This window comes from Nocardia sp. NPDC051832, assembly GCF_040681285.1.
In the GTDB taxonomy this organism is placed as follows: Bacteria; Actinomycetota; Actinomycetes; order Mycobacteriales; family Mycobacteriaceae; genus Nocardia.
In genome coordinates this window covers 808501-863424 of sequence record NZ_JBFAYL010000001.1, presented here as the reverse complement: position 1 = coordinate 863424, position 54924 = coordinate 808501, and the positions used below count along the sequence as shown (strand labels likewise).

Genomic DNA, 54924 nt, shown 5'->3' with positions numbered 1-54924 from the left:
ATGGTCCCGTCGTAGTCCGAGGCGACCAAGAGCCGTGGCTCGCGCGCGACCGTGGACAAAGCACGGCGAAGTTCTTGTGGCAGATCCTGTGCGCTCACGCATCCAACCTAGTGATCGGAGGAGTTAATACGGGGGCGGGCAGAACAATACTGTGTTGAATTTGCCGCACGGCAGCGCGCCGGTGTGCGTGCGCAGGATTGCGTGTGCGGAAACCGATAATCCCAGTTAACAAGCAGGTAACCCGCCGGTAACCGGCGACCTTGGCGTGTCGCGTCAGGTTACCTGGATCGCGGACATCCCTGCCGGTGCAAGAACTTCGGCGGTTCGGTGTTTTTGCCGGAATTGAGTTGCTTTGCCGGACATTTTGGTTCGCGGTCTGGTTGCCGGGTTCTGATTCAAGCGGCATAAAACCACGGTAGCCCCGCCGCCGCACAGTTGTGCGGCCACGGGGCTACCGAATGCGCGTATGCGGCTGGGTCAGCGACTCCAGCTATTTCGCAGCTTGGTCGCCGAGCAGCAGATCGACGGTCAGTTCGAGCCGGTCTGTGACATCGGTCGCAGAGGCCCGCCGGGTGAGCCAGGCCACCAGATTCGACAGCCACACGTCGCTGATGACGCGCGCGATGGCCAGCTGACGCTCGGTCGGCTCGCCGTCGTTCATGGCGCGCGCGAACACCCGATCCATCACCTTGCCGACCCGGTCGACCTCCGCGGCCGCCGAGGCGTCGGCGAACATGAAGGCGCGGGTCATGGCCTCGGTGAGCAGCGGGTCGCGCTGCATCATCCGGGTGATCGAGGTGAGCAGCAGGTGCATGCGCTCACGCGGCGTCTCGCCGGCCAGCTGGCGGCGTTTGCCTTCGATCTGCTCGAACTCGCGGGAGAGCGCCGAGACCAGCAGGTGCACCTTGGACGGGAAGTACCGGTAGAGCGTGCCCACGGCGACGTCCGCGCGTTCGGCGACGGCGCGCATCTGCACCGCGTCGTATCCGCCCTTGGAGGCCAGTGCCAGCGTCGCGTCCAGGATCCGCTTGCGCCGTTCGCGCTGTGCCGCCGAACTCAGTTCGTCCTCGCTGAGTGTGGTCACCGTCGCGGGCCGCGCTGAGTTCGTGTCGGCGGCCTGCGATCGGGATGGACTGGCCATAGGTGAAAGTCCTTTCCTGAAACGTCGTTTCGTCGGCTAGCTGGCATGCGCGGTTGGGTCCGGTAGGAGGGTACGTCTCTTGACTTCCGCCGGGCTAGGATATTAGAACATGTTCTAGGTGTGGGAGTCACGCCGGAAAGGCGGTACGGAGTGTGACCATCGCCACCACTGACGAGCATAAAGCCGTCCAGGAGTCGATGCGCGGATGGGCCGGAACGGTGCGTCCAATTGCAACAATGCGAGACCAGGGCCCGGACTTCTGGCACGCCTACTGGCCCGCGCTGGCCGACCTCGGGATCTTCCGGGTCGCGGTCGCCGAGGACGCGGGTGGCGCCGGTGCGTCGGTCACCGATCTCGCCGTGCTGGTGGAACAGGCGGCCCACGACCTGGTCGGCGGACCAGTGCTGGCAACGGCTTTGGCGAACTTGATCACCGCGGGCGGCCTCGACGAGGACATGCCGTGCGGTGTCGCACTCGACCTGCCGAGTGTACTGGCTACCACCGATCCCTTGTTGCTGAATGGTTCCTGGAATTCGGTACTCGGCGCTGCCGCAGGCACTTCGGTGGTCCTGGGCGTACAGACCCCGGACGGGCCCCGATGGTGCCTGGTGCCGCCGGACGCCGCGGGTCTGCGGGTGGAGCCGCTGCCCTCGCTCGACTCGAGTACGCCACTGGCCCGAGTGCACTGCACCGACGTCGCGGTGCCCGTCGAGCGGGTTTTCGTCTCACCGCACGAGGTCGAGGATCTCGTGGTCGTGCTGGCCACCGCCGAACTGGCCGGCCTGGCCGGCTGGTGCCTGGAGACCGCCGTCGAATACGCCAAGGTGCGTGAGCAATTCGGCCGCAAAATCGGCTCTTTCCAAGCGCTCAAACATATTTGCGCATGGATGCTGTGCCGCACCGAGTTGATCCGCGCGGTCGCCGCCGATGCCGCCGCCGCGGTGGACGACGGCGGCAAGGAATTGCCGATCGCCGCGGCCATCGCCGCAGCTATCGCGCTGGACGCCGCCGTGGAAACCGCCAAGGACTGCATTCAGGTGCTCGGCGGCATCGGTTTCACCTGGGAACACGACGCGCACTTCTATCTGCGCCGGGCAACCGCGCTGCGTGCGCTGCTCGGCGGTTCGGCGCGGTGGCGGGCCCGGGTGACCGAGCTGACCCGCGCCGGACAGCGCCGGACCACCGGTGCGGATCAGGTCTTTGCCGCGGTGGAGGATGCTCCGGTGGCGGACTTCGCCGCCGAGGTGGCCGCCATCGCCGCGCTCCCGGTCCAGCAGCAGGGTCCCGCGATCGTCGAAGCCGGTCTGGCCATGCCGCATTGGCCCGCGCCCTACGGCCGCAGCGCCAATCCCATGACCGGACTGGTGATTTCGGAGGAACTGCGTAAGCACGGGCTGCAAGCGCCGGACCTGGCCGTCGCGGGCTGGGCCATTCCGACGCTGTTGCAGCACGGCACCCCCGAGCAGGTCGAGCGTTTCGCCTGGCCGACCTTGCGCGAGGAAGTCGTGTGGTGCCAGCTTTTCTCGGAGCCGGGCGCCGGGTCCGACCTGGCCGCGCTGCGGACCACCGCCAAGCGGGTCGAGGGCGGCTGGGTGCTGAACGGGCAGAAAGTCTGGACTTCCCTTGGCGACAAGGCGAATTGGGGCATCTGCCTGGCCCGCACCGATCCCGAGGCGCCCAAGCACCGCGGTATCAGCTACTTCCTCGTCGACATGCACGGCACGGGCGTCGACGTGCGCCCGATGAAGCAGATCACCGGGGAGGCGCGCTTCAGCGAGGTCTTCCTCGATGACGTGTTCGTCCCCGACGACTGCCTGGTCGGCGCGGTGAACAACGGCTGGAAGATCGCGCGGTCCACACTGTCGGCCGAACGGATCGCGATGGGCGGCAACGGTATCGGTCCGGTGCTCGAAGAGCTCGTCGCGAAACTCCCGGCCGCCGGACCCGGTGCGGAGCTGACCAACGACAAGCTCGGCGGCTTCGTCGCGGAAGCTATCGCCGGGTTGTTGCTGGAGCAGCGCGCTCTGGTCAAGACACTGGCCGGCGGCGACGCGGGCGCGCAGAGCAGCGTGCGCAAGCTGGTCGGGGTGCGGCACCGGCAGGCGGTGGCCGAATTCGCCGTGGAGGCGGCCGGTAGCGCCAGTGCCCAGGACACCGATGTAGTCAAGGAATTCCTGCTCACACGCTGTCTATCGATCGCCGGCGGGACCGAGCAGATCCTGCTGACCGTCGCCGGTGAGCGGATCCTCGGCCTGCCGCGCGACGCGGACAGCTAGGCAACTGGAGACACTATGGATTTCACCAGGGACGAAGGCCCGGACGCGGTAGCCGAAGTCGTCGTGAGTTTGCTGGAGCGGGAATCGGCGCGTGACCACGCGCTGTGGCCGAGCCTGGTCGACAGCGGGCTGCTGGCGGTCGCGCTGCCGGAACGCTTCGGCGGCGACGACATGGGGCTGCCGGAAATCTCGGTCATGCTCACCGAACTCGCCACCGACGCGGTCGCGGTGCCGGCGCTGCCCACGCTCGGGTTCGCGCTGCTGCCGCTGATCGCGGCGCTGCCGGACAAGGTCGCCGACCGGGTATTCCCCGAGGTGGCCAAGGGCGCGGTACTCACGGTGGCGCTGAACGAACCCGGTGCGCCGTTCGTGATCAAGCCGGAGACGACCGCGGTCGTCGAGGGCGATACCGCGCGAATCACCGGGCACAAGGTCGGGGTGCCTTACGCCGACGAGGCGCGCTGGCTGCTGATTCCGACCAATTCCGGTCTGGCGCTGGTCGATTCGGAAGCCAAGGGATTGACCCGGATCCCGTCGCCGGTCTCCGGCGGCATGCCGGAGTGCTCGGTGCACCTGGACGAGGTGTCGATCCCGGTCGAGCAGCTGCTGCCCGGCGGCCTGGCCGACCTGCACCGGATCGCGGTCGCGTCGATCGGTTCGGTCGCCGACGGCCTGCTCAAGGGCGCGCTGGTGCTCACCGCCGAGCATCTGCGCACCCGGCACCAGTTCAACCGGCCGCTCGCCGAATTCCAGGCGGTGGCCCAGCAGATCGCGGATCTGTACGTGGTCTCGCGCACCCTGCACGTCGCCGCGGTTTCCGCCAATTGGGCTCTCGCGCAGCAGGATCCGAGCCCGCTGCACCAGGAGCGGATCGACGACGATCTGGACGTGCTGGCCTACACCGTGGCCTCGGAACTGCCCGCGGCCATGCAGAAGTGCCATCACCTGCACGGCGGCATCGGCGTCGACGTGACGCACTCGATGCACCGTTACTACTCACAGGCCAAGGACATCGCCCGCTGGCTCGGCGGCGCGTCGTTCCGACTCGACCGATTGGGGGCCAGATGTTCATCGACCTGACCACCGAGCAGCGCCGTCTGCGCAACGAATTACGTTCCTATTTCGCCGGTCTGGTGACCGCCGAAGAGGACGCCGCGATGCGGGTCAACCGGCATGGCGACGCCTACCGCGAGGTGGTCAAGCGCATGGGCCGGGACGGCTGGCTCGGTGTGGGCTGGCCCAAGGAGTACGGCGGCCAGGGTTTCGGCGCGGTCGAGCAGCAGATCTTCTACAACGAGGCGGTGCGCGCGGATGTGCCGCTGCCGCTGGTGACCCTGCTGACCGTGGGCCCGACCCTACAGACCTTCGGCACCGACGAGCAGAAGCGGAAGTTTCTGCCCGGGATCCTCTCCGGCGACATCCATTTCGCGATCGGCTATTCCGAACCGGACGCCGGCACCGACCTGGCCGCGCTGCGCACCTCCGCGGTGCGCGACGCGACCGGCGACTGGATCATCAACGGCCAGAAGACGTTCACCACCGGCGCGCACGAGGCCGATTACATCTGGCTGGCCTGCCGGACCGGCACGGCGGAGTCGCGGCACCGCGGCATCACGATCCTGATCGTGGACACCAAGGATCCCGGCTACTCCTGGACGCCGATCATCACCTGCGACGGCGCGCACCACACCAACGCCACCTACTTCGACAATGTCCGCGTGCCCGCGAACATGCTGGTCGGTGCAGAGAACCGAGGGTGGAAGCTGATCACCACCCAGCTCAATCACGAGCGGGTGGGTCTCGGGCCGTCCGGCAAGATCGAACAGCTCTACGACCGGGTCCGGGACTGGGCGCAGCCGCGCGGCCTGCTCGGCAAGCCCGATGTGCAGCGCGCGCTCGGCCGCATCCACGCCATGACCCGGCTCAACGAACTGCTCAACTGGCAGGTTGCGGCGAAAGCGGAAAGCGCCGAGGAGGATCCGATGGGCGTGATCGCGGACGCGTCGGCGACCAAGGTCTACTCCACCGAGGCGGTGCAGGAGGCCGGCCGGCTGGCCGAGGAGGTCGTCGGCAGTTACGGCGATCCGGCCGATCCGGAGACCGCGGAGCTGTTCACCTGGCTGGATCGGCGCACGAAGCAGAACCTGGTGATCACCTTCGGCGGCGGCGTCAACGAGATCATGCGTGAACTCGTCGCCACCGCCGGGCTGAAGTTGCCGAAGGTACCCCGCTAACAACCCGAGGAGACCGGCGTGCCGGAAAATAGTGCACCGGAGGCGATTCAGGCCGCCGGCGAGAAGATCATGGCGGCGGGCGAGAGCGCGGCGCGGCTCGCCCGCGATCCGGTGAACCAGCCGATGATCAACAACTGGGTCGAGGCGCTGGGCGACGCCAACCCGGTCTATGTCGACGAGGAAGCGGCCCGCGCGGCCGGTTTCCCGGGCATCGTGGCCCCGCCCGCGATGGCCCAGGTGTGGACCATGCTGGGGCTGGGCGGCGCCCGGCCCGACGACGATCCGATGACGGCGACCAACCGCATGTTCGACGAGGCCGGGTACACCTCGGTCATCGCCACCAACTGCGAGCAGACCTACCACCGGTATCTGCGGCCGGGCGAGCAGGTACGGGTCACCAGCCAGCTGGACGAGATCTTCGGGCCCAAGCGCACCGGTCTCGGCGAGGGCTGGTTCGCCACCTACCGCACCAACTGGTACGTCGGCGACGAGCTGGTCACCGAAATGCTGTTCCGGATGCTGAAATTCGCGCCCGGCACGGGCAGGCAAGCGCCGAAGCCCGAGGCCGCGGGCGATGATCTCGCCAAGCGGGTGCGGCCGACGGTGTCCAAGGACACCGAATTCTTCTGGGACGGCACCAAGCTCGGCGAGCTGCGGGTGCAGCGGCGGCCGGATGGCACGCTGCAGCATCCGCCGGTCCCCGCGATCTGGCAGGACAAGTCGGAGCAGACCGACTACGTCGTGGCTTCCGGCCGCGGCACGGTGTTCAGTTTCGTCGTGCACCACGCGCCCAAGGTGCCCGGCCGGCAGCTGCCCTATGTGGTGGCGCTGGTCGAGCTCGAGGAGGGTGTGCGGATGCTCGGCGAACTGCGCGGCATCGATCCCGCCGAGGTGGCGATCGGCCAGGCCGTCGAAGCCGGTTTCGACAAGCTCGACGACGACAACGTCGTGCCCTATTGGAAGGCCCTCCGATGACCGCGACCGACGCAGTGCGGGTGGGAACTGTTCTGCCGGAATTGGTGATTCACGCCGATCCCACCTTCGTGATCAGTACCGCTCTGGCCACCCGCGACTTCCAGGACGTGCACCACGACCGCGACAAGGCGGTCGAGCGGGGCTCGAAGGACATCTTCGTCAACATCCTCACCGACACCGGCCTGGTGCAGCGGTTCGTCACCGACTGGGCGGGCTCGCGCGCCGTCGTGAAATCCATCGCGCTGCGCCTGGGCGTGCCGCTGTACGCCAATGACACGCTGACCCTGTCCGGCACCGTGACCGCCGTCGAGGACGGCGACATCACCATCGAGGTGATCGGCAAGGACAGCCTCGGCGACCACATCACGGCGAAAGCCGTCATCCGCATGCAGGAGGCCAACTCGTGACGGGTCTGAGCCGCAAGGCCGCCATCGTCGGTATCGGCGCCACCGACTTCTCCAAGGACTCCGGACGCAGCGAATTGCGCTTGGCCGCCGAAGCCGTCACCGCGGCGCTGGCCGACGCCGGGCTGACGCCCGCCGATGTGGACGGCCTGACCACCTTCACCATGGACACCAATACCCAGGCGGCGGTGGCGCGGGCGGCGGGCATCCCGAGCCTGAAGTTCTTCTCCAACATCCCCTTCGGCGGCGGCGCGGCGGCGGCCACCGTGCAGCAGGCGGCGATGGCGGTGGCGACCGGCGTTGCCGATGTGGTTGTCGCGTACCGCGCTTTCAACGAGCGGTCCGGAAATCGGTTCGGCCAGTTCGCCACGCACCTGGCTACCGGCAACCCCACCTCCTCGGGCGTGGACAATGCCTTCTCCTATACGCACGGGCTCGGCACCCCGGCCGCTCAGGTCGCCATGGTCGCGCGGCGCTACATGCACGTATCCGGCGCAACCAGTGCGGATTTCGGCCGGGTCGCCGTCGCCGACCGCAAGCACGCCGCGGTGAATCCGGCCGCGCACTTCTACGGCAAGCCGATCACCCTGGAGGAGCACCAGTCCTCGCGGTGGATCGCCGAGCCGCTGCACCTGCTGGACTGCTGCCAGGAGACCGACGGCGGCGTCGCCATCGTGGTCACCAGCGCCGAACGCGCCAGGGACCTCCCGCAGCGGCCGGCGCTCATCGCCGGCGCGGCGCAGGGCTCCGGCGCGGACCAGTACGTGATGACCTCCTACTATCGCGACGCCATGACCGGCCTGCCGGAAATGGGACTGGTGGGCGACCAGCTGTGGGCCCAAAGCGGCTTGCGCCCAAGCGATATGCAGGCGGCCATTCTCTACGACCACTTCACCCCGTTCGTCCTCATGCAGCTGGAGGAACTCGGATTCTGCGGGCGTGGCGAAGCCAAGGACTTCATCGCCGGCGGGGCCATCGAGCTCGGCGGCAAGCTGCCGTTGAACACCCACGGCGGACAGCTCGGCGAGGCCTATATTCACGGCATGAACGGCATCGCGGAGGGCGTCCGCCAGATCCGCGGGACCTCGGTCAATCAGGTCGGCGGCCTGGAGCGGATCGTGGTCACCGCGGGCACCGGCGTCCCGACCTCGGGCCTGGTACTCACCGCGGACTAGCCTGCGCCGCATCAGTTCTCGTCATCCCCGGAGAATGCCGGGCGCCAGCACAAGGCGTGGCGTCTGTGTCCCCTGGATCCCGGCGTTCGCCGGGATGACGAGAACCGCGCGGGTCAGGCGGGCTGATCGTGGGTAGCGCAGTGGATGCCGCCGCCACCGGCGGCGATCTCGTCGATGTAGACGGGCACGATATCGCGGTCGGCGAAGTGTTCTTTCAGCATGCCGCACGCGCGTTCGTCGGCCTTGCGGTCACCGAAGCGCGGGACGAAAACCGCACCGTTGGCGATGTAGAAATTCGCGTAGCTGGCCACGAAGTGCGCACCGTCGCCGGTGATCAGGGCGGGGTCGGGCCGCGGCAGATCGATGACCTCGAAGCGGTGGCCGCGCGCGTCGGCGGCCTCGGTCAGCACCCGCCGCGCCTGCTCCGAGGAGCGCGACCAGGAGTCCGCCGCCGCGCCGGGAAAAGCGGTGTCCAGCACGACGACTCCGGGTGCGACGAAGCGAACGAGGCAGTCGACATGGGCGTCGGTGACATCTTCGCCGCGTACCCCGTCGAACCAGATGACCTGCTCGACGCCGAGGGTGTCGCGCAGTTCGGCTTGCAGGACCTCCCGGCTCTTGCCGGGATTGCGGTTCTCGTTCACCAGGGAACTCGCGGTGACCAGCAGCGTGCCCGCGCCGTCGGTCTCCAGCGCGCCGCCTTCGGCCACGAAGGGTGCGCGGAGTCGCGGAATCCGGCAGCGGGACAACAACTCCCGGCCGATCAGCGCGTCCTCGCCGTGCGGCTGCTTGGCGCCCCAGCCGTTGAAGTTCAGATCGACGCCCACCACGCCGCCGGTCTCCTGCACGAAGACCGGGACGGTGTCGCGAGCCCACAGATCGTCGACCGGCAGCGAGATGACCTGAACCCCGCTGCCGCACGCGCGTTGTGCGGCGTCGGCCTGTTCGGGGCGGGCGAGCAGCACTACCGCTTCGTAATAGGCGATGGCGCGCGCGAGTTCCGCGATATTCCAGCGCACGTCGTCGAGGTAGTCGTCCCACACGTCGTCGCGGGCCGGCCAGGACATGAAAGTGCGGGTGTGCGGCTCCCATTCGGCGCCGAAGCGGCGGCCGGCGCCGGTCGGCTCGGGGAGCGAAGGGGATTCGGCTTCGGAAACGGTGGCGGCGAGTAATTGAGACCCGGCTAGGGTGGGTGAGAACGAACCGCGGGACATGAGCTTCTCCATCTCGGTGTCTGCTTGGCGGTGCTCGATCTGCTATGCGGGTGACTCTAGCCCGGCGGTCGCCTCGCTCCGCGCTTCCGCCGGACGGCCCGCGCGTTCCGGTATGAAAGGAGTGCGATGACCGGCCGTCACCTCGTGGATGTGCACGTTCTGCTGATCCGGGACGGGCAACTGCTGCTCAGCAAACGCCGGAGCGCGGACGAATTCGACGGGCAGTGGCACCTGCCCGCGGGGAAGCTGGAGGTGGGGGAGTCGGCCACCGACGCCGCCGCGCGGGAAGCGCTGGAGGAGGTCGGGGTCGTCCTCGATCCGGTGGATCTGCGTCACATCCACACCGCCCACGTGGTCGGTTCCGGGCGCGAGGCGCGGCTCGGATTGTTCTTCGAAGTGCGCCGCTGGATCGGCGAGCCGGTGAATCGCGAGCCGGACAAATCCCATGGGCTGCAATGGTTTCCACTCGGCCGGCTGCCGGAATCGGAGATCATCGGGTATTCGCTGGTAGGGATCCGGGCCCGCGGCACGGGGGCTACCTATACCGAACGCGGCTGGCACTGAGCCCGCTGTGGACGGTTGTGGATATCGTCACCATCGCTGTTTTCCGGCTCGGCTGATCCGCTACAGCTGAGTGGGTGAGCCTCGAGATGGACGCCGATCAGCAGCGGGCGCTGGCCCGCCTGTCGGAGCTGGTCGACCGGCACGGCCGGCCGCTGCGGCGGGCGCGCGGGATCTATCTGCACGGCCGCCCGGGCCGCGGCAAGACCATGGTGCTGGATCGCTTCTATGGCTCGGTGGCCTCGGACCGGAAGCGGCGCTTCCACTTCCACGACTTCTTCGCGCGGCTGCACCGGGCGGCCCACGAATTCGGTTCGATCGACCAGGGGATCGATCACCTGCTCGGCCGGGCGCGGCTGGTGTGCTTCGACGAATTCCATGTGCACGACATCGGCGACGCGATGCTGATCGCCCGGCTGCTGGACGCGCTGTTCGCGCGGCACATCCTGCTCGTGGTCACCTCCAATTATCCGCCGGCCGGCCTGCTGCCGAATCCGCTGTTCCACGAACGGTTCGAACCGGCCATCGCGAAGATCGTCGAGCGGCTGGACGTGCTGGCGGTGGACGGCGAGGTCGACTACCGGACCCGCGCGCCGCGGGACCGGACCGCGGGTTTCGGCGCCGGGCGATATGTCGTCGACCAGGCGGCGAGTGCGGCGAGTGTGGTCGACGTGCGGATCGGCGCGCACACCCTGCGCGCCATAGCGGTCGACGGCGCGGCGATCACCGTCGACTTCGCGGCGCTGTGCGGCGCCGCGACCTCGGCCGCCGACTATGTCGAATTGGCCGGGCGGTTCCGGTGCTGGACACTGTGTTCGGTCCCGCCGCTGCGCGAGGTGCCCGCGGATTGGGCCATGCGTTTCGTCAATCTCGTCGATGTGCTGTACGACGCGGATCTGGCCTTGACCGTCCACGCCCGGGTGCCGCTGCCGGACCTGGTAGCGCAGGTCACCGCGGTGCCGGACTTGATGCGCGCGCACAGTCGCCTTGGTGAACTTTCACAAAATCGGGCTGTCCCAGTCGGGCAATCGTCGTAACCTGAAGGTAACAAACCCCAATATCGATCCAGCGGTGGGTAATTCGAACTCGCCGATTCGCCTCCGAGCGGACCACCCGGCATGTAACTATGTGCCTGTTTCAGGCTGTTCGAAGAACTGGTGGTAACGGGGTGGTCGGTGCGCGCACGCCGATAGCACGCGTGATCGTCTTGATCGCGCTGCTCGTGCTTGCCGCCATCACCTTGCGTGGCTACATTCCCGGCGCGGGTGAATCCGGTGGCGGGGCGTCGATGCCGAACGCGATCGCTGTCGCGTTGATGCCGGTGCTGCTCACCGTGTCGGTGGTGATCCTGCTGGCGGGGGTGATCGCCAGCCAGCATCGGCTGCCGCTGTCCATGCCGGAGCCGGAACGCCGGGACGAGCAGAGTATTCGGTGGCTGGGCCGGATCGGCATGGTGATCCTGATCGTGCTGGCGAGCTTCGGGCTGCTGGTCGCGGTGCTGACGGCCGTGTTCTATCTCGGGGTCGGCACCGAGGTCCGGCCCGAGAACTCGGCGCCGCCGACGGTGACCGAGACGGCGGTCGAGCCAGTGCCCACCAGCCCGGCGAATCCCAATCCGGTGCCGGAGGAGCTGACCGGAACAGCCCTGTTGCTGGCCACTCTCGGCGCGGTCGTCTTGATCGCGGTGGCCCTGGCCGGGTTGGTGGTGGTCGCGGTGACCTCGCGGCGCAAACCTCCGGACGCGCCGCTCCCGGTCGCCGGCGGAGCGGCGACGCCGGCGGACTCGCTGGCCCGGGCCGCCGAAATGGGCTTGGCCGCAATGAATGTGCCCGGCCAGGATCCGCGCACCGCGATCATCGCCTGCTACCTGGCGATGGAACGCGGACTGGCCTTCGATCGGGCCGCCGCGCCGCTGGCCTCGGACACGCCGATGGAGGTGCTGGCCCGCGCCTTCGAGCACGGCGCACTGCACGACGCGTCCGCCCGCGAACTCGTCGCGTTGTTCGAGGAGGCCCGGTTCAGTCCGCACGACATGCTGGAGTGGCAGCGGTTGCGCGCCGAACAGCTGCTGCGCATTGTGCTGGCCGATCTGCAAGGGGAGATCGTGGCATGAATCGCACCGCTGTCGTGAGCGCGATCGTCGTGGTGCTCGTGCTCGAGCTGATCACCTTCGGAAAGGCACGGGGCGCACTGCTGGCCCTCGCCGGAATCCCGGTGCTGCTGTTGATGATCAACCTGCTCTGGAACCTCCGGGACCGGACGCCCGGCGCGGATAAGCCGCACGAGGAGATCGACAACGGGCCCGTGGAAATGCTGAACCGCTGGCAGGCGCGGGCCGCCATGCTCGCCGACCGCGCCGACGGCTCCCGCGCCGACTGGGACCGGCACCTGCGGCCCCTGCTGGCCAAGGAATTCGAACTCTCGGCAGGCATGCGGGTCGCCAAGAACCGCAAGGCCATCGAAGCCGCCGGAAGGCATCAGTTCGGCGCCGAACTCTGGCGCTGGGTGGATCCGGCGAATTCCGCGCTGCGCGATCAGACGACGCGCGCACCTGGACGGGCGGCGCTGGACGAGATCCTGCGCCGTCTGCAGCGAATGTGAGACAGGGTTGAAATTATGACGATGCCGATGGACGTGACGGTCCAGCGCAGTGAGGCGATACTCCGGGAGCTGTCCCGGGTCATCGTCGGCAAACGCGACGAGATGCAGCTCATCATGATCGCCGTGCTGTCCGGCGGGCATGTCCTGATCGAGGACCTACCCGGGCTCGGTAAGACGCTCATCGCCCGATCCTTCAGTGCGGCACTGGGTTTGCAGTTCACCCGGGTGCAGTTCACGCCCGACCTGCTACCCGCGGATCTACTCGGCTCCACCATCTACGACATGAATTCGGGGCGGTTCAACTTCCGGCGCGGGCCGGTGTTCACCAATGTGCTGCTCGCCGACGAGATCAACCGGACCCCACCCAAGACCCAGGCCGCGCTGCTGGAGGCGATGGCCGAGGGGCAGGTCTCCATCGACGGTGAAACCTTCCCGCTGCCGGCGCCCTTCATCGTGCTGGCCACCGACAATCCGATCGAGTACGAGGGCACCTATCCGCTGCCGGAAGCGCAACTGGACCGGTTCGCGATGCAGTTGCGGCTGGGTTATCTGTCCGAGGCCGACGAGACCCAGATGATCCGGCGGCGGCTGGAGCGCGGGTCGGTGCCGCCGCAGGTGGGGCAGGTGGTGGATGCGCAGGGGTTGATGGAGATGCGGCAGTCGGTCGAGTTCGTGACCGTGCATCCCGATGTGGTGAGTTATGTGGTCGCGCTGGCCGCGGCGACGCGCGGGCATCCGCAGGTGGAGGTGGGCGCCAGCCCGCGTGCGGAATTGGATCTGGTGCAGATGTCGCGGGCCCGGGCGCTGCTGCTCGGACGGGACTATGTGATTCCGGAAGACGTGAAGGCCCTGGCGATTCCGGCGATGGCGCACCGGATCACGCTGCGCCCGGAGATGTGGGTGCGCCGCATTCGCGGCGAGGATGTCATCTCGGAACTGCTGCGCCGGCTGCCGGTGCCGCGAGCTGCGGTGACATGAGGCACCGCGACGCCACCGCCGCCATCGATGCCGAATTACGGTGGCGGCCGGCACCACTGGTGTACATGCTGGGGATCTGCGCGGCGGCGGCCCTGGGCGGCGCGGTCGCGCTGGGCCGCTGGCAACTGGTCGTGTTCGCGGCTCCGCTGCTCGGGGTGCTCGCGACCGCGCCGTGGCAGCTGGCGCGGACCCGGATCCAGGTCGACGGCGGCGGTACCCTGCGCTGTTTCGAAACCGAGGAAGTGGTGCTCACCGTCGCCGCGTTCGTCGACGCCGGGCACGCGCTGCTGCGGATGAAGCCGGTCCCGGTGCCCGGGCTGGGGATCACGATCGAGGAGGCCAGCGATTCCGGGGCGGCGCCCGCCGGGCTGCGACTGGCGCTCACCGCCGATCGGTGGGGGCGTTATCCGGCGACGGTGCGGGTGTCCGCGCTGAGCCCGGCCGGTCTGGCCGTCGCGACCGCGGTGCTGCCCGCAGGGCAGCTCTACGTCTATCCGATCACCGATCCGCAGCTGATGCGTCTGCCGCGCACCGAGTTTCCCGAGCGGCTCGGTACCCATCTCACCCGTAAGCACGGGCCGGGGGTGGAGTACGCCGACATTCGCGCCTACGCGCCCGGCGATGAACTGCGGACGGTGAACTGGCCGGTGAGCGCGCGGCGCGGACGGCTCTACGTCACCGAGCGGCTGACCAACCGTTCCGCGGATGTCGTTGTGCTGGTGGATACTTCGGAGCAGGCGCCCGGGCCGGCCACCGACTCGCTGGAGCTTTCGGTGCGCGGCGCGGCGCAGGTGGTGCAATCCACGCTGCAGGCCGGGGACCGCACCGCCGTCGTCTGCCTGGGGCAGGCCCCGCGCTGGCTCCGGCCCGATATCGGCCGCCGCCAGTTCTACCGCATCATCGACGCCGTGCTGGGCGTCGGTGAGGAACATATCCCCACCACCGGCACCTTGGCCCCGCATGCGGCAGTTCCGCTGGGCGCGATCGTCATCGCGTTCTCCACGCTGCTCGACACCCAATTCGCCCTGGCCCTGATCGATCTCCGTAAACGCGGCCACGTCGTCGTGGTCGTAGACGTCCTGCGCGGTACGCCTTTCCGCGACGGTCTCGACGAAACCCTGTCCCGTATGTGGCAATTGGAGCGCTCCTCGATGTACCGCGACATGGGCACCGTCGGCGTCGACATCGTCGCCTGGCCCGACGGCGCGCGCCTGGACCAGGTCATGCGCCTGCTCCCCGAACGCCGCCGCATCGCCCGAGTGCGCCGATGACCAGATTCCTCGCCGTCCTCTCCGGCCTCCTGCTGATCCTCTCCATCGCCCTGATCACCCCCTGGGCCGCCGTCCCCGCCCTGATCCTCGTGGCCGCGGGCTGGTGGTTCCGCCCCGCCGCGGTAGCCGCCGTCCTCCTGGCCGCCGCCCTCCTCGCCTTCACCGACACCGCGGTCCTGGCCGCCGCCGCGGCCGGCCTGGTAGCCACCACCTACCTACTCAACACCGCCACCGTCTCGGCCCCCGTCGGCGTAGTCCCCACCACCATCCCCTCGGTAGCCGGCGCAGTCCTCTTCACCACCTGCGCCGTAGCCGCCACCTTCCTCCCCCTGCACCTGGCCTGGGCCCCCCTCGCCGCCCCCATCCTGGTAATCCTCTTGTACACCATGACCATTCAGGGCGTAACCACCCGCCGCCGCAGCTCAGAGGACGGACTGCACGCAAGCTAGCCGCCTCACCAGCCGCCGCTGAAGAGCGCGAGCAACCCCGCCTCCGGATCAGCGGCATTCGTCGTATTCGCCACGGCCACAACGACTACCGCCAGGCTCAGTACGACACCGAGCCCTCCGTGCACTCCCAGCACGAACCTGCCCCGCCGGTCAGCCGTCTTGGCGAATTTCGCCAGCAACGCCGCGCCGAATCCGAGGAAGGCGACTGCCAGAACCCCAGCCTCCACGGCCATCACCACGTGATACCGGGCGAACTCGCCGACCATAGCGTCGAGCGCAGGCGGACCAGCCGCAGCCGAACCCAGCAGCTCCCGGACCAGGCCGAGCGTGCCGGCCGGCCCACCAGCACCGGTCAACATCGGAAACAGCGAAGCAAACGGCGCCATCGCCCCTTGAACATTGGCCGCCACCAACACCAGCGACAGCAGCGCGAGTGCCGTTGCGACAACCCCGCCCACTCCCGCCCCTGATCCGCCACCCCGCAGAAACCTCCGCCACAGCAGGACCCCAAGCGCGACAAGCACAACCGCCAGACCCGCCGCGATACCCGCCTTGATCAGGTGATATCGAAACCAGTAATCGACAACCCGCGCCAACCCCGGTGTGAACTCACGCCCACCGGAATTCCAGTACTCGACGAACGTCACCCGAAACGCGTCCCGCAACTCGCTCTCGTCAGCGAAGTCCGCACCCGCTAATTTGCGCGGACCGCCGACGAACCCAGCCCCTAGCACCCCGGCACACGCAACGAGCGCGGCCAGCACGCGCCCGGATACCTCGGTACGCGCCGAGCCGGCAGATCGTTCAGACACACCTTCACGGTAGCCAACCTCGTTGCAGCGGAAGAGCACCCGAAGGCCGCGCGCTGGTGAGCAGCTAGTTCCAGTCCGGGACGCCGAAGAGGGCCAAGGTGATCTGGGTGAGGTGGGGGGTGAGGGTGGGCAGGGATTGGGGGCCGGGGCCCTGGAGGCAGTCGCGGATGCGGTCGTCGATGGCGCCGATGAGGGCGTCGAAGATTTGCGGGGGGATTTCGGCAGGGATGTCGCCGGTGTCGCGGCCGATGCGGAAGGCGGCCTGCATGCGCTGGGCCAGGCGGGATTTCATCTGACGGCGTTGTTCGGCGACGGCGGGGCCGGCGGCCAGGCATTCGACGTGCAGGGCCTGGGCGCAGAAGGCGTTGTCGGTCAGGGTTTTCAGGTATTCGGCGAGGGTGGTGCGGATCAGGGTGCGCCAGTCCGACTGCGCGGTGTCGGCGACGCTGGCGTCGAGGGCGGCGATGACGAGTTCGACGGCTTGGTCGAAGGCGGCGAGGAAGCACTCGTCGCGGTCGCGGAACTGCTGGTAGAAGGTGCGGCGGGAGACGTTGGCGCGAGCGACGATGTCGGCGACGGTGGTGGCGTTGTAGCCGCGTTCGGAGACGGCCTCCAGGACCCCGAAATACATCCGCATCCGCTGCGAATGGACGACGTCGCCCGGCGCGAGACCGTGCGTGCCGCGGGGGAGCCGGGCGCGGTCGACAGCGGATTCCAATCCCATGCGGCGAGCATAGAGCCCGTACCAGTTGTGAGCTGAACCACATAAATTGCGATCCGCTGAGTGAGACGTGTCTCAGATGGATGATGGGTACGCAAATGTTTATAAGGCTCGGGCGCTGTCGCCGGGGCGAGAAGGGGTGTTGCATGATCGGGAGAGTGCGCCGCGGCCTGGCCCGCGCCGGCATTGCCGCCATGGCAGTGGCACTGACGACGCTGGGAATGACACCGGCTCAGGTCTCGGCCGGAACTCCGCCGGACGGGGGCGCACTGGCCCAGACATGGCTGGCCAAGCACGACGGCCCGGCGAAATACCCCGGCCGGTATCCGGGCGAGGTGTTCATCGATTTCGACGTCCCGATCACCATGAGCGACGGAACGGTGTTGAAGGCCAACATCTATCGTCCCGTCGACGCCAATGGCCAGCCGGTGCGCGAGCCGCTCCCGACGGTCCTGAACCTCACGCCCTACACGAAATTCGCCTCCTGGCTGGCCGACGTAGCGCTGTCGGTGCCATGGCTTTCCGACGCGATGGTCCAGCTGATCGGCAACGCCGACCTCACCGGCACACCGCTGGAGTCGATCACCGATATCACCAAGGCGCTCGGTGGCGGCGCGGCGCGCTCCTTCGGCGTCAACCGCAAGCTGATCCAGCAGGGGTACACCCAGGTCGTGGTCGACGTACGCGGCACCGGCTATTCGCAGGGCGCGTGGCAGTTCTTCCAGTCCCGCGAGACCCAGGACACCGTCGAGATGATCGACTGGGCGGCCAAACAGCCGTGGTCGGACGGCAATATCGGCATGACCGGCATCTCGTACTCCGGCATCAACCAGTACATGGTCGCCGCACAGAATCCGCCAGCGCTCAAGGCGATCTTCCCGATCGAGGGCAGCACCGACAAGATCGACGACGTCGCGGCGCCCGGCGGCGGCCTTGGCATGTTCGCGCCGATCTACATCGCCATGATCGGCGTCATCCAGAATTTTCCGGACCCCATCGGCGTGCTGCTCGGCCATCACGACCTGAAGTGGCTGGTCGACCGCGTCCAGACGCCGTTCGAATTCTTCGACTACATGCTGATGGCGCTGACGCCCTCGGTGGACCAGTTGCCGGAACCGCTGCGCAAGGCCCTGGAACCGGGTAGCGAACTGCGTAACGCGTTCGGTGACAGTCATCCGGAGAACATCCAGGTCCCGACCTTCGCCTACGGCGGCTGGCAGGACATCTTCGCCTCCTCCAGCGCCATGACCTTCGACCGGATTCCGCTGCCCGCCACGCAGAAGAAGCTGATCATGGGCGATACCTACCATGCGAATCCGAGCTCGGGGATGGGCCGCCCGGCCGCGCCGCCGCGGTTGGACGTGCTGCAGATGGCCTGGTTCGACAAGTGGCTCAAGGGCATCGACAACGGCATCGATCAGTACGGTCCCGTGGTGTTGTGGCAGCAGGGCGGCGGCTGGATCACCGCCGACCGGTACCCGCACAGCAGCGACGCCATCGACTACCGCCGCATGTATCTGTCACCGGCGCGCAGCGGCACGGCCACCAGTGTGTACGACGGTTCCCTCGCCGCCGACCCCGCGGATGCCGTTGCCCGGCTGACGGTTTCGCCACTGACCGGTCTCACCTCGCTGTGTTCGCGGGACGCGGCGGTCGAATCGGCCGGTGCGCTGTCGGTACTGCCGTTCTGCGCCAAGGACTCCCGTATCCAGGAACTCGGCGGGCTCACCTTCACCAGCGACCCGGTCACCGAGCCGACCACGTTGTCCGGCCCGATCAACGTGCATCTGAACACCGCGTACGACTCCAGCGAGGGCTATTGGGCGGTCACCGTCAACGATGTCGCGCCGGACGGCCGGTCCACGGTCCTGTCCAGCGGACAGCTCACGGCATCGCTGCGCGCCATCGACGAGAGCAAGAGCAAGCGCGACGCCGACGGCGACTACACCGAGACCACCCACCTGCTGACCCTGGACACCAGGCAGCCGCTGGTCCCCGGCGCCCCGACCGTCATCGACCTCGGCGTCAACCCGGTCGAAGCGGTCCTGAAACCCGGCCATCGCCTGCGCGTCGACGTCTACGCCAGCAACTTCCCCCGCGGCGTCCTGCTGCCGCCGCTGTGGCTGGAGAACGGCCTCGCCAACCAGCATCTGCTCCTCGACCCCTCCGCACCGAGCTTCGTCAACCTGCCCCTGAGCCGCCCGCTCTCGTAGGATCCTCTGCAGAGCTGAAGTCTTCTGGAGGGGGTTTTCGGATGGGATCCGACACGGCTGTGCACGATCTGGTGATCGCGCGCTATGAGGAATCGCTGGACTGGGTGCTGGATGTGCCCGATGCCTATCGGGTACACATCTACGACAAGGGGGCGGGCCCGACGTCCACGGCGGTGCGCGAGCGCGCGGAAACCTTTGTGTCGCTGCGCAATGCCGGGCGGGAGTCGGATACGTATCTGACGCATATGCTCGAATACGGGCCGGGCACAGGCGAGTTCACCGTGTTCGCGCAGGCCGATCCGTTCGAGCACAGTCCGGATTTCCTGGAGTTGCTGACCCGGCACGCGGATTGGTCCGACGTGCAGGCGCTGGCGTGGTGCTGGAAAGAACAGATCGGATACCCGCCGGCGACCCTGCTCACTCCGGAACGATCGATCGTGCCGGATCTGCGGGTGCGCCCGGAGCTGTTCTCACTCAGTACCTTTCAGCCGCTGGAGTGGGTGGACAGCGGCGCGGAGGGGATCGGGCGGGGCTACCGGCAGCTGCACCGGCTGCCCGAAGGCGTCAACATGTGCGCGCACTTTCTCGATATGTGCGAGCTACCGGACGTCGCCGAACTCGCCGAGCAGCACTTGGTCGGAAGGCACAGTTACGGAGGGATTTTCGCGGTCCGGAGTCACCTGGTCGAGAAGGTGCCGGCCCGCGCGCTCGAACGACTCCGGCAGGCGGCGTTCGGCGCGACCGTGCACGGCTATTTCTGTGAACGGCTCTGGCTGCACATATTCGGTGAGCAGTTCCTGTTCCCCTTGCAGCTGCCCGGCGCGGAATGAAGCTGCCGGAGTGACTTCGATCTTGCTATGCTGCGGCCGAAATAGATTCGGCCACAGGGGGAATGATGAAATCACTTATCGGATGGGGCGCTGCGGTCGCTGCCTTGGCGATCATGGTGCTCGCACCGTCGAGCGCTGCGGCTCCGGGCCCGGTACTGCACAACGGCTTCGACCCGGGCATGTGCTTGGACGCGCAGTCCTATGACGGCGGTGCCACGCTGACCGGGGCGGTTCAGCTCTACCCATGCAACGGCGAACCGATGCAGCTGTGGTTCGACGGACCCGGCAACAGCCTGCACAACGGCGTCGATCAGTCCATGTGCTTGGACGCGCAGTCCTATGACGGTGGCGCCACGCTGACCGGGGCGGTTCAGCTCTACCCATGCAACGGCGAACCGATGCAGCAATGGCTGCGGGGGCCCGGCAACAGCCTGCGCAACGGCGCCGATCAGAGCCAATGCCTGGACGCTCAGACGTTGGACAGCCGCACGCTCACCGGGGTCATTCAGATGTACCCGTGCAACGGTGGCCGCGTACAGCAGTGGTGACCGCTCGCTGACGCAGTGCACCTGCGCTGAACGAGATTCGGGCCGCGACCGATACCCGGTCGCGGCCCGACATCGTGCGCGCTACTGGAACCGCAGGACGACATCTCCGAGCACGGGGGCGTCGTCGCGTTCCACCACCGAAGCGGCCATGACGAGCTCGCCGTCGCCCCGCCAGATGCGGGTGCGGATGGTTTCGCCCGGGTACAGCACACCGGCGAAGCGAGCGCGGAAGCTTTGCACCCGAGCGGCATCCGAATCCAGCACCGTATCGGTGGCGGTCTTCAGCACCAGGCCGTAGGTGCACAGGCCGTGCAGAATCGGATTGGGAAAGCCCGCGGCGCGGGCGAATTCGGGATCCGAGTGCAACGGATTGCGGTCACCGCACATGCGGTACAGCAGCGCCTGCTGCGGCAGGGTGGGGGTCAGCACGTCGAAATCCGGTGCGCGGTCCGGGAGTTCGGCCTTGACACTAGGCCCGCGGTCACCGCCGAAGCCGCCTTCGCCCTTGGCGAAGATGGACGAGCGCGCGGTCCACAGTGGTTCGCCGTCCGAGCCGGTGACGACGTCCTCACGCCAGATCACCGCGTTCGAGCCCTTGTCCCAGATATCGGTGACCCGACCGACCGTGGTCGCCTTGCCCGCGGCCGGGATCGGGCGGTGCACGGTGATCTCCTGCGAACCGTGCACCACCTTGGCCAGATCGATGTCGATGCCGGTGAACTTCACCTTCGGCGGATCGGTCTCGTGGAAGCTGGGCGCGACCGTCGCGAACGAGGGCAGCACCTGCGGCTCCTGATCGTGCAGGTAGCGCAGTTCGGCGGGCTCGGTCCAGCGGTGGCCCGCGCCCAGGGCGAGGTTGTAGTGCTGGACATCGGAGGCCGACCAGGCGAATTCGCGGCCGGGGATCTCCGCGCCGAGCGCGGCGTTCAAATCGATGGGCATCAAATGCTCCTTGGGGATACTTGGGGACAATCCTGCAACCGGCGCGCGGCGCGGACAACCGCGCGCCCGGTGCGTGGGATCAGGCCTGCTTGCGCTCGACGATGTCCTTGACGGCCAGGTAGCCGAAGGTGATCGCCGGGCCGATGGTCGCGCCGGGACCGGCGTAGGTGTGGCCCATCACCGGCGACGAGCAGTTACCGGAGGCGTAGAGCCCCTCGATCACCGTCTTGTCCTCGCGCAGCACGCGGCCCGCGGTGTCGGTGATCAGGCCGCCCTTGGTGCCGAGGTCGCCGGGCACGATCTTGGCCGCGTAGAACGGCCCCTGCACCAGCGCCGCCAGGCACGGGTTCGGCTTCACGGTCGGGTCGCCGTAGTAGCGGTCGTAGTGGCTGTTGCCGCGGCCGAAGTCCTCGTCCTTGCCGGTCGCGGCGAAGCCGTTGAACCGCTCGACGGTCGAGGTGAGGTTCTCGACCGGCACGCCGATCTTGGCGGCCAGTTCCTCGAGGGTGTCCGCCTTGACGATGTAGTCGTTTTCCATCCAGCGGGACGGAATCCGCTGGCCAGGCTGTAGCCCGGCGAATATGTAGCGATTGCGGTAGCGCTGGTCGAACACCAGCCAGGCGGGGATGTTCGCGCCCGGCCCCGCGCCCTGCCCGTATTCGCCGCCGTACATGGTGTGCACGGCCTCGACGTAAGGAGCGGACTCATTACCGAATCGCTTGCCGTCGGCGTTGACCATGACGGTGCCGGGCAGATTGCGCTCGGCCAGGGCGAACCACGGCTTGCCGCCCTTGAAGATGGTCGGCCCCCACCAGGCGTCCTCCATGAAGTCGACCGAACCGCCGGCCTCCATGCCCGCGACGATCCCGTCGCCGGTGTTCGCCTTCGCGCCGGTGGTCCACTCGGTGGTGATCGGCGCGCGCTGGTACTTGGTGCGCATTTCGGCGTTGTGCTCGAAACCGCCGCTGCCGAGGACCACGCCGTGGCGTGCGGTGAAGGTGACGGTCTCGCCGTCCTGGGTGGCCTCGACGCCGGTGACGACGCCGTTCTCCACGATCAGCTTCGTCATCGGAGTATTCAGCAGCACCGGCACATTCGCGTCCATGAGGCCCTTGCGCATGGCGGCGATGATGGCCTGGCCCATGCCGAGGATGTGCTTGCCGGTCCACTTGGCCAGGTAGGTGCGCGCGCCGACCCGCATCGCGCGGGCGATGCCCTTGGGGTGCCGCTTGATCAGGTTGAGCCGGACGAAATCCGCCTGCATTACAACGACATTCAGCGGCGCTTTGGCGTACGGCGGTTCCAGGTTCGCGAGTTCCTTGCCGAGCACCTTGGCGTTGAACGGCTTCGGCTCCGACGAACGGCCCTCGGCCAGTCCGCCCGGCGCCTCCGGGTAATAGTCGGAGTAGCCCGGAACCCACTTCATCTTCAGCGGCGAATGATCCAGGACGAAGTCGAAAGCCTCTGCGCCACGGTCGATATAGGTATCGATGCGCTCCTTGGGCACCACGTCGCCGATGATGCTGTGCAGATAGGTGCGCGCCGCTTCGCGGTCGTCGGGCCGGCCCGAGGCCCGCAGCGCCTTGTTACCAGGAATCCATACGCCGCCGCCGGAGCGGGCCGTAGACCCGCCGTAGTGCGCGGCCTTCTCGATGATCACCACTTTGAGCCCGTGGTGCGCGGCGGTGAGCGCGGCGGTCATGCCGGCAGCCCCGCTGCCGACCACCACGACGTCGTATTCCCGATCAGTCATGTAGAACACGTTATAGAATGAACGCGCCTTTGGTCTATGTTGAGTGGCAGAAGACCTACTTGGCGTACCACTTGCCGAGAAACTCGTTTCAGTTTCAGATCCGGAGCTAGTACATGGGCCTCGAATGGGACCTCACCGCCGACGTCGTCGTCGTCGGATACGGAGCCGCCGGTGCGGCCGCCGCGCTGGAAGCCACGGCCGCGGGCGCGCAGGTGCTCGTGCTGGAGCGCTTCGCGGGCGGCGGCGCTTCCTCGATCTCCGGCGGCATCATCTACGCCGGCGGCGGCACCTCGGTGCAGCGCGAGGGCGGCGTCAGTGACACCCCGGAGCAGATGCTCGCATACCTGGAACGCGAGGTCGGCGATGCCGTGAAGCCGGACACGCTGCGGCGCTTCGTGGACGAGAGCCCCGCGATGATCGAATGGCTGAAGGGGCACGGGGTGCCGTTCGAGGCGTCGCTGTGCCCGTACAAGACCTCGTATCCGAACGACAGCTACTACCTCTACTACTCGGGCAGCGAGGTCTCGGGCTTCGGGCGCGAGGTCGCCGAACCCGCGCAACGCGGGCACCGGGTCAAGGGCAAGGGCATCTCGGGCCGCATGCTGACCGGACCGCTCGCGGCTTCGGCCTCGCGGCGCGGCGTGCGGGTGGAAACCCTCACGCAGGTCACCCGATTGCTCACCGACGACAACGGGGCGGTGATCGGCGCGGAATGCCGGTCGCTGCGGGACGCGCCCGGTTCGGTCCGGGAGCGCTACACCCGCCTGGCGAAGATGGCGGCCAACCCCGGCATCTACTACCCGCCGCTGCGCAAGCTGCTGGAGCGGCGGATGGCCCGGCTGGATCGCCGATACAGCACCACGATCCGGGTGCACGCGCGCCGCGGCGTGGTGGTCAGCGCCGGCGGCTTCATCGCCAACCGCGCGATGGTGGCCGAGCACGGGCCGCAGTTCCGCAACGGGCTGTGCCTGGGCACCACCGGCGACGACGGCAGCGGCATCCAGATGGCGCGGCAGGCCGGCGCGGCCACCGACCGGATGGGCAATATCTCCGCGTGGCGGTTCATCCTGCCGCCCAGTGCCTTCACCGGTTCGGTCTTGGTCGACGCGGAGGGCCGGCGCGTCATCGACGAAACCCGCTATGGCGCGGCCGTCGGGCACAAGCTGATCGCCGACCACGACGGCAAGGGCTGGCTGCTGGTCGACGACGTCCTCATGCGCACCGCCATCGCCCAGATCGGGAGCCAGGGCACCTGGTTCCAGCGCGCGCAATTCGAGGTGATGCGCCGGGGCGCGGTGCGGGAGAACAGCATCGAGGCGGCCGCGCTGAAAGCCGGGATCAATCCGTCCGGACTGCGCGCGACGGTGAACGAACACAATGCCGCCATCGCCGAGGGCCGCCCCGATCCGGTGGGCAAGCCCGCCGAATTCACCAAATCCGTACGCAACGGGCCGTTCTGGTTGTTGGATGTGGGCATCAAGCCCAGTCTCACCAATCCGTGCCCGATGCTCACCCTCGGCGGCGTCATCGTCGACGAGGTGACCGGTGCGGTGAAATCCGAGGCCGGACACGATATTCCGGGCCTGTACGCGGCGGGACGCACCGCCGTCGGCATCTGCTCGGATTCCTATGTCAGCGGTCTGTCCCTGGCCGACTGCATTTTCTCCGGCCGGCGCGCAGGCGCGCACGCGGCCGCTCACTCACTAGCGGAAGGAAACTAGCGTGCTGTCCGATGCGGTACGAATCCAGCTGGCCGACGAACTCGAAGTCGCCGAACGCGATCGGGTCGCCATCGATCCGCTGGTGTCCCGGTACTCCGAGATCGACGTGGTCGACTCCTACGAGATCCAGCTGATCAACATCCGGCGCAAGCTCGACGGCGGCGCGAAGGTGATCGGGCACAAGGTCGGCCTGTCCTCGCTGGCCATGCAGCAGATGATGGGCGTGGACGAGCCGGACTACGGACACCTCCTCGACAACATGGAGGTCTTCGAGGACAAGCCGGTCGAAGCGGGCCGCTACCTGTTCCCGCGGGTCGAGGTCGAGGTCGGGTTCGTGCTGGGCGCCGACCTGCCCGGCGAGGACTGCACCGAGGCGGACGTGCTCGCCGCCACCGTCGCCTACGCGCCCGCGATCGAACTGATCGACTCCCGGATCAAGGACTGGAAAATCGGTCTCTGCGACACGATTTCGGACAACGCGTCCTCGGCCGGCTGGGTGCTCGGCCCGGAGCGCGTCGCGCCCGGCGACATCGACATCAAGGCCATCGACGCGGTGCTCACCAAGAACGGCGCGGTGGTCGCCGAAGGCCGCAGCGACGCCGTGCTCGGCGATCCCGTCATCGCGGTGGCCTGGCTGGCCCGCAAGGTCGCCTCCTTCGGCGTGCGCCTGAAGGCCGGCGACATCGTGCTGCCGGGCTCCTGCACCCGCGCCATCGACGCCCACCCGGGCGACAGCTTCCATGCCGAGTTCGCCGGACTCGGTTCCGTCCGTCTGCGTTTCAGCTGACCATCGAGTAGGAGAAAGTCGTGACCGCCAACAAAGTCACCGCGGCCATCGTCGGCTCCGGCAACATCAGCACCGATCTGCTGTACAAGCTGCTGCGTTCGGAGCACATCGAACCGCGCTGGATGATCGGCATCGACCCGGACTCCGAGGGGCTGAAGCGGGCTCGCGGGCTGGGCCTGGAGACCTCCGCCGAAGGCGCGGACTGGCTGCTGGCGCTGCCGGAGAAGCCGGATCTGCTGTTCGAGGCCACCTCCGCGTACGTGCACCGCGCCTACGCGCCGAAGTACGAGGCCGCGGGCATCCGCGCCGTCGACCTGACCCCCGCGGCGGTCGGCCCGGCCGTGATCCCGCCGGTCAATCTGGAATCGCTGGCCGACGCGCCCAACGTCAACATGATCACCTGCGGCGGGCAGGCGACCATTCCGATGGTGGCGGCCGTATCCCGGGTCGTCCCAGTGGAATACGCCGAGATCGTGGCGTCGGTGTCCTCGGTGTCGGCCGGGCCCGGCACCCGCGCGAACATCGACGAGTTCACCAAGACCACCTCCAAGGGCGTGGAGACGATCGGCGGCGCCAAGCGCGGCAAGGCGATCATCATCCTGAATCCGGCGGAGCCGCCGATGATCATGCGCGACACCATCTTCTGCGCCATCCCCGAGGACGCCGACCGCGACGCCATCGCCGAATCCATTCACAACATGGAGAAGTCGATCCAGGAGTACGTGCCCGGCTACCGGCTGCTGAACGAACCGCAGTTCGACGACCCGTCGCTGGTTTCCGGTGGCATGGCGAAGGTTTCGATCTTCGTCGAGGTCGAAGGCGCGGGCGACTTCCTGCCGCCGTACGCGGGCAACCTCGACATCATGACCGCCGCCGCCACCCGCGTCGGTGAAGTACTGGCCCACCAGATCATTTCCGCTCGGGTGTAAGGAGTTTCACCAATGACCAACTTGCTGAAGCCCTACTCGGGCGAGCTGGACGTGCGCGTCACCGACACCTCGCTGCGGGACGGATCGCACCACAAGCGCCACCAGTTCACCGTGTCCGAGGTGCGGGACATCGTCACCGCGCTCGACGCGTCCGGTGTACCGGTCATCGAGGTCACCCACGGTGACGGCCTCGGTGGTTCCTCGTTCAACTACGGGTTCTCCAAAACCCCGGAGCAGGAACTGATCAAGGCCGCCGCGGAGTCCGCCAAGCAGGCCAAGATCGCCTTCCTGATGCTGCCCGGCGTGGGCGTCAAGGAAGACATCAAGATCTCCCAGGACAACGGCGGCTCCATCTGCCGCATCGCCACGCACTGCACCGAGGCCGACGTCTCCATCCAGCACTTCGGCCTGGCCCGGGAACTGGGCCTGGAAACCGTCGGCTTCCTCATGATGGCGCACAGCACCACCCCGGAGAATCTGGCCAAGCAGGCCCGCATCATGGCCGACGCGGGCTGCCAGTGCGTCTACGTCGTCGACTCCGCCGGTGCCCTGGTGCTCGAGCAGGTCACCGACCGGGTCGCCGCGCTGGTCGCCGAGCTCGGCGACGACGCCCAGGTCGGCTTCCACGGCCATGAGAACCTCGGCCTCGCCGTCGCCAACTCGGTCTACGCGGTGCGTGCGGGCGCCACTCAAATCGACGGCAGCGCACGCCGCTTCGGCGCCGGCGCGGGCAATCTTCCGGTAGAGGCCTTCATCGGCGTCTGCGACAAACTCGGCATCAAGACCGGTGTCGACTTCTTCGCCGTCACCGACGCTGCCGAAGACGTCGTCCGCCCGGCCATGCCGTCGGAATGCCTGCTCGACCGCCAGGCCCTGATGATGGGCTACGCGGGCGTCTACTCGTCGTTCCTGCGCCACGCCGAACGCCAGGCCGAGCGCTACGGCGTCTCCGCCGCCGAAATGCTGGTCCGCGCCGGCCAGCGCAAACTCGTCGGCGGCCAGGAAGACCAGCTCATCGACATCGCGCTGGAACTCCAGCGCGAAAAGGCCTCCGCCTGAGCTCGATTCGGTAATACGGGCCGCGACCGGTGCACAGCGCCGGTCGCGGCCCGTTTTCGTTACTGTCGAGCAGGGCCGACCGGAGGAGGATTCGATGCGCGCGGTGCCGAGGCGGAGCCGGTTGTGGCTGCTGTCCAGCTGTGTCGTCGCGTCGGCTCTGGTCATCAGCTGTCAGACCCCCGAGGACATCACCCCGGAGACTCCGATCGCCCCCTGCGACGGCACGATGGCGACCGGCCCGCAGATGATCACCGACCCGGCCCTGTACGCCTTCATGTCCGGTTTTCGTCTGCGACCCGGGGTGCAGATCGCCTCCGGAGGATCGGCGATCTCCACCTACAGCCCGCACCACGTCGCGCTATCGCTCGACCTGTGTCTCGCGGGCTCTCCCGGCCTGGATGGCCTGATCGCGGTCGCGACCGAGATCGCCCACGCACTCAAGCAGCACGACCTCGGCTCCCGCACCAGCGCACTGTCGATCGCCTATGTAGGCCCGAACCTGAGCAGCCGCATGGAGGTTCGCGACACCGACTTCCACCTGCACCCGTGGAACGGAACACCCTCGCCTGCCGAGGAAGCCCGCTTCTGGGAAGTTGTGCAATAGCGAAAAAGGTTTGCCGCCAGGGTGATTCGGGGCACTGTTGCTGCTATCGTTCCGCATGATCGACGGGGGGACGCACGCAGCCCTCGGGGAATCAGAACGATACAGCCTGCGTGCATGATCCCGGGGGACACTCATGACCGAGTTGCTGGCCGACGTCGACCTGAGCACCATGCCGCGCGGCGGCCCGAATGCCTCCAAGTGGAACCGGAGCATGGATCCGACCGAGCTCGAATTCCTCGATCGCGAGGATGTGAGTGAGAAGCGCAAACGAGCTGTTATGCGGGGCGTGGATCGGCTCAACCGGCTCGGCCGCATCTACCCCAGGAATACCGAGCAGGTGATGACGGCGGTGTCCGACGTCTACGCGCCGCGCATCCTCGAACTGGGCGCCGGACACGGTCAGCTGGCCCGGCAGATTCTCACCGACCATCCCGACGCGGTGGTCACCGCCAGCGATTACAGCCCGGATCTGGTGGCTACGATGGCCGCCTCCGACCTCGGCAGCCACCCGCGCGCCACGGTGAAGTTGCTGGACGCCACCGCGATCGACGCCCCCGATCAGAGCTACGACCTGGCCGTGTTCACCTCCTCGATGCATCACCTGACGCCCGATCAGGTCGTCGAGCTGTTCCGGGAGGCCACCCGGGTGGCCCGCTCACTGCTGGTCATCGACCTGAAGCGGGAGTCGACCTGGCGGCTGTTCACCTTCCCGGTCCTGGCCTACCTGGTGCTGCCGCTGGTCGGATACTCCACTGTGCACGACGGAATCATCAGCGCCCGACGGGCTTATGGTGAAGAGGCGCTGGAAACCATTGCTGCCCATGCCGGATGCCGCATCTGGTTGCGGAAATTCGCCGGGCAGAACGCGATCACGGTGATCCGGCGGCCGATCGCGGCAGAGGCACTACGGTCGGCGTGAGAGTGGGTTTCCAATGGTGATGGATGGCGTATCCGAGGCGGTCCGCAAGGTTGATCGCGGCCCGTCCGAGGTCGGTTGCCCGGTGCGGCAAGAGGCCGATGGGGTGTGGAAGGTGCGCGGCTATCAGGCGGGACGCTCCGTGCTGCGCAGCAAGGACACCGTGCAGGCCGGCCTGGGTATCGAGACGTTGCCGAAGATGCCGTCGAGCATGCGGCTGCCGGTGCTGTACCGGGATGGCGCCGAGCACCTCGAGCATCGCCGCCAGACGGCGAAATACTTCACCGCGCGTTATGTTCGCGAGAACTACCGGGAGCTGATGGAGCGGGTCACCGACCGGCTGCTCCAGCAGTTCGCCGTCGACGGCAGCGCGGACCTCGGCGAGCTCAGTTTCACGCTGGCCGTGGAAGTTTCGGCGACAGTCATCGGGCTGACCGAGGACATGCCCGGCCTGAGCGTGCGACTGAATCGTTTCTTCCCGGCGGAATTCGGGACCCCGGGCTTCACCAGCTTCTCCGGACTGTATTGGTTCGGGCGCCGCCTCGGGCCGATCATCGGGATCTATCGCAAGGATGTGCGTCCCGCCGTCCGCGCGCATCGGGCCGAACCGCGCGAGGATCTGATTTCGCACCTGCTGGCGGAGGGGTGCACCACCGCCGACATCCTGGGCGAGTGCATCACCTACGCGGCGGCGGGCATGGTCACCACCCGGGAATTCATCTGCGTGGCCGCCTGGCATCTGTTCTCCGACCATGATTTGCGCGAGCGCTACCTGACCGGGGACGAGTCGGATCGGCACCGGCTCCTGGAGGAGATCCTGCGGCTGGAACCGGTGGCCGGAAACCTGAAGCGCCGCACCCTGACCGAGATCACCGTCCCGGGCGCGGAGGGCGATGTCGTCATTCCGGCCGACGCGCTGGTCGATATCGAACTCGGCGCCACGAACCTCGACCCGGAAGCCTTCGGCGCCGAAGCCCAGCGGCTGTGCCCGGACCGCGAATCCAGTTCCGGCATCCTCGCGCCCGGCCTGACCTTCGGCGACGGAGCACACAAATGCCCCGGCGCGTCCCTGGCCGTGCTGGAGGCGGAGATCTTCCTGACCCGCCTGTTCGCCCTGCCCGGTCTCGAGATGGCAGGCCCGCCTGAGGTCACGGTCAAGCACGACTCGATCTTCGCGGTACGCGGGCTACGGATCACGACCGCGAGCGGCGCTCGTTCGTAGGGTCTGCCGGTCCATAGCGGCCGTCGGACTTGGCTTCGTCGATCGCGGCGAAGCCCGCGGCGTGCATGCGTCCCGCGGCGATCAGTGCTTCCGCCTTGGCGACGTTGATGGCGGACCAGGGGCTGCGGCGGGTGCGGGGGGAGTAGCGCTGTAGGTAGTAGTCGGCGGAGTGGCTGCGGCGAACGCTGTCGATCCAGCCGTAACACAGTGCGCCATCCAGAGTTTCGGTGATGGTGGGGGACTGTTCGGTGGAGTTCTTCTTGGCGATCAGGATCCAGACTTCGCGGGCGTTGGCGTGGTGGGCGGCGAGCCAGGATTCCCAGTCGGCGGCGGTGGTGCAGGTGAGGACGGGCGTGCCGTTGAGCTGTTCCATGGTTCCAGCATGAACGGTTAAGTGCGCAACAATTGAGCACTTAACCGGGGTAGGTTCGGGTTGTGGATATGGGTATGGACGCCGTGGAGAAGGTCAGAGCGATTGTCGCTGAGCGCAGTGGGCGGCCGTTGAGTGACATCGGGCCCTACAGCCTCTTGAAGGACGACCTCGGCTTGGACTCGCTGGACCATGTCGAGATCATCGTGCAGATCGAGAAGCAGTTCCGACTCGGGATTTCCGACGAGGACGCGGTGGCTATGAAGACCGTCGGCGATCTCGTCAATTATGTTGTCACCCGCGTGAATTGACTCGAACTGCAGAACGGCCGGGAGCTGTGCGCTCCCGGCCGTTCGCTGGTTCTGGGTTCAGAGCCAGGTGTCGAGGGTGGTCGTGGTGAGGAAGTGGTCCAGGTCGGCGCGCCACGGGGCGGGTGTGGTCTTCTCCGGTTCGATGGCCGTGTACTGGCCCCGGTAGAAGAGCAGGGGCCTGCCGGAGTCGGTGGACTCCGACAGGGCCTGCACACGGCCGATCACGATGTAGTGATCGCCGCCGTCGACGACGCTGTCCACAGTGCACTGGATCGTGGCCAGCGAGTCGTCGAGGACCGGGACATCCAATTCGGAGGTGTGCCAGGAGGTTCCGGCGAACTTGTCGGGTTCGCGGGAGCCGAAGCGGGCGCAGACGGCCTGCTGCTCCTCGGCTAGGACGTTGACGCAGAACTTGCCCGCCTGTTCGATCGCCGCCCAGGACCGCGAAGTCTTGGTGGGGCAGAACAGGATCAGCGGCGGATCCAGCGACAGCGCGGCGAAGGATTGGCAGGCGAAGCCGACCGGCGCCTTCTCCTCGTCGAAGGTGGTGATGACGGTGATGCCGGTGCAGAACTGGCCCAGCACGTTCCGGAACGCGCGGGGATCGATCGCCGGCACCTCCTCGGGGGCTGCCTCGCTCATTGCTGTCGGGCCTGAATCGAGAAGTCGTGACCCCACAGGCTCACCGCCGTGGACTCCCGGGCGATCCAGGACAGATCGTCTTCGACTTCCAGTCCCTCGGTGCCGAATTCGATATCGAACCCACCCGGCGTCTTCATGTAGAACGACAGCATCTTGTCGTTGATGTGCCGCCCGAGCGTCGCCGACATCTTCACCTTCTTGCGCAGCGCGCGGTCCAGGCAGAGGCCGACATCGTCGGAGTTCTCCACCTCGACCATCAGGTGCACGATGCCCGTCGGGTTCGGCATGGGCAGGAACGCCAGCGAGTGATGGCGCGGGTTGCAGCCGTAGAAGCGCAGCCAGGCCGGGTCGCCGTCGGCGGGGCGGCCCACGAACTGCGGCGGCAGCCGCATGGAATCGCGCAGCCGGAAGCCGAGCACGCCCTGGTAGAACTCCTGCGCCGCGGCATCGTCGGTGCAGGTCAGCACCACGTGCCCGAGACCCTGCTCGGCGGTGACGAACTTGTGGCCGTACGGGCTGACGAACCGGCGGCCGAGGTACTGCGCGCCGTAGAACGCCTCCAGCGTGTTGCCGGACGGGTCCTGGAACCGGATCATGCCCTCGACGCGGCGTTCGGCGAGCTCTTCCTTGGTGCCCTCGGTGACGGCCACGTCCGCCTTCGCCAGGGTCTCCCGAAGTTCCTGCAGCCCGGCCCGATCCGTGACCTCCCAGCCGGAGACCAGGAGCCGGTCCTGCTCGCCGGGGATGATCACCAGACGCGCCGCGAAATCGTCCATGCGCAGGTAGAGGGCGTCCGGATCGGCGCCGCTGCCCTCCATCATGCCGAGCACCTTGAGCCCGTATTCGCGCCAGGCCGCCATATCGGTGGCCTCGATGCGCATGTATCCGAGCGACTTGATGTTGCCCATGCCTACTTCTCCTTGCGGGACCCGGAGAGGAAATCCGTTGCGAGCCGGTTGAACTCATCGAACTTTTCCAGCTGGGCCCAGTGGCCACAACCGCCGAAGACATGAAGCTGTACCCGGGGGATCATTTTTGTCGCCACGATCGCACCGTCGAGCGGATTGACCCGGTCTTCCCGGCCCCAGATCAGCAGCACCGGCTGCCGCAGCTTGTAAGCCTCGCGCCAGAGCATGCCGAGCTCGAAGTCCGGTCCGGAGAACGACTTACCCATCGCCCGGGTGGCCGCCAGCGACTCCGGGGTGCTCGCCGAGGCGAATCGCTCGTCGATGAGCTCCTCGGTGATCAGCGACTGGTCGAAGACCATGATCCGGAGGAACGCTTCGAGATTGGCCCGCGTCGGTTCGTAGTTGAACTTCGCGAGATTCTTCACGCCCTCGGTCGGGTCCGGCCCGAACACGTTGACGCTCAAGCCGCCCGGGCCCATCAGCACCAGCTTGCCCGCGCGATCCGGGTAGTCCAGCGCGAAGCGCACCGCCGCACCGCCGCCGAGCGAATTGCCCAGCAGGTGCACGCGTTCGGTGATCTGCAGATGATCCAGCAGATCCTTCAGCGCGGAGGCGCTGTGCGAGAAGTACTGCGGGTGGTCGACCGGCTTGTCGGACTGGCCGAACCCGGGCTGATCCACGGCGATGACGTGATAGTCCCGCGCCAGTACCGGAATATTGCGCGCGAAGTTCGACCAGGACGACGCGCCCGGGCCACCGCCGTGCAGCAGCACGATCGTCGGGCCGTTGCCGGCGCCGGCCTCGTGATAGTGCAGCTTCAGATCCGGCCGCACCTGCGCGAAGCGCGAAGTCGATTCGTAGGTCAGTTCTGCCGTCGAAGTCACGAAATCCCCTCCTAGTACATGGTGTCGGTGATCGGCAGGCCGAATTCACCGGAACCGAAGATCGTGTAGGCGCGTTCCGGATCGTTGGCGGCGTGCACCCGTCCGGCGTGCGCGTCCCGCCAGAAGCGCTGCAGCGGAGTGCCGTTCGCCAGTGCGGTGGCGCCGGAGCTCTCGAACAGCTTGTCGATCGAGGCGATCGCCCGGCCGGTGGCGCGGACCTGGTCGCGCCGGGCACGCAGGCGCAGTTCGACCGGAATCTCCTCGCCGCGCAGCAGGTACGCGTACTCGTCGGCCACGTTGCCGGACACCTGACGCCAGGCGGCGTCGATATCGCTGGAGGCCTCCGCGATGCGGACCTTGGCGAACGGGTCGTCCTTGGCCTTCTCGCCGGCGTAGGCGGCGCGCACGCGCTTGCCCTGGTGCTCGACGTGTGCGGCGTAGGCGCCGTAGGCCATGCCGACGATCGGCGTGGTGATGGTGCTGGGATGGATGGTGCCCCAGGGCATCTTGTACAGCGGATCGGTGTTCTGTTCCAGGCCGGGCGATTTCAGTTCGTTCATCGTCCGGTAGCTGAGGAAGCGGTGCTTGGGCACGAAGACGTCCTCCACCACGAGGGTGTTGGAGCCGGTGCCTTTGAGGCCCACCACATTCCAGACGTCATCGATGCGGTAGTCGCTGCGCGGGATGAGGAAGCTGCCGAAGTCGACCGGCCGGCCGTCCTTGATGACCGGCCCGCCGACGAAGGTCCAGTCGGCGTGGTCGGAGCCGGAAGACCAAGCCCAGCTGCCGCTTACGCGATAGCCCGAGCCGTCCTCGACCACGGTGCCGGCGCCCATCGGGGCGTAGGAGGAGGAGATTCGGACCTCGGTGTCGTTGCCCCACACCTCTTCCTGGGTTTGCTGGCTGAACAGCGCCAGGTGCCAGTTGTGGATGCCGAGGATGCCCGCGACCCAGCCGGTGGAGCCGCACGCGCTGGCGATCTTGCGGACGGTGTCGTAGAAGATCACCGGGTCGGCCGCGTATCCGCCCCACTGCTTGGGCTGGACGATTTTGAAGAACCCGGTGCCCTGCAGCGCCTTCATGGTCTCTTCGGGAATGCGGCGCAGGTCCTCGGCCGCCTGAGCCTGCTCGCGCAGGAAGGGCAACAGTGCTTCGACCTTGTCGGTCACTTCTTGCGTCATCGTGGGACCTGCTCCTGCCTGGTCGGGTTGGTTACCGGTAGTCATTTGCCTCTGAGACTAGAACAGGTTCTTATTTCTGTCGAGAACAGGTGCCCGTATCCAGTGTGTCTAGAGTTCGCCCAGTAAGTGGACTCAATCGCTGGCGTCAACGGCGCTCATTTTGTAACGTGTTCTAGTACAGAAGGAGGAGGAATCGCGATGGCAGTTACCCCCAAGGGGAGCGGTGGCAAGGTTCGAGAGCTCGATGTGGGCTCCACGCCTACCCGTTATGCGCGGGGTTGGCATTGCCTGGGCTTGGCCGAATCGTTCCGCGACGGCAAGCCGCATTCGGTTCAGGCCTTCGGCACCAAGCTCGTGATCTGGGCCGATACCAAGAACGAACTCAATGTGCTGGACGGCTACTGCCGGCACATGGGTGGCGATCTGAGCATGGGTTCGATCAAGGGCGACGACATCGCCTGCCCGTTCCACGACTGGCGCTGGGGCGCCAACGGCAAATGCTCGGCGATCCCCTACGGCAAGCGCGTGCCGCCGCTGGCGCGCACTCGCGCGTGGACCACGATGGAGCGCAACGGGCAGTTGTTCGTCTGGCACGACGTCGAGGGCAGCAAGCCGCAGGATGACGTCGCCATCCCCTATATCGAGGGCGCCTACACCGATGCCGACGGCAACGGGAGTGAGCAGCTGGGCGAGCGCTGGACGCCGTGGGTGTGGAACACGATGCTCATCGAAGGCGCGAACTGCCGCGAGATCATCGACAACGTGGTCGATATGGCGCACTTCTTCTACATCCACTTCGCCTATCCGACCTTCTTCAAGAACGTCTTCGAGGGGCACATCGCCACGCAGTTCCTGGAGTCGAAGAACCGGCAGGACTACGGAACTCAGAAGTACGGCGAGGTGCTGCTGGAGTCGGTCGCGTCCTACTACGGTCCGTCCTGGATGCTGAACTCGCTGGTGAACAGCTACGGCGGGTTCGAAGTCAAGACGATGCTGATCAACTGCCACTACCCGGTCTCGCAGGATTCCTTCATGCTCATGTGGGGTCTGACCGCGGAGAAGCCGGCCGGCCTCGACGACGCGGGCGGCGCCAAGCTCGCGGCGAAGATGATGGAGGGCATCAACGTCGGCTTCCTCGGCGACGTGGAGATCTGGAAGAACAAGTCCAAGGTCGAAAACCCGCTGCTCTGTGAGGAAGACGGCCCGGTCTACCAGCTGCGTCGCTGGTACGACCAGTTCTATGTGGACCTCGCCGACGTCAACCCGAAGTCCACGGACCGGTTCGAGTTCGAGGTCGACACCACCAAGGCGAACATCGCCTGGGAAGCCGAAGTCGCGGAGAATCTGAAGCGGCGGGCGGAAGAGGAAGCGGCCAAGGCCGATCAAGCGGAGGCAGGCGTCTAATGATCCGGTGGGCCAAGGCACCCGACTTTGCCGACCAGCCGGAACGGCGGGCCGAGGTGCAGGCCCAAACCGTGGTCGACAAACAACGCTATCTCGAAACAGGCATGACCCCCCTGAAGTGTCAGTCCTGCGCGAGCGAGGTGCTGGTGCGCAAATACTCCGCGCACCAGACCTCGATCCAATGGGTCGCCGACCCGGCCGCCCGCTGCCCTGTCTTCGCGAAACTCAGTGCCGCGGGCAGCCAGCCGGGCCGCCCGGACTCCTGCGCCGACCTGGAACGCACCATCCAGTGGGCGCTGGACGAGGGCGTGCTCGAAATCCAGGAGTGACTCGCGGCCTGACCGACCCCGCCCGGCACCACAGCCTGTAGCACCTGCCCGCGATGGCCGAAGCCGGTCTATTGTCGGTCATTGCCGGATGATGCCGCACTGTCGACTGTGGCTGTCGGCGGCATCGGCGTCGTGCTAGCTCTTGGGGGAATGTTGATCGGCCGGATGACCCTTGTCACCTTGTCCGCCGCGGCGCTGGTCGCAGGGAGTGTGGTGTCCTCCGGTGCGGCGCACGCATCGGTGCTGCCCCGGCCGGGCGGTGAATTCGCGGTGGGGACAACGGTCTTGCGGTTGGCCGACCAGGCGCGTCCGGATCCGTTCCGGCCGGAGCGGACCCGGGAGTTGATGGTGTCGGTGTTCTATCCGGCCGTCGACGCCGACAAGCATCCACAGGCGCACTATGTCTCTACGTCGCTGCTGCCTGAGCTGGAGAAGCGTGCGGGCGTTCAGCTTCCGGGCCTGCTCACCAATGCGCACACCGAGGCGCCCGCGCGAACCGGGGAGTCCTACCCGGTCGTGCTCTTCTCGCCCGGCGCCGGGGTGATGCGGCTGTGGTCCAACGGGTTGGCCGAGGATCTGGCCAGTCGCGGCTATGTGGTGGTGACGATCGATCACACCTATGAGACGGCAGTCGAATTTCCCGGGGGCAGAATCGTGGAACCCAAACTCTTTCCAGAGTTCAGCCAGGAAGTTCGCAGGCAGTATCTGGATGCCCGGATGGCCGACACCCGGCTGGTCCTGGATTCGATGGTGCAGTTGGCGCACGGCACGAATCCGGATGCCGATCGGCACGCGTTGCCCGCGGGTCTGGACCGGGTGCTCGACCTGGAACGCATCGGGATGGCCGGGCATTCGCTCGGTGGTTACGTAGCGGTGGAATCGATGCACGCGGACCGGCGCATCGATGCTGCCGTAGACCTCGACGGGCAGATCGGTATCGACGAGGATTTCGGTCGATCGGTGATCGAGGGTGTCGATCGTCCGGTGCTGGTCATGACCAGCGAACAGATCGAGCAAGTCGGTGATGCGAATCCCTCGCTGGAAGCGTTCTGGCAGCGCGGCACCGGATGGAAACGGCAACTGACAATGCAAGGTTCAGCGCATTACGACTTCACCGATATGCCCGTGCTGATCCCGGATGCGGCCCGGCCCGCCGCCAAGACCTACGTCGGTCCGATCGCCGCAGAGCGCTCGTCGACGCTGGTACGCACCTACGTGGCCGCCATGTTCGACCAGTTCCTCCGCGACCGCCCGACCCCGATCCTCAACCACCCCACCCATCAAGAGATCACCGCGCTTCGTTGATCGGCGGCTACGCGGAGCTGGCGCGCAGGGCGAGCCAGCCGGTCGTCGGGTCCGCGTGGCCGTGGTAGAGGACGGGGATGCGCTGGTCTACCTCGAAGTGGCGGTAGACGGCGAGCATGGCGGTGCGGACGGCGTGGTCCTGGAAGTCGTCGACGCGGCGGGGGCCGAGGGGGTGTTCGGGCAGGGTCGCCAGGCGGGTCATTTCGTCGGGGTCGGTGGTGTCGAGCCCGAGTGGTTCGAGGTCGTTGATGAGGTGGTCGTGCAGGACCGAGCGGGTGCGGGCGGTGTCCGGGAGGCCGGGGCCGAAGGTGCGGAATTCGGCGCGGACGGAGCTGTTGGGATCGACCTGGGTCTGCATCAGCTGCGTCAGCTCGGCGGCCAGGCGCGCGGTGCCACCGGCCCCGACGGGGACTTGTTCCACCAGGTGCAGGATGCAGCCGCCACGGACCAGGGGTTCGGGAGCCAGGAACAGCGCCAGCGCTGGGTCGGGGTATTCGCGGCAGGTCAGACAGACCTTGGTGTGCGTCGGATCAGCCATGATGTCCTCCTTCTGGGGAGGCTTCGGCCGCTCGGCCGGACCAGGGAGCGCGGCCACTGTCCTATCGGTGAAACCGGCCGCCGGGTGTGAGTCCCGAGCGACCCGGGGTGCCCTTGCAGTATAGGAGCCGGAGGTAACCCGGTGCCTGGGGAATGTCGCATCCGCCGATAGGGGAGTGCCCGGCGCGGGGTTTACGCCGGTTGGACGAAAACGGCCCGGCCAGTCGTTTCCGCTCGGTCGTTGCCGCCGTGCGGAATTCGCTGCCGCCACCCGAAAGATCGGCGACAGGACCGAATTCGCATTCATGGGCGCATTCGAACGTGAATACGGCGTGGCAGCAGGACAATACCGGTCCGGTCGCGGATGGTGCGGTAGCGTTCACCAGGCCGCGGCCAGGCCAATTCCGCTGGTCGGCCGCCGAAATCGTTCTCCGGTGTTTCTTCAGTTCGTTCCGCTCGAGGTTTTCCCACCGCGAAATGGATGCGAGGTTCCGTTGAGAATTGCCCCAGCGATCGGTATCGCGGCGATGACTGCCGCGGCCGTCACCATTGCCGCGGCGCCCGCTTACGCGGTGCCGCCGATCACCGGCCCGACCTCGATCGATTGTCCGCCACTGGAAGATTGGGGCAATCCCGGCGACCCGGTCCCGCCGCGTCCCGCGGAATGCGGCCAGGACGACTGGGAGTTCCTGCCCGGAATTCATCTGCGCAGCAGCGCCTACAACCGCGTATCGACGATCTATGGCCCCGACGGCTCGATCACCTTCGTCGGCAGTGAGCATTTCCAGGTGCGCGGCAGCGACGGCACCGTGCTGCTCGGGGAGCAGGGCGAAGATCTGCATCACGTCCCGTTCGGGCACGAGGTGCCGCCACCGCCGCCGAAGGTGCTGTCGGAGGAATCGCCGCACGAGCGGGCGGTGCGCGAGGGATTGTCCCGGGTCCAGGTCTCACCCCTGCCGGGCTGGGATTACACCGGCGACCTCAGCGACAGTTCGGCGTTCCTGAACACCCCGATGGGCAGCGTCACCGTCCAGGCCCCGGGCACCGGCCCGGACCCGGACCACCTCATGCCGGGCCCCGGCGGCGAACGCCGGTGGCAGCCGATCAACAACTTCCAGGTCCTCGACGCGCAGGGCCGCTACCTGCTGGGCAACACCCTGACCTTCGGTTCGCCGATGGCGATCTGGCCGAACGCGGCGGTGCCGTGCCCGCCCGGCACGGTGCCGGTTTCGCAGTTGACCGAAGAGAATGTCGAGGCCGCGCGGACCGCGGACGAATTGCCGCCGCCGGTCTGCGAGGCGCCCGCCACGGTGCCGCTCAGCGGCAACCAGGAGATCGACGACAGCAACCCCGAGGTGCAGCGGCAGAAGGACCGCAACGACGCCTACAGCGCCGTGGCGACCCAGTTCGGGCTGGCTGTCAGTATCGGCGGGCTCATCGGCGGCGCCGTCGGCTTGTCCGTGGGTTGCCTGATCGGTCTGTTCGGCGGCGCCGGCGCGGGCAGCCTGTCCTCGATCCCGGGTATCGCGGTCGGCACGCTCGGCGGCTGCCTGGCCGGCGCGGCTCTGGTCGGCGTGATCGGAACGACGGCGGGCAGCCTCCTGCTCGGGATCCCGGTGGGCATCGCTTCCGGTATCAACGCCTACAACACCCTGAAGTTGCAGGGCGCGGTGGCGAAGCAGGTCGTCGAGGACGAGGTGGCGAAGGTGGCCACCATCAGCGGTCTGTCCGAGCAGCTGGCACCGGTGTTCCCGTGGCTGGCCGACCAGCCGGCCGGGACGCTCGCGCCGGCCTCGCCGCTGCCCGAGATCTGACGCGGTAGCCGGACAATCCGAAAAGCCCCGTCGTGCGAGCGACGGGGCTTTTACATTGGACGGATGCGGGTGCGGGCAGAAGAACTCGACAGGGCTCCGGGGAGCGGCCTCGATCGGATCGGTGCGGTCGAGATGAAATTGACGCCGATCGGCGCGGGCGACTTTCACGGCTCGATCGCGGAAATCGCCCGGGCGGCAGCCGAAATCGGTGGTGACTACTTCCACGTGACCGATTCCCTGGGCACCCGGATCATGGCGGATGTCTACCGGCGGGAGCCGCGCCAGCGGCGGCGCTGGTTCAGCTGAACGGGGAGCGCGGGCGGTCCTGCAACTCGCCGTCGAGATAGATGTCGACCTTCTCGTTGTAGAAGCAGGCCAGGCCCTGGATCTTCTGGCTCTCCGGCACCGGGGTGCGATAGATCCAGACATAATCGGCGTATTCGTTGTCGCCGACGCGCACGTTCCAATAGTCCGCGTTGCCTTTGTACGGGCAGCTGGAGCGGGTATCGGAAACTTGCATCAGATCCATCCGCACGTCGGTCAGCGGCAGGTAATACCGTGGCGGCAACCCGGTTTCGAAGAGAATGCGCGGCGCGTGCGAATCGGCGACGGTGACCCCGTCGATCTCCACCCGCACATGGCGCGAGCTGGCCAGGATGTCCACCCGCGAATACGGATCACGCGGGTGCACGTAGACGGGTTCGTCTTCCTCGAACCATTCGTCCATCGCGTTCCACTCCAGCCGGACCAGCTCGTGCAGGCCGGGCACCGGTGAATCGTGGTAGCGCAGTGCGGCATTCTCCGCCGTGATGCCGTTGACGACCACGTCGTAGCCGGTCCCGGTGCCGAGCGCGGGGGAGTGGCTCGCGGCATTGCTGGGCTCGAGTTTCGCGTGCAGGTCCACCGCGGGCAGATAGTAGGTCGGGTAGTACGGGTGCTCCCACACCAGCGCGGGCCGCGGGCTGTCGGCCACCAGGTGCCCGCCGAGATACACCCGGACGCGCTTGTGAATGCGCTCGATCCGCACGGCGCCAGTCGCATCGCTCATACTTCTCGACCGTACCCTCCCTGCCCGTCGTCCCGGCTGGTTCGCCGGGACGACGGCGGACTACGCGCTGTGTGCGAGCGGCCGGCGCGGGTTGCCGAAGAGCTGGGCGTCCCCGTGCGCGCGCTTGAAGAACAACTGTGCGTCGTGTTCCCAGGTGATGGCGATACCGCCGTGCAGCTGCACGGTTTCCGCGACGATCTCGGTGAACGCCGCCGAGCAGTGCAGGCGGGCGGCCCACACGTCCTCGGCGGCCGACGGACGGTTCTCGGCGACCGCGACGGTCGCCGCGAGCGCGGCCGACTTCGCCGATTCCAGCAGCACATACATGTCGGCCATGCGGTGCTTGAGCGCCTGGAAACTGCCGATGGCCCGGCCGAACTGCACCCGGGACTTTGCGTACTCGACGGTCGTCTCCAGGCACTGCTCCATCGCGCCGACTTGCTCGGCGGCGATTGCGGCCCAGGCGATTTCACGCAGGCGCGCGGCGAGTGGGGCGGGATCCGCGGTGCCCAGGCGTCGACCGGTGGCACCGTCGAAGGTGATCTCGGCCAGTTTGCGGGTGGTATCCATGGTGGCGACCGCGCGCCGGGTGACGCCGGGTGCATCGGCGGCGACTTCGAAAAGACCGGCCGCGGTGACCACGACCAGCGTGTCGGCATGGGTGCCCAGCACGTAATGCGCTGTCCCGCTCAGTGTCTCGCCCTCGGCGTGGACGCCGAACTCGTCCCAGCCCTTCGGGCCGGCCCAGCAGACGGCGAGGGTGCGACTGCCCTCGGCCACGCCCGGCAGCAGGCGGGCGCAGGCCTCGGCATCACCGGAGAGCAGCACCGCCTGGGCGCCGAGCACGGCTGAACCGAGCATCGGCACGTCGGCCAACGTGCGGCCCAATTCGCCTACCACCAGGAATGATTCGAGTAGCGATGCGCCGACCCCGTCGTACTCCTCCGGAATCGCCAGCGCCGCGACGCCGATCTGCTCGCAGAGCCGCTGCCAGAGCGCGGCGTCGTAGCCGAGATCGGTCTCGCTCCCCGCGCGGACGGCCGCGCTGCCCGCGTGCTTGGTCAGGAGTGCGCGCACCGACGCGGTGAATTCCTGGTGCTCCGCGCTGGTCATGCCTCACCTCGCAGGGCACGTTCCTGAATGGCCTCGTCCCGCAGCGCGCGGGCGATGCGCGAGCGGTGCATATCCGGTGTGCCCCAGGCCGACCGGAGGGCGGTCACCTTGGTCAGCCACAGCGACAGGTCGTATTCGGCGGTGTAGCCGATCGCGCCGTGCACCTGTAGCGCGGCCCGCGCCGCGGCGTAAGCGGCGTCGCCGCAGGTGATGACGGCGGCCGAAACGTCGCGGCCGCGGGTGGATTCGCCGAGGGTGAGCGCGGCCCGGAAGAGCAGCGGCTCGGCCAGATCCAAGGCGATCAGCACGTCGGCGAGCTTCTGCTTCACGGCCTGGAACTCACCGATCGGCTTGCCGAACTGCTTGCGCTGCTTGGCGTATTCGGTGGCCTGATGCAGCAGGGCGCGGCCCGCGCCGAGCAGCTGGGCGGCGCAGGCGAGCGCGCCGGTGTCGAAAGCGACCGCCGCGGCGTCGACCACCGCCGCGCCCTCGGCGACCGGCTCGCTCGGACTGACGGTGAACAGCCGCCGGGCCGGATCCACCGAGCGGACCAGCGCGCGATGCTCCGCCTGGCACAGCTCGTCGCCGTCCACCACCAGGACGACTTCGGCCGTATCGGCGTCCAGGACCACCGGGTCCTGATCCGGCGCGGCGAAGGCGATGGTGCCGAGCGCGGCGCCCTCGGCGAAACCGGGCAGCCAGCGCTGGGCCAGCTCCTGGTCCGGAAGTGCTTGTAGCAGTGCGGGAATCGCGGCGGCGGTCTCGACCAGCGGCCCGGGCACGCCGGCCCGGCCGAGCTCCAGGAACGCGACCACCAGATCGATCGGCTCCGCGCCGACTCCGCCGTGGTCCTCGTCGATGGCCAGGCCGAGCACCCCGGAATTCGCGAGCTGCCGGATCAGCCCGCGCCCGGCGCGCGGATCACCGGCGGCCCAGGCGCGGATCGCGGCGGGCGTCTGCCCGGCGTCGAGCAGCTTGCGAACGCTGGTGCCGAAGTCGAGTTGTTCCGGGCTGAGCGCGAATCTCATCGGCTGCTCCCTCTCGGTAGTCCGAGCAGCCGCTCGGCGATGATATTGCGCTGAATCTCGTTGGTACCGGCGTAGATCGGGCCGGACAGCGAGAAGAGATAACCGTCGGTCCAGGGCCCGGCCAGTTCGCCCGCGGAACCCAGGACGTCCAGCGCGGTTTCGTGCATGGCGATATCGAGCTCGGACCAGAAAACCTTGGTGATCGAGGATTCCGCGCCGAGCTTGCCGCCCTCGTTGAGCCGGGTGACGGTGCCGAAGGTGTGCAGGCGGTAGGCCTCGCTGCCGAGCCAGGCGTCCACCACCGCGTCCCGCTGAGCGGTATTGGTGCGGTCGCCGGTTTCCAGCCAGAGGTCGACCAGGCGCTGCGCGGTCGCGCTGAACCGGCCGGGGCTGCGCAGCGACAAGCCGCGCTCGTTGCTGGAGGTGCTCATGGCGACCCGCCAGCCTTCGTGCACCGCGCCGATCACGTCGCGGTCGGGCACGAACACGTCGTCGAGGAAGATCTCGGCGAAACCTGGCTCACCGTCGAGCTGCGGGATCGGGCGCACCGAGACGCCGTCGGCGTTGAGCGGGAACATCACGTAGGTGAGGCCGCGGTGCCGTTCGGCGTCCGGATCACTGCGGAACAGGCCGAACGCCCAGTCCGCGAACGACGCCCGCGAACTCCAGGTCTTCTGCCCGCTGAGCAGCCAGCCGCCGTCGGTGCGGCGCGCGGTGGAGCGGATACCGGCCAGGTCGCTGCCCGCTTCGGGCTCGGACCAGGCCTGCGCCCAGATGTCGTCGCCGCGCGCCATCCGCGGCATGATGCGTTCCAGCTGCTCCGGGGTGCCGTGCTCGAACAGCGTCGGCGCGAGCAGGAAGATGCCGTTCTGACTGACCCGCCCGGGCGCGCCCGCGGCGTAGTACTCCTGCTCGAACAGCACCCATTCCAGCAGCGAGGCGCTGCGGCCGCCGTACTTCTCCTCCCAGGAGACCACGGACAGGCGCGCGTCGGCGAGGGTGCGTTCCCAGTCGCGGTGCGCCTCGAATCCGGCCTTGGTGTCCATCGAGGCCAAGGGTGCGGATGGCTTGTTGGCGGCCAGGAAATCCCGTACTTCTTGCTGGAATTCCCGTGTCGCCTGGTCGAAATCCAGATCCACTTACGTTGTCCCGTTCTGCGTTGCGGTGGCCTTCATCGACTTGGCGTTCATGCCGCCCAGCGAATCGGCGCCGACTTCGGCGTTGTGCGCGTGCGCGAAGTGATGCAGCCCGAACACCGAGTCCATGCCGGTGCGCAGGCCCATCAGGTCCTCGGCCTGGTTGACGGCCTTCTTGGTCAGCGCCAAGCCGAATTGCGGCATGGCGGCGATCTTCTCGGCCAGCGCGAAGGTCTCGGACTCCAGGTCGGCGCGCGGCACGACCCGGTTGACCATGCCCCATTCCTTGGCTTGCGCGGCGTCGAAGCGGTCGCCGGTGAACAGGAATTCCTTGGCCGCCCGCGGTCCCATCACCCACGGATGCGCGAAGTACTCCACACCCGGAATGCCCATCCGCACCACGGGATCGGAGAAGAACGCGTCGTCCGCGGCGACGATCAGGTCGCACACCCAGGCCAGCATCAGCCCGCCCGCGATGCACGCGCCCTGCACCATCGCGATGGTCGGTTTGGGGATCTCGCGCCAGCGCCGGCACATCCCGAGGTACACCTCGGTCTCCCGCGCGAAACGCTGGTCGCCGCCGGTCTTGTCGACGTGGTCCCACCACAGCGCCGCCTTGTTCGGGTAGCGCACATGGTGATCGCGGCCCGGCGTGCCGATGTCGTGGCCCGCGCTGAAGTGTTTCCCGTTGCCGGCCAGCACGATCACGCCGACCTCGGGATCCTCAACGGCGCGCTCGAAGGCGGCGTCCAGGGCGTAGGTCATCACCGAGTTCTGGGCATTGCGGTAGTCCGGCCGGTTCAGCGTGACGATCGCGACCCGTCCCCGGACCTCATAGGTGACGACTTCACCCTCGTCGGGTACACCCTCGGTCATTTGATCTCCTCGCAGTATTCGCTTGCGGCGATGCTGTTCTCCATGGTCACGCTGTGCTACCGCCTCCGGGCGCTGAGCTCTCGCCGCGTAGTTGCCGCTTGAGCACTTTCCCGGACGCGTTGTAGGGCAACTCGGCGCGGAATTCGATGAAGCGCGGCACCTTGAAGTTGGCGAGCACGGTGCCGGCGTGCGTGCGCACGTCGTCCTCGGTGAGTGCGACGCCCGGCTTGCGCACCACGAAGGCCTTGCCGACCTCGCCCATCCGTTCGTCGGGCACCCCGATGACAGCGGATTCGGCGACGCCGTCGAGCCGGGACAGCGCCTGCTCGATCTCGGCGGGATAGACGTTGAAGCCGCCGGAGATGTACATGTCCTTGAGCCGGTCGGTGATCTTGAGATAGCCCCGCTCGTCCAGGGTTCCGACGTCGCCGGTGTGCAGCCAGCCCTCGGCGTCGATGGTCGCGGCGGTGGCCTCGGGGTCGTCGAGATAGCCCAGCATCACGTTCGGCCCGCGCAGCAGCACCTCGCCCGCGTCGCTGAGCCGCAGTTCGAAGTCGGCGATCGGGCGGCCGCAGGTGTTGGCGATGGTCTCCGCGTCGTCGTCGACCCGGCACATAGTGCCGAAGCCGGCGGCCTCGGACAGGCCGTAGCCCGTGATGACGACGCCGAATCGGAGCTCCGAGCGCATCCGCTCGACCAGTACCACCGGCACGGCCGCCGCGCCGGTGACGGCGACCCGCAGGCTACTCAGGTCGAACCGCGCCCGGTCCGGGAAGTCGAGAATGGTCTGGTAGATCGTCGGCGGCCCGGGCAGCACCGTGATCTTCTCCTCGCTGACCAGCCGCATTGTCTGGGGTACGTCGAAGGTCGCCTGCGGCACGATGGTCGCGCCGGTCACCAGGCAGGACAGAATGCCGGCCTTGTAACCGAAGTTGTGGAAGAACGGGCTGACCACAAGGTAGCGATCTTCGGTCGTCAGAGTGGTGCACTCGGCCCAACCGCGGACCACGCTGAGCGCCTGCCGGTGCGCGACCAGGGTGCCCTTGCTGCGTCCGGTGGTGCCGGAAGTGAAGAGGATGTCGGACAGGTCGTCGGGACCGACGGACTCGGCCCGCTTGCGCGCGTCGGCCACCGGTACCGCGGCGGCGATGCCCGCCAGGTCCGAATAATTCAGGGTGTGCGCATCGGCGGGCACTGCCGTATCGGGCTCGACCGGAATCACCACGACGGTCTCGATAACCAGCGCGGGCGCCGCCGCGCGCAGTTCGGCCAGCCGATCCCGGCCGAGGAAGGTGCCCGCGATGAACAGCGCTTTCGCGTCCACCCGCGCCAGCACGTCGGCGGCTTCCTCGGCCACATAGCGGGTGTTCAACGGCACCAGCGCCGCACCGGCGTAGTGCGCGCCGAGCGCGGCGACGACCCAGTGATAGGTGTTGGGCGCCCACATCGCGACCCGGTCGCCGGGCTGGACGCCGCGCGCGATCAATGCGCACGCCACCTCCTGGACCGCGGCGAGCAGCTGGTTCCAGTCCAGCCGGACCGGGCCGTCGGCGAGGGCGGGTGCGCCGCCATACGTCCGCGCGGCGTCGTGCAGTGCCATCGGTGTCGTCTGTGCAGGGGTTGTCACGGTTGTCCTCACCGTCCGCTGGGCCGTTCGCCGAACAGGCTAACAAAGCAAGTGCTTGGTAGGTTATCCTACCGTCGTGGTTGCGATCCAGACCTCAGATTCCAGCACCGCCGCACAGGATGCGGCCTTTTCCGCGGAAGTGCGGGAGTGGCTGGACGAGAACCTCAATGGCGAATTCCGCGAGCTGCGCGGTCTCGGCGGTCCCGGCCGCGAACACGAGGCGCACGACGAGCGCCTGGCCTGGGACCGGCACCTGGCCGCGGCCGGATGGACCTGCCTGGGCTGGCCCAAGGAGTACGGGGGCCGGGAAGCGACCGTCGCCCAGCAGGTGATCTTCCACGAGGAGTACGCCAAGGCCAACGCGCCCGCCCGGGTTTCGCATGTCGGCGAGGAACTGCTCGGCCCGACCCTGCTGGCCTTCGGCACCCAGGCGCAGAAGGACCGCTTCCTGCCCGGCGTCCGCAACGTCAGCGAACTGTGGTGCCAGGGCTATTCCGAACCCGGCGCCGGCTCGGACCTGGCCGCGGTCAGCACCTCCGCGCACCTCGACGGCGGCGAGTGGTCCATCAACGGCCAGAAGATCTGGACCTCGCTGGCGCACGTCGCGGACTGGTGCTTCGTCATCGCCCGCACCGAGAAGGGCTCGGTCCGCCACAAGGGCCTGTCCTATCTGCTGGTTCCGATGAATCAGCCGGGCATCGAAGTGCGCCCGATCATTCAGCTCACCGGGACCTCGGAATTCAACGAGGTCTTCTTCGACAACGCCCGCACCGCGGCCGATCTCGTGGTCGGCGAGCCGGGGGAGGGCTGGCGCATCGCCATGGGCACGCTGGCTTTCGAGCGCGGCGTCTCCACTCTCGGCCAGCAGATCCGCTTCGCGCGCGAACTCGCCGACATCGAGGCGCTCGCCCGGCGCACCGGCGCGGCCGAGGATCCGCTGATCGCGGACCGGATCGACCGGGCCTGGGTCGGCCTGCGGGTCATGCGCGCACACGCCCTGCGCACCATGGCGACCGCCGCGGTGGACGACAGCGGCCAGGCCTCGGTGTCGAAACTGCTGTGGGCCAACTGGCATCGCGGCCTCGGCGAACTCGCCATGGCGGTGCTCGGGCCGCAGGGGCTGATCGCCGACGACAACGACGATTTGAACGAATGGCAGCGGATGTATTTGTTCACCCGTGCCGACACGATCTACGGCGGTTCGAACGAAGTGCAGCGCAACATCATCTCCGAGCGGGTGCTCGGACTTCCTCGAGAGGCACGCTAATGCCCGATCTTTCCGTTGCGCCGCAGCCGGTTTCCGGCCACGGTCTGCTCACCGGACGCACCGCTGTCATCACCGCCGCCGCCGGCACCGGCATCGGCTCCGCCACCGCGCGCCGGCTGCTCGCCGAAGGCGCGGACGTGGTGGTCTCGGACTGGCACGAAAGACGGCTGGCCGAAACCGAAGTCGAACTCAAGGGCGAATTCCCGGACCGCCGGGTCGCGGCCATCGCGTGTGACGTGCAGAGCACCGAACAGGTGAACGCGCTGGTCCGCGGGGCCGCCCAGGCGCTGGGCCGGGTCGACATCATGGTCAACAACGCCGGGCTCGGCGGGGAGACTCCCGTCGTCGACATGACCGACGAGCAGTGGGATCGCGTCCTCGACATCACCCTCAACGGCACCTTCCGTTGCACCCGGGCCGCATTGGGCTATTTCCGCGAGGCCGGGCACGGCGGCGTGATCGTGAACAACGCGAGTGTGCTCGGCTGGCGGGCGCAATACGGTCAAGCCCACTATGCGGCGGCGAAGGCGGGCGTGATGGCGCTGACCCGGTGCAGTGCCGTGGAAGCCGCCGAATTGGGTGTCCGCATCAACGCTGTTTCGCCGAGCATCGCCCGGCATGCGTTCCTCGACAAGGTGAGTTCATCGGAACTGCTGGACACCCTGTCCGAGCGCGAGGCGTTCGGCCGGGCCGCCGAACCGTGGGAGGTGGCGGCCACCATCGCCATGCTCGCCAGCGATTACACGACTTATCTGACGGGTGAAGTCGTTTCGATCAGTAGCCAGCGCGCCTGACCGCACGGCGGTTGCTCACGGGTTCGGCCGCGCACGGCGAGTGCGCTGTCCGCGGTCGCCCGCTGCGCCTTCTGTCCGTCATCCAGCCGCCGCGAAACGTTGTCGCGCAAGAGTGCGAACGCCCATCTACATCCGCTATTTGCGCTGCTTATGGGCACGCGCTCAGCTGAAAAACCATTGCGTGTCGATGCCTTTCGTGTGCCATGCTGGGGATGGTCGGATCCCGCAAACTCCCGTGAGGGGCGATGGCTATGGGCCTGGATCGCCCACATGCCCGCGAACAACTGGAACTCGATTTGGTGCGCGAAGTCGTGCTGGCCAGGCGAAGGCTGGACAGCATGGTCCTCGCCGCGCTGACACTCGGCGCCGAACTCATGGACCATCGTTCCGAACGCGCCACGGCTACCCGCGCCGCGCAGATACTCGAGCAGTACGCGATCGATGAGGGCGAGGTGGCGCGCGATCCGCGCGGTGCCCTACGCGAGGACATGCAGCGGGATCACGAGCGCGCCAAGCGGATCGGGCTGGAGCATGCGCCCGGCGCCGGCTCGGAAAAAGATCGCCGCCGGCAGCGCCAGGCCGCGCTCATGCGTGAGGTGCGCGCCGACCTGCTAGAGGTGGTGCGCCGCTGCCGCCAGTTCCGTTTCGATCGCGTGGCTTTCGCCGACGAGATCGCGCAGGGACTCTGCGCCGCCACGGACAAATTGGTGATCGGCGCGGACATGGACACCTACCACGCCTGGCAGCGCGGCATGGTGCTCAAGCTCATCGAAGAACCCATGCCGAACGGCCCGCCACGCGTGATGGCGACGGTGGACGCGGGCCCGGGGCGCGGGCCGCTGACGGTCGAATGGGACAGCGCGGAACGGCGATTGGCGCTGGTCGCTCGGCTCGCGCGCGCGGGGATATCGCCGGTGGTCATCTGCGATCGACTGCTGGCCGATCTGTCTGTCTCCTCGCCACTGCGCTACTCGTTCCGTTGACTCGGTGTAGACCAAGCAAATGCTTGGTTGTACGATCGGCTATGTGACCGCACCTGACGCCTCGAAATCAGCAGATGCCTCGAAATCGGCACGGCGCAACGAACTGCTCCTGCTAGCGGCTGATCTGTTCGCCCAGCGTGGGCTGCGTGCCACCACCGTCCGCGATATCGCGGACGCGGCCGGAATACTATCCGGCAGCCTCTACCACCACTTCGATTCCAAGGAATCCATGGTGGACGAGATCCTGCGCGGCTTCCTCGACGATCTGTTCGGGCGCTACCGGGAGATCGTCGGGGCCGGGCTCAGCTCGCGCGACACCCTCGAAGCCCTGGTCCTGGCCTCCTACGAATCGTTCGACCACTTCCACGCCGCGGTCGCCATCTACCAGGCCGAGGCCAAGCGCCTGCGCGGCGCCGAACGCTTCGCCTACATCGACGAATACAACAACGAGTTCCGCGAACTCTGGCACAAAGTGCTCACCAACGGCGTCGCGGACGGCAGCTTCCGGGCCGAACTCGACGTCGAACTGGCCTACCGGTTCCTGCGGGACACGGTCTGGGTCGCGGTCCGCTGGTATCAGCCGGGCGGGCCGATCACCGTCGAAAACCTCGCCAAGCAGTATCTGACCATCGTGCTCGACGGTTTGACCGTTCAGCACAGTTAGTTTGGAGCTCCACATGTCTGCACCCACCCGCCGTCCGTACGCCCCGGCCTTGGACGCCTACGTGATCGACGCGGTCCGCACCCCGGTCGGCAAGAAGAACGGCGCGCTGGCCGCCGTGCATCCGGCAGATCTCGGCGCGGCCGTGCTGAAGGGCCTGCTGGACCGCAGCCCGATCGACCCGGGTCAGGTCGACGACGTGATCGTCGGCTGTGTCGACAACATCGGGCCGCAGGCCGGCAACATCGGCCGCACCGCCTGGCTGGCCGCGGGATTCCCGGAAGAAGTTCCGGGCGTCACGGTGGACCGGCAGTGCGGATCCTCCCAGCAGGCCATCAATTTCGGCGCGCAGACCATCATGAGCGGCACCGCCGAAGTGATCGTCGCGGGTGGCGTGCAGAACATGAGTGCGATCCCGATCTCCGCGGCCATGCTCGCGGGCAAGGAATACGGTTTCGATTCCCCCTTCATCGGAGCGCAAGGCTGGGACCATCGCTACGGCACCGCCGAGGTGTCGCAGTTCAATGGTGCGCAGATGATCGCCGACAAGTGGGGCATCAGCCGCCTGGACATGGAGCAGTGGGCACTGCGCAGCCACGACCGGGCCCGCGACGCGATCAAGAACGGCCGCTTCGACAATGAGATCGTCCCGGTCGGCGACTTCAGCATCGATCAGTGCCCGCGCGAAACCAGCCTGGAGAAGATGGCGGGCCTGAAGGTGCTCGCGGAGGGCGGGTCGCTGACCGCCGCGGTGGCCAGCCAGATCTCGGATGGCGCGAGTGCCACCCTGCTCGCCTCCGAGTGGGCTGTGCGGGAGTACGGCCTGAAGCCGCGTGCCCGGATCCACCACGTGAGCGCCCGCGGCGCCGACCCCATCATGATGCTGACCGGTCCCATCCCGGCGACCAAGTGGGCGCTGGAGAAGACCGGTTTGTCCATCGATGACATCGATGTGGCCGAGATCAACGAAGCCTTCGCGCCGGTGGTGCTGGCATGGATCAAGGAAATCGGCATCGATCCGGACAAGGTGAACGTCAACGGCGGCGCGATCGCGCTCGGCCACCCGCTGGGCGCTACCGGCGCCAAGCTGTTCGCGACCCTCCTGAACGAGCTGGAGCGAGTGAACGGCCGCTACGGTCTGCTGACCATCTGCGAGGGCGGCGGCACCGCGAACGTCACCATCATCGAGCGCGTCTGAGCGAGAGCGTCTTCGGGATCTGCCCACTGATTGCGGGGTGGGCAGATCGTGCCGCGCGGCCGGCCGGAGCTAGGTGAAGTCGGTGACGACAGCCGCGCTCGGTGCGGGGCCGGCGCCGGGTGTGGCGTTCGGGCACAGGGACGGTCCGTGCGGCGCGGCCACCGAGGCAGCGATCCGCGCGAAGACACCGGCGGTCGGTGAGCCGGGCTCCGGGCAGTACACGATCATGCGCTGCTCGCTGTCGGAGATGGTGAGCACCTGGCAGTCGAAGGCGAGTGCGCCGAGGTCGGGATGCTGGATCCGCTTGTGATGCCCGCGGCGCACCTCGACGCATTGATCGGCCCACATCTGCGCGAAACGTCGTGAGGTGCCGAGTAATTCGGTGACCAGCGCGGCCAGCGCCGGATTGCCCGGGTGCCGGGCATAGACCGCGCGCAAGTCGGCGACGGTGGAGCGGGCGAAGTTCACCGACGCCGGTTCCGACCACGGTTCGGCGTCGTCGGGCAGCCGGAACATCCAGCGCACCATATTCCGGTCGGCTTCGGGCACCCGCGCCAGATCGCCGATGAACGGGACGGCCATCCGATTCCACGCCAGGATGTCGTAGCAGGCGTCCACCACGTACGCGGGCACGGCCATGTTGTCGAGCAGCACCCGGACCGATGGCGAGACAGTGCGATTCGGCCCGGCCACCGCCGGCGGATTCTCCCCGGCGATCCGGAACAGGTACTCGCGCTCGTCGGTGCTGAGCATCAGCGCCCGCCCGACCGCGGCCAGCACCTGCCGCGAGGGCTTCGCACCGCGCGCCTGCTCCATCCGGATGTAGTAATCCACCGAGATACCCGCCAGCTGCGCCACCTCCTGACGGCGCAATCCGGGCGTGCGGCGCTGACCGGTCTCGGGCAGACCCACCTCGGCCGGGTGCAGCTTGGCGCGATGGGCCCGGAGAAACTTGGCCAGCTCGGTTCGATCACTCACCCTTCCAGTATCGGGGGAGTTGGTGCGTCGCTGGGTGGTACAGCCTGTACCAGGCTGAAGTGGTCCTCCCCGGCGCGTTCTCGCGGTGCCAGGCTGGAATCCATGACGACAACGAAGCAGATTGCCCTGATCACCGGTGCCAACAGGGGCATCGGCTACGAAACCGCCCGCCAGCTCGGCGAGCGGGGGTTCACGGTGCTGGTGGGCGCCCGATCGGCGCAGCGCGGCGCTGACGCCGCGGACAAACTACGCGCCGAGGGGATCGATGCGCGGGCGCTGGAGATCGATGCCACCGACGCCGCCGCCATCACCCGGGCCGCCGCCTGGATCGACGCGGAATTCGGCCGCCTGGACGTCCTGGTGAACAACGCCGGCATCTCGGGCGGCGCTTTCGACAAGCCGTCGGAGACCGACGTGGACCGGATGCGAGAAGTCTTCGAAACCAACGTCTTCGGCATTGTCGCGGTCACCAACGCCATGCTGCCGCTGCTGCGCAACGCGCCGGCCGCCCGCATCGTCCAGGTCTCCAGCGAGGTCGGCTCCATCGGCTTCCTGATGGACCAGTCGAGCCCGATGTGGCAGGCCGCCGCCATCTCCTACCCGGCCTCCAAGGCCGCCCTCAACATGGTCACCGCCATGTACGCCAAGGAACTCTGGGACACCCCGATCAAGGTCAACGCCGCCAACCCCGGCTACTGCGCCACCGACTTCAACGGCAACACCGGCTTCCGCACCGCCGCACAGGGCGCCCAGGTCAGCGTCGAACTGGCCACCCTGGCCGAAGACGGCCCCACCGGCCAACTCTGGGGCTACCGCTGGGGCGCGGAGGACGACACGGTGCTCGGACAACTGCCGTGGTGAACCCCAAAACCATTGCCGCATAGGGGAAGCCGGTGCGACTCTGAACGAATGGCACTTCCACCGGTCTACACCACCGACCACGTCCCCGAGAACCCGCACGGCGCGATCGCGGTGTCGTGGTCGGTGTGGGCCTCCGCCTCCGGGTTCGCCGCCGCCCTGCGCGGCTTTCAGGAAACCGCGGCTCAGGGTAATGCCGACGGCATCCTCGGCGCCCGGGTGCTGTTCGCCTCCGACACTCGCGGCAGCGACGGCAATATCGGCACCGCCGTGGCCTATGTCTGGTACGGCACCGCCTTCCGCTGGGCATAGCGAAGGGCGCCCGCGATCTCGTGGATCGCGGGCGCCCTTCGGTGGTTCAGGACTGGGTCGCAGTCGCTGTGGATTCGACGGGAAGTGCGGCGATCGCGCTGATGCGGGCCAGTGCGTCGGTGATGATGCCGTCGATCAGGTCCTGGACGGTGGGCAGGTCCTCGATGATGCCCGCAACCTGGCCGGACGCGAGGACGCCCGCGTGCGTGTTGCCGTCCACTAGACCGGCTTTCAGCAGCATGGCGGTGTTGGCGCCCATGACGACCTGAGACCAGGTGAGGTCCTTGTGCTTACGCGTGTTCAGGCCCTCCTTCATCATGGTCGTCCACTTCATGCCGGTCATGTGCTTGAACTTGGCGGCACTGGCGAGTGCGGTGGCCAGACCGCGGATCGGTCCGGAATGCTCCAGCTTGTCGACCAATTCGGTGTTCAGCACGCGGTGCGGCATGCCGTCGACCTTGACCGACACGACAGTGTCCTGGAGTCCGCGCTTCAGGTATTCCTGCTTGACCGACTCAGGCACGCTGCTGTCCTGGGTGAGCAGGAAGCGGGTACCCATGGCGACGCCGGCGGCGCCGTAGGACAGCGCGGCCGCTAGGCCGCGACCGTCGAAGAAGCCGCCGCCGGCGACGACCGGAATGTCGACTGCGTCGAGGACGGACGGCAGCAGCAGCGTGGTGGCCACGGAGCCGGTGTGACCACCGCCCTCACCGCCCTGCACGATGACCGCGTCCGCGCCCCAGGAGGCCACCTTCACCGCGTGCTTCGCGGCGCCGATGGACGGCATGACGACCACGCCGTTGTCCTTCAGCTTCGCGATCAGCTCCTTCTTGGGAGCCAGCGCGAAGGAAGCGACCTTCACACCCTCGCGGATCATCATGTTGCAACGATCCTCGGCGTCGGACAGGTCGGCGCGAATGTTCACGCCGAAAGGCTTGTCCGTCTTCGCTTTCGTCTTGGCGATGGCCACCTCGAGCTCGTCGAGGTTCATCGTGGCCGAGGCCAGAATGCCGAGACCGCCCGC

General features: G+C 67.6%; 57 protein-coding genes (2 of these 57 cut by a window edge). 36 read left to right on the top strand and 21 right to left on the bottom strand.

Annotation, left to right across the window (positions count from 1 at the left end):
• Both otsB and kstR read right to left on the bottom strand, forming a co-directional pair.
• A protein-coding gene (otsB, locus tag AB0M14_RS03660) for a trehalose-phosphatase (RefSeq protein ID WP_364988384.1) crosses the window boundary here: on the bottom strand, positions 1 to 98 show its 5' end (the start). It extends 2473 nt beyond the left edge of the window; only the first 98 of its 2571 coding nucleotides appear in the window; the start codon lies at positions 96 to 98; its stop codon lies off the left edge, out of view.
• A gap of 392 nt (positions 99 to 490) precedes the next feature.
• Positions 491 to 1141, bottom strand: a complete 651-nt coding sequence (gene kstR / locus AB0M14_RS03655; RefSeq protein ID WP_209884590.1) for a cholesterol catabolism transcriptional regulator KstR — start codon at positions 1139 to 1141, stop codon at positions 491 to 493.
• Between the two features lie 152 nt (positions 1142 to 1293).
• Between kstR and AB0M14_RS03650 the strand changes: the two genes are divergently transcribed.
• Genes AB0M14_RS03650 through AB0M14_RS03625 form a run of 6 tightly spaced genes read left to right on the top strand, consistent with a single transcriptional unit; the run spans position 1294 to position 8205 of the window.
• Positions 1294 to 3417 carry an acyl-CoA dehydrogenase family protein gene (locus tag AB0M14_RS03650; protein WP_364988381.1) on the top strand — a complete coding sequence of 708 codons (2124 nt, stop codon included), beginning with the start codon at positions 1294 to 1296 and terminating at the stop codon, positions 3415 to 3417.
• Positions 3418 to 3432: 15 nt separating this feature from the next.
• Positions 3433 to 4497 carry an acyl-CoA dehydrogenase family protein gene (locus AB0M14_RS03645; protein ID WP_364988379.1) on the top strand — a complete coding sequence of 355 codons (1065 nt, stop codon included), beginning with the start codon at positions 3433 to 3435 and terminating at the stop codon, positions 4495 to 4497.
• Positions 4482 to 5651, top strand: a complete 1170-nt coding sequence (locus AB0M14_RS03640) for an acyl-CoA dehydrogenase family protein (protein WP_364988376.1) — start codon at positions 4482 to 4484, stop codon at positions 5649 to 5651. Before AB0M14_RS03645 ends, AB0M14_RS03640 begins: the two co-directional genes overlap by 16 nt.
• A gap of 18 nt (positions 5652 to 5669) precedes the next feature.
• The gene (locus AB0M14_RS03635; protein ID WP_364988374.1) at positions 5670 to 6626 is read left to right on the top strand and encodes a bifunctional MaoC family dehydratase N-terminal/OB-fold nucleic acid binding domain-containing protein; all 957 of its coding nucleotides are present in this window, start codon (positions 5670 to 5672) and stop codon (positions 6624 to 6626) included.
• The gene (locus tag AB0M14_RS03630) at positions 6623 to 7033 is read left to right on the top strand and encodes a MaoC family dehydratase (RefSeq protein WP_364988371.1); all 411 of its coding nucleotides are present in this window, start codon (positions 6623 to 6625) and stop codon (positions 7031 to 7033) included. The genes AB0M14_RS03635 and AB0M14_RS03630 overlap by 4 nt, the downstream gene beginning before the upstream one ends.
• Positions 7030 to 8205 carry a lipid-transfer protein gene (locus AB0M14_RS03625; protein ID WP_364988369.1) on the top strand — a complete coding sequence of 392 codons (1176 nt, stop codon included), beginning with the start codon at positions 7030 to 7032 and terminating at the stop codon, positions 8203 to 8205. The genes AB0M14_RS03630 and AB0M14_RS03625 overlap by 4 nt, the downstream gene beginning before the upstream one ends.
• A gap of 113 nt (positions 8206 to 8318) precedes the next feature.
• Here AB0M14_RS03625 and AB0M14_RS03620 read toward each other — a convergent pair whose 3' ends face one another.
• Positions 8319 to 9419, bottom strand: a complete 1101-nt coding sequence (locus tag AB0M14_RS03620; protein ID WP_364988366.1) for an agmatine deiminase family protein — start codon at positions 9417 to 9419, stop codon at positions 8319 to 8321.
• A 126-nt stretch (positions 9420 to 9545) separates the two neighbouring features.
• Here AB0M14_RS03620 and AB0M14_RS03615 point away from each other — a divergent pair, with 126 nt between their 5' ends.
• The 7 genes from AB0M14_RS03615 to AB0M14_RS03585 all read left to right on the top strand — a co-directional run bounded on the left by AB0M14_RS03615 (position 9546) and on the right by AB0M14_RS03585 (position 15279).
• On the top strand, positions 9546 to 9983 hold the full coding sequence (locus AB0M14_RS03615; protein ID WP_364988364.1) for an NUDIX domain-containing protein: 438 nt from the start codon (positions 9546 to 9548) through the stop codon (positions 9981 to 9983).
• A gap of 74 nt (positions 9984 to 10057) precedes the next feature.
• Entirely contained in the window at positions 10058 to 11017 is a 960-nt protein-coding gene (zapE, locus tag AB0M14_RS03610; protein WP_364988362.1) for a cell division protein ZapE, read from the top strand.
• A 161-nt stretch (positions 11018 to 11178) separates the two neighbouring features.
• Positions 11179 to 12093: a DUF4129 domain-containing protein gene (locus AB0M14_RS03605; protein WP_364988360.1), complete on the top strand. Its 915-nt coding sequence runs from the start codon at positions 11179 to 11181 to the stop codon at positions 12091 to 12093.
• The gene (locus AB0M14_RS03600; protein ID WP_364988358.1) at positions 12090 to 12581 is read left to right on the top strand and encodes a hypothetical protein; all 492 of its coding nucleotides are present in this window, start codon (positions 12090 to 12092) and stop codon (positions 12579 to 12581) included. Before AB0M14_RS03605 ends, AB0M14_RS03600 begins: the two co-directional genes overlap by 4 nt.
• 15 nt (positions 12582 to 12596) lie before the next feature.
• Positions 12597 to 13559, top strand: coding sequence for a MoxR family ATPase (locus AB0M14_RS03595; RefSeq protein WP_364988356.1), 963 nt, complete (start codon positions 12597 to 12599; stop codon positions 13557 to 13559).
• Entirely contained in the window at positions 13556 to 14830 is a 1275-nt protein-coding gene (locus AB0M14_RS03590) for a DUF58 domain-containing protein (RefSeq protein WP_364988354.1), read from the top strand. Before AB0M14_RS03595 ends, AB0M14_RS03590 begins: the two co-directional genes overlap by 4 nt.
• Positions 14827 to 15279 carry a hypothetical protein gene (locus tag AB0M14_RS03585; protein ID WP_364988352.1) on the top strand — a complete coding sequence of 151 codons (453 nt, stop codon included), beginning with the start codon at positions 14827 to 14829 and terminating at the stop codon, positions 15277 to 15279. The genes AB0M14_RS03590 and AB0M14_RS03585 overlap by 4 nt, the downstream gene beginning before the upstream one ends.
• Positions 15280 to 15284: 5 nt before the next feature.
• Here AB0M14_RS03585 and AB0M14_RS03580 read toward each other — a convergent pair whose 3' ends face one another.
• Together AB0M14_RS03580 and AB0M14_RS03575 are read right to left on the bottom strand one after the other, a co-directional pair.
• Positions 15285 to 16043 carry a hypothetical protein gene (locus AB0M14_RS03580; protein ID WP_364988350.1) on the bottom strand — a complete coding sequence of 253 codons (759 nt, stop codon included), beginning with the start codon at positions 16041 to 16043 and terminating at the stop codon, positions 15285 to 15287.
• A gap of 112 nt (positions 16044 to 16155) precedes the next feature.
• The gene (locus AB0M14_RS03575) at positions 16156 to 16815 is read right to left on the bottom strand and encodes a TetR/AcrR family transcriptional regulator (RefSeq protein ID WP_364988348.1); all 660 of its coding nucleotides are present in this window, start codon (positions 16813 to 16815) and stop codon (positions 16156 to 16158) included.
• Between the two features lie 143 nt (positions 16816 to 16958).
• Here AB0M14_RS03575 and AB0M14_RS03570 point away from each other — a divergent pair, with 143 nt between their 5' ends.
• The 3 genes from AB0M14_RS03570 to AB0M14_RS03560 all read left to right on the top strand — a co-directional run bounded on the left by AB0M14_RS03570 (position 16959) and on the right by AB0M14_RS03560 (position 20403).
• Positions 16959 to 19025 (top strand): CocE/NonD family hydrolase, encoded by a 2067-nt coding sequence (locus tag AB0M14_RS03570; protein WP_364988345.1) that lies wholly within the window; start codon positions 16959 to 16961, stop codon positions 19023 to 19025.
• A gap of 41 nt (positions 19026 to 19066) precedes the next feature.
• Positions 19067 to 19855 (top strand): hypothetical protein, encoded by a 789-nt coding sequence (locus AB0M14_RS03565; protein ID WP_364988343.1) that lies wholly within the window; start codon positions 19067 to 19069, stop codon positions 19853 to 19855.
• 65 nt (positions 19856 to 19920) lie between these two features.
• The gene (locus tag AB0M14_RS03560) at positions 19921 to 20403 is read left to right on the top strand and encodes an RICIN domain-containing protein (RefSeq protein ID WP_364988341.1); all 483 of its coding nucleotides are present in this window, start codon (positions 19921 to 19923) and stop codon (positions 20401 to 20403) included.
• Positions 20404 to 20484: 81 nt separating this feature from the next.
• Here AB0M14_RS03560 and AB0M14_RS03555 read toward each other — a convergent pair whose 3' ends face one another.
• Positions 20485 to 21345: a MaoC/PaaZ C-terminal domain-containing protein gene (locus tag AB0M14_RS03555; protein ID WP_364988339.1), complete on the bottom strand. Its 861-nt coding sequence runs from the start codon at positions 21343 to 21345 to the stop codon at positions 20485 to 20487.
• A gap of 79 nt (positions 21346 to 21424) precedes the next feature.
• Complete coding sequence (gene kstD, locus AB0M14_RS03550; protein ID WP_364988337.1) at positions 21425 to 23107, bottom strand: 3-oxosteroid 1-dehydrogenase; 1683 nt, start codon at positions 23105 to 23107, stop codon at positions 21425 to 21427.
• 104 nt (positions 23108 to 23211) lie between these two features.
• Here kstD and AB0M14_RS03545 point away from each other — a divergent pair, with 104 nt between their 5' ends.
• The 7 genes from AB0M14_RS03545 to AB0M14_RS03515 all read left to right on the top strand — a co-directional run bounded on the left by AB0M14_RS03545 (position 23212) and on the right by AB0M14_RS03515 (position 30336).
• A complete protein-coding gene (locus AB0M14_RS03545; RefSeq protein WP_364988334.1) occupies positions 23212 to 24819 on the top strand; it encodes an FAD-binding protein in 1608 nt (535 codons plus the stop codon).
• 1 nt (position 24820) lies between these two features.
• A complete protein-coding gene (locus AB0M14_RS03540; RefSeq protein WP_364988332.1) occupies positions 24821 to 25606 on the top strand; it encodes a 2-keto-4-pentenoate hydratase in 786 nt (261 codons plus the stop codon).
• Positions 25607 to 25626: 20 nt separating this feature from the next.
• On the top strand, positions 25627 to 26535 hold the full coding sequence (locus tag AB0M14_RS03535) for an acetaldehyde dehydrogenase (acetylating) (protein ID WP_364988330.1): 909 nt from the start codon (positions 25627 to 25629) through the stop codon (positions 26533 to 26535).
• A 12-nt stretch (positions 26536 to 26547) separates the two neighbouring features.
• Complete coding sequence (gene dmpG, locus AB0M14_RS03530; protein WP_364988328.1) at positions 26548 to 27594, top strand: 4-hydroxy-2-oxovalerate aldolase; 1047 nt, start codon at positions 26548 to 26550, stop codon at positions 27592 to 27594.
• A gap of 94 nt (positions 27595 to 27688) precedes the next feature.
• Positions 27689 to 28198, top strand: coding sequence for a hypothetical protein (locus AB0M14_RS03525; protein WP_364988326.1), 510 nt, complete (start codon positions 27689 to 27691; stop codon positions 28196 to 28198).
• 133 nt (positions 28199 to 28331) lie between these two features.
• Positions 28332 to 29117 (top strand): class I SAM-dependent methyltransferase, encoded by a 786-nt coding sequence (locus AB0M14_RS03520; RefSeq protein WP_364988324.1) that lies wholly within the window; start codon positions 28332 to 28334, stop codon positions 29115 to 29117.
• A 19-nt stretch (positions 29118 to 29136) separates the two neighbouring features.
• Complete coding sequence (locus AB0M14_RS03515; RefSeq protein ID WP_364988321.1) at positions 29137 to 30336, top strand: cytochrome P450; 1200 nt, start codon at positions 29137 to 29139, stop codon at positions 30334 to 30336.
• On the opposite strand, the gene AB0M14_RS03510 is transcribed toward AB0M14_RS03515, so the two are convergent.
• A complete protein-coding gene (locus AB0M14_RS03510) occupies positions 30308 to 30709 on the bottom strand; it encodes a hypothetical protein (protein ID WP_364988319.1) in 402 nt (133 codons plus the stop codon). The genes AB0M14_RS03515 and AB0M14_RS03510 overlap by 29 nt on opposite strands.
• 74 nt (positions 30710 to 30783) lie before the next feature.
• On the opposite strand from AB0M14_RS03510, the gene AB0M14_RS03505 reads away from it, so the two are divergent.
• The gene (locus AB0M14_RS03505; RefSeq protein WP_364988317.1) at positions 30784 to 31017 is read left to right on the top strand and encodes an acyl carrier protein; all 234 of its coding nucleotides are present in this window, start codon (positions 30784 to 30786) and stop codon (positions 31015 to 31017) included.
• 57 nt (positions 31018 to 31074) lie between these two features.
• On the opposite strand, the gene hsaB is transcribed toward AB0M14_RS03505, so the two are convergent.
• Genes hsaB through hsaA form a run of 4 tightly spaced genes read right to left on the bottom strand, consistent with a single transcriptional unit; the run spans position 31075 to position 34632 of the window.
• Positions 31075 to 31659 (bottom strand): 3-hydroxy-9,10-secoandrosta-1,3,5(10)-triene-9,17-dione monooxygenase reductase subunit, encoded by a 585-nt coding sequence (gene hsaB, locus AB0M14_RS03500; protein WP_364988315.1) that lies wholly within the window; start codon positions 31657 to 31659, stop codon positions 31075 to 31077.
• Positions 31656 to 32567 (bottom strand): iron-dependent extradiol dioxygenase HsaC, encoded by a 912-nt coding sequence (hsaC, locus tag AB0M14_RS03495; RefSeq protein WP_364988313.1) that lies wholly within the window; start codon positions 32565 to 32567, stop codon positions 31656 to 31658. Before hsaC ends, hsaB begins: the two co-directional genes overlap by 4 nt.
• 2 nt (positions 32568 to 32569) lie before the next feature.
• Entirely contained in the window at positions 32570 to 33451 is an 882-nt protein-coding gene (hsaD, locus tag AB0M14_RS03490) for a 4,5:9,10-diseco-3-hydroxy-5,9,17-trioxoandrosta-1(10),2-diene-4-oate hydrolase (protein ID WP_364988310.1), read from the bottom strand.
• Between the two features lie 11 nt (positions 33452 to 33462).
• Positions 33463 to 34632, bottom strand: a complete 1170-nt coding sequence (hsaA, locus tag AB0M14_RS03485; RefSeq protein WP_364988307.1) for a 3-hydroxy-9,10-secoandrosta-1,3,5(10)-triene-9,17-dione monooxygenase oxygenase subunit — start codon at positions 34630 to 34632, stop codon at positions 33463 to 33465.
• Between the two features lie 198 nt (positions 34633 to 34830).
• Here hsaA and AB0M14_RS03480 point away from each other — a divergent pair, with 198 nt between their 5' ends.
• From AB0M14_RS03480 to AB0M14_RS03470, 3 genes are all read left to right on the top strand, one after another.
• The gene (locus tag AB0M14_RS03480; RefSeq protein ID WP_364988305.1) at positions 34831 to 36036 is read left to right on the top strand and encodes a Rieske 2Fe-2S domain-containing protein; all 1206 of its coding nucleotides are present in this window, start codon (positions 34831 to 34833) and stop codon (positions 36034 to 36036) included.
• Positions 36036 to 36365, top strand: coding sequence for a hypothetical protein (locus tag AB0M14_RS03475; protein ID WP_364988302.1), 330 nt, complete (start codon positions 36036 to 36038; stop codon positions 36363 to 36365). Before AB0M14_RS03480 ends, AB0M14_RS03475 begins: the two co-directional genes overlap by 1 nt.
• 81 nt (positions 36366 to 36446) lie before the next feature.
• Positions 36447 to 37670 carry a hypothetical protein gene (locus AB0M14_RS03470; protein WP_364988300.1) on the top strand — a complete coding sequence of 408 codons (1224 nt, stop codon included), beginning with the start codon at positions 36447 to 36449 and terminating at the stop codon, positions 37668 to 37670.
• 7 nt (positions 37671 to 37677) lie between these two features.
• Here AB0M14_RS03470 and AB0M14_RS03465 read toward each other — a convergent pair whose 3' ends face one another.
• Entirely contained in the window at positions 37678 to 38208 is a 531-nt protein-coding gene (locus tag AB0M14_RS03465) for a hypothetical protein (RefSeq protein ID WP_364988298.1), read from the bottom strand.
• A 493-nt stretch (positions 38209 to 38701) separates the two neighbouring features.
• Between AB0M14_RS03465 and AB0M14_RS03460 the strand changes: the two genes are divergently transcribed.
• Positions 38702 to 40021: a YrzE family protein gene (locus AB0M14_RS03460; protein ID WP_364988296.1), complete on the top strand. Its 1320-nt coding sequence runs from the start codon at positions 38702 to 38704 to the stop codon at positions 40019 to 40021.
• 63 nt (positions 40022 to 40084) lie between these two features.
• Entirely contained in the window at positions 40085 to 40327 is a 243-nt protein-coding gene (locus AB0M14_RS03455) for a hypothetical protein (protein WP_364988293.1), read from the top strand.
• Here the strand turns inward: AB0M14_RS03455 and AB0M14_RS03450 are convergent.
• From AB0M14_RS03450 to AB0M14_RS03425, 6 genes are read right to left on the bottom strand one after another with little or no spacing between them, the layout of a single operon-like run.
• Positions 40320 to 41069: a DUF427 domain-containing protein gene (locus tag AB0M14_RS03450; RefSeq protein ID WP_364988291.1), complete on the bottom strand. Its 750-nt coding sequence runs from the start codon at positions 41067 to 41069 to the stop codon at positions 40320 to 40322. The two genes, AB0M14_RS03455 and AB0M14_RS03450, sit on opposite strands and share 8 nt — an antisense overlap.
• Positions 41070 to 41129: 60 nt before the next feature.
• Complete coding sequence (locus AB0M14_RS03445; RefSeq protein ID WP_364988289.1) at positions 41130 to 42182, bottom strand: acyl-CoA dehydrogenase family protein; 1053 nt, start codon at positions 42180 to 42182, stop codon at positions 41130 to 41132.
• The gene (locus AB0M14_RS03440) at positions 42179 to 43210 is read right to left on the bottom strand and encodes an acyl-CoA dehydrogenase family protein (RefSeq protein WP_364988287.1); all 1032 of its coding nucleotides are present in this window, start codon (positions 43208 to 43210) and stop codon (positions 42179 to 42181) included. The genes AB0M14_RS03445 and AB0M14_RS03440 overlap by 4 nt, the downstream gene beginning before the upstream one ends.
• Positions 43207 to 44349 (bottom strand): acyl-CoA dehydrogenase family protein, encoded by a 1143-nt coding sequence (locus AB0M14_RS03435; RefSeq protein ID WP_364988285.1) that lies wholly within the window; start codon positions 44347 to 44349, stop codon positions 43207 to 43209. Before AB0M14_RS03435 ends, AB0M14_RS03440 begins: the two co-directional genes overlap by 4 nt.
• Entirely contained in the window at positions 44350 to 45222 is an 873-nt protein-coding gene (locus tag AB0M14_RS03430; RefSeq protein ID WP_364988282.1) for an enoyl-CoA hydratase, read from the bottom strand.
• A gap of 46 nt (positions 45223 to 45268) precedes the next feature.
• Positions 45269 to 46849 carry a FadD3 family acyl-CoA ligase gene (locus tag AB0M14_RS03425; protein ID WP_364988279.1) on the bottom strand — a complete coding sequence of 527 codons (1581 nt, stop codon included), beginning with the start codon at positions 46847 to 46849 and terminating at the stop codon, positions 45269 to 45271.
• A gap of 76 nt (positions 46850 to 46925) precedes the next feature.
• Here AB0M14_RS03425 and AB0M14_RS03420 point away from each other — a divergent pair, with 76 nt between their 5' ends.
• From AB0M14_RS03420 to AB0M14_RS03400, 5 genes are all read left to right on the top strand, one after another.
• Entirely contained in the window at positions 46926 to 48116 is a 1191-nt protein-coding gene (locus tag AB0M14_RS03420; protein WP_364988275.1) for an acyl-CoA dehydrogenase family protein, read from the top strand.
• Entirely contained in the window at positions 48116 to 48910 is a 795-nt protein-coding gene (locus tag AB0M14_RS03415) for an SDR family oxidoreductase (protein WP_364988272.1), read from the top strand. Before AB0M14_RS03420 ends, AB0M14_RS03415 begins: the two co-directional genes overlap by 1 nt.
• A 251-nt stretch (positions 48911 to 49161) precedes the next feature.
• Complete coding sequence (locus AB0M14_RS03410) at positions 49162 to 49893, top strand: hypothetical protein (RefSeq protein WP_364988269.1); 732 nt, start codon at positions 49162 to 49164, stop codon at positions 49891 to 49893.
• Between the two features lie 19 nt (positions 49894 to 49912).
• Positions 49913 to 50557 (top strand): TetR/AcrR family transcriptional regulator, encoded by a 645-nt coding sequence (locus AB0M14_RS03405; RefSeq protein WP_364988266.1) that lies wholly within the window; start codon positions 49913 to 49915, stop codon positions 50555 to 50557.
• Between the two features lie 13 nt (positions 50558 to 50570).
• Positions 50571 to 51752, top strand: a complete 1182-nt coding sequence (locus AB0M14_RS03400) for an acetyl-CoA C-acetyltransferase (RefSeq protein WP_364988263.1) — start codon at positions 50571 to 50573, stop codon at positions 51750 to 51752.
• A gap of 69 nt (positions 51753 to 51821) precedes the next feature.
• Here AB0M14_RS03400 and AB0M14_RS03395 read toward each other — a convergent pair whose 3' ends face one another.
• Positions 51822 to 52730, bottom strand: a complete 909-nt coding sequence (locus AB0M14_RS03395; RefSeq protein WP_364988260.1) for a helix-turn-helix transcriptional regulator — start codon at positions 52728 to 52730, stop codon at positions 51822 to 51824.
• Positions 52731 to 52832: 102 nt separating this feature from the next.
• Between AB0M14_RS03395 and AB0M14_RS03390 the strand changes: the two genes are divergently transcribed.
• Together AB0M14_RS03390 and AB0M14_RS03385 are read left to right on the top strand one after the other, a co-directional pair.
• A complete protein-coding gene (locus AB0M14_RS03390; RefSeq protein WP_364988257.1) occupies positions 52833 to 53591 on the top strand; it encodes an SDR family oxidoreductase in 759 nt (252 codons plus the stop codon).
• 48 nt (positions 53592 to 53639) lie between these two features.
• Positions 53640 to 53900, top strand: a complete 261-nt coding sequence (locus AB0M14_RS03385; protein WP_364988254.1) for a hypothetical protein — start codon at positions 53640 to 53642, stop codon at positions 53898 to 53900.
• Between the two features lie 46 nt (positions 53901 to 53946).
• On the opposite strand, the gene AB0M14_RS03380 is transcribed toward AB0M14_RS03385, so the two are convergent.
• Positions 53947 to 54924, bottom strand: the 3' portion of a protein-coding gene (locus tag AB0M14_RS03380; protein ID WP_364988250.1) for a nitronate monooxygenase. Its footprint extends 114 nt past the window's final position; the window shows 978 of its 1092 coding nt (coding positions 115-1092); its start codon lies beyond the right edge, outside the window; it ends in the stop codon at positions 53947 to 53949.

What these genes read in the sequence shown, in the direction of transcription:
- AB0M14_RS03505 (WP_364988317.1), top strand. Translation starts at nt 30,784, where the DNA reads ATGGACGCCGTGGAGAAGGTCAGAGCGATTGTCGCTGAGCGCAGTGGG.
- AB0M14_RS03590 (WP_364988354.1), top strand. Translation starts at nt 13,556, where the DNA reads ATGAGGCACCGCGACGCCACCGCCGCCATCGATGCCGAATTACGGTGG.
- AB0M14_RS03560 (WP_364988341.1), top strand. Translation starts at nt 19,921, where the DNA reads ATGAAATCACTTATCGGATGGGGCGCTGCGGTCGCTGCCTTGGCGATC.
- AB0M14_RS03450 (WP_364988291.1), bottom strand. Translation starts at nt 41,069, where the DNA reads ATGAGCGATGCGACTGGCGCCGTGCGGATCGAGCGCATTCACAAGCGC.
- AB0M14_RS03405 (WP_364988266.1), top strand. Translation starts at nt 49,913, where the DNA reads ATGCTTGGTTGTACGATCGGCTATGTGACCGCACCTGACGCCTCGAAA.
- AB0M14_RS03445 (WP_364988289.1), bottom strand. Translation starts at nt 42,182, where the DNA reads ATGACCAGCGCGGAGCACCAGGAATTCACCGCGTCGGTGCGCGCACTC.
- dmpG (WP_364988328.1), top strand. Translation starts at nt 26,548, where the DNA reads ATGACCAACTTGCTGAAGCCCTACTCGGGCGAGCTGGACGTGCGCGTC.
- AB0M14_RS03515 (WP_364988321.1), top strand. Translation starts at nt 29,137, where the DNA reads ATGGATGGCGTATCCGAGGCGGTCCGCAAGGTTGATCGCGGCCCGTCC.
- AB0M14_RS03390 (WP_364988257.1), top strand. Translation starts at nt 52,833, where the DNA reads ATGACGACAACGAAGCAGATTGCCCTGATCACCGGTGCCAACAGGGGC.
- AB0M14_RS03630 (WP_364988371.1), top strand. Translation starts at nt 6,623, where the DNA reads ATGACCGCGACCGACGCAGTGCGGGTGGGAACTGTTCTGCCGGAATTG.
- kstR (WP_209884590.1), bottom strand. Translation starts at nt 1,141, where the DNA reads ATGGCCAGTCCATCCCGATCGCAGGCCGCCGACACGAACTCAGCGCGG.
- AB0M14_RS03555 (WP_364988339.1), bottom strand. Translation starts at nt 21,345, where the DNA reads ATGCCCATCGATTTGAACGCCGCGCTCGGCGCGGAGATCCCCGGCCGC.
- AB0M14_RS03400 (WP_364988263.1), top strand. Translation starts at nt 50,571, where the DNA reads ATGTCTGCACCCACCCGCCGTCCGTACGCCCCGGCCTTGGACGCCTAC.
- hsaA (WP_364988307.1), bottom strand. Translation starts at nt 34,632, where the DNA reads ATGACGCAAGAAGTGACCGACAAGGTCGAAGCACTGTTGCCCTTCCTG.
- AB0M14_RS03525 (WP_364988326.1), top strand. Translation starts at nt 27,689, where the DNA reads ATGCGCGCGGTGCCGAGGCGGAGCCGGTTGTGGCTGCTGTCCAGCTGT.
- hsaB (WP_364988315.1), bottom strand. Translation starts at nt 31,659, where the DNA reads ATGAGCGAGGCAGCCCCCGAGGAGGTGCCGGCGATCGATCCCCGCGCG.
- AB0M14_RS03520 (WP_364988324.1), top strand. Translation starts at nt 28,332, where the DNA reads ATGACCGAGTTGCTGGCCGACGTCGACCTGAGCACCATGCCGCGCGGC.
- hsaC (WP_364988313.1), bottom strand. Translation starts at nt 32,567, where the DNA reads ATGGGCAACATCAAGTCGCTCGGATACATGCGCATCGAGGCCACCGAT.
- AB0M14_RS03565 (WP_364988343.1), top strand. Translation starts at nt 19,067, where the DNA reads ATGGGATCCGACACGGCTGTGCACGATCTGGTGATCGCGCGCTATGAG.
- AB0M14_RS03465 (WP_364988298.1), bottom strand. Translation starts at nt 38,208, where the DNA reads ATGGCTGATCCGACGCACACCAAGGTCTGTCTGACCTGCCGCGAATAC.
- AB0M14_RS03545 (WP_364988334.1), top strand. Translation starts at nt 23,212, where the DNA reads ATGGGCCTCGAATGGGACCTCACCGCCGACGTCGTCGTCGTCGGATAC.
- AB0M14_RS03615 (WP_364988364.1), top strand. Translation starts at nt 9,546, where the DNA reads ATGACCGGCCGTCACCTCGTGGATGTGCACGTTCTGCTGATCCGGGAC.
- AB0M14_RS03640 (WP_364988376.1), top strand. Translation starts at nt 4,482, where the DNA reads ATGTTCATCGACCTGACCACCGAGCAGCGCCGTCTGCGCAACGAATTA.
- AB0M14_RS03570 (WP_364988345.1), top strand. Translation starts at nt 16,959, where the DNA reads ATGATCGGGAGAGTGCGCCGCGGCCTGGCCCGCGCCGGCATTGCCGCC.
- AB0M14_RS03600 (WP_364988358.1), top strand. Translation starts at nt 12,090, where the DNA reads ATGAATCGCACCGCTGTCGTGAGCGCGATCGTCGTGGTGCTCGTGCTC.
- AB0M14_RS03410 (WP_364988269.1), top strand. Translation starts at nt 49,162, where the DNA reads ATGGGCCTGGATCGCCCACATGCCCGCGAACAACTGGAACTCGATTTG.
- AB0M14_RS03620 (WP_364988366.1), bottom strand. Translation starts at nt 9,419, where the DNA reads ATGTCCCGCGGTTCGTTCTCACCCACCCTAGCCGGGTCTCAATTACTC.
- AB0M14_RS03475 (WP_364988302.1), top strand. Translation starts at nt 36,036, where the DNA reads ATGATCCGGTGGGCCAAGGCACCCGACTTTGCCGACCAGCCGGAACGG.
- AB0M14_RS03440 (WP_364988287.1), bottom strand. Translation starts at nt 43,210, where the DNA reads ATGAGATTCGCGCTCAGCCCGGAACAACTCGACTTCGGCACCAGCGTT.
- AB0M14_RS03480 (WP_364988305.1), top strand. Translation starts at nt 34,831, where the DNA reads ATGGCAGTTACCCCCAAGGGGAGCGGTGGCAAGGTTCGAGAGCTCGAT.
- AB0M14_RS03595 (WP_364988356.1), top strand. Translation starts at nt 12,597, where the DNA reads ATGACGATGCCGATGGACGTGACGGTCCAGCGCAGTGAGGCGATACTC.
- AB0M14_RS03430 (WP_364988282.1), bottom strand. Translation starts at nt 45,222, where the DNA reads ATGACCGAGGGTGTACCCGACGAGGGTGAAGTCGTCACCTATGAGGTC.
- AB0M14_RS03575 (WP_364988348.1), bottom strand. Translation starts at nt 16,815, where the DNA reads ATGGGATTGGAATCCGCTGTCGACCGCGCCCGGCTCCCCCGCGGCACG.
- AB0M14_RS03455 (WP_364988293.1), top strand. Translation starts at nt 40,085, where the DNA reads ATGCGGGTGCGGGCAGAAGAACTCGACAGGGCTCCGGGGAGCGGCCTC.
- AB0M14_RS03645 (WP_364988379.1), top strand. Translation starts at nt 3,433, where the DNA reads ATGGATTTCACCAGGGACGAAGGCCCGGACGCGGTAGCCGAAGTCGTC.
- AB0M14_RS03415 (WP_364988272.1), top strand. Translation starts at nt 48,116, where the DNA reads ATGCCCGATCTTTCCGTTGCGCCGCAGCCGGTTTCCGGCCACGGTCTG.
- AB0M14_RS03510 (WP_364988319.1), bottom strand. Translation starts at nt 30,709, where the DNA reads ATGGAACAGCTCAACGGCACGCCCGTCCTCACCTGCACCACCGCCGCC.
- AB0M14_RS03585 (WP_364988352.1), top strand. Translation starts at nt 14,827, where the DNA reads ATGACCAGATTCCTCGCCGTCCTCTCCGGCCTCCTGCTGATCCTCTCC.
- AB0M14_RS03385 (WP_364988254.1), top strand. Translation starts at nt 53,640, where the DNA reads ATGGCACTTCCACCGGTCTACACCACCGACCACGTCCCCGAGAACCCG.